Genomic DNA, 57,671 nt, shown 5'->3' on the forward strand with positions numbered 1-57,671 from the left:
CGCATGGCACCATCTTTGCTGTAGCTGTGCACCGGTGCCTGGGGTCGGTTCACCGGGATCTGCTTGTAGTTGACTCCGAGTCTGGCTCGATGAGCATCGGCATAGGAAAAAAGCCTGGCCAGCAGCATCTTGTCGGGGCTTGGCCCGATGCCCGGCACAAAACTGCTGGGCTCGAATGCAGCCTGCTCGATTTCGGTGTGAAAATCGGTGGGGTTGCGGTTGAGCACCAACCTGCCGACCTGGTGCAACGGATAATCGCCGTGCGGCCACACCTTTGTCAGGTCGAAGGGGTTGAATCGGTAGGTCTCGGCATCGGCAAAGGGCATGATCTGCATCTTCAGGGTCCAGCTGGGAAAGTCTCCTCGCTTGATGGCATCGAAGAGATCGCGCCTATGGTAATCGGCATCCTCACCGGCAATCCTGTCGGCGTCCTCCTGGGTAAGAAAATCTATGCCCTGATCAGTCTTGAAATGATACCTTACCCAGAAACGTTCCCCTGCTCCATTCACCCACATATAGGCGTGGCTCGAGTAGCCGTTCATGTTCCGCCAGGTTTTTGGTATGCCGCGATCTCCCATGAGCCAGGTAACCTGATGGGCGGATTCGGGCGAGAGGGTCCAGAAGTCCCACTGCATGTCATGATCGCGTAAGCCGTTATCGGCACGGCGTTTTTGGGATCTGATGAAATGCTGGAATTTCATAGGATCGCGAACGAAAAACACAGGCGTATTGTTGCCGACCATATCGTAATTGCCCTCGCTGGTGTAAAACTTGAGGGCAAACCCGCGGGGGTCGCGCCAGGTGTCTGGGCTACCCCGTTCACCTGCCACCGTAGAGAAGCGGATCATCGTGTCCGTCTTGGTCCCCGGCTGAAAGACTGCCGCCTTGGTATAACTGCTGACATCATGGGTTACCTCGAAATAGCCGAAGGCTCCGGAACCCTTGGCGTGCGGCTGGCGTTCAGGAATCCGTTCGCGGTTGAAATTTGCCATCTGTTCAAGAAGATAGACATCCTGGAGCAGAATGGGCCCGTCAATACCGACGGTGAGGGAAAACTCATCACTGGCAACGGGCCGTCCGGAATCCATTGTCGTAGGCTTACGTTCATGGTTGCTCATGTAATCCTCCTTTTTTTTTCAAAAACGGCTCAGCAGTTGACGCGACACCCCGGTCAACTCTGGTTGAGAAAAACTCTTTACCAAAGGGTGTAGCGGATCCTGGGGAGACAGTCGGCAATCGTTTGCGGACACGGGTAAAAAGTGGCTCAACATCCGGGTGATCTATGGCACGTGCCAGTTCGCGAAATATCTCAATCCGCTGATGCGTACACTTAAGCCCCCGCTCCTGACAGACCTTGGTGAAATGCCATGCGGCTGGCGATGGTGGAGCTTTTGTTCCATACACGCCCTTATTTAGGAATAAGAGATATTAGTATGTCATATGACAAAACGGATGTTACTGTCAAGGACAGTGCAAGGAAATTCCCGAAATGGGGAAAAGATCATGCAGCAGGAGCAACCACGATATCAGCAATCACTGGATGAACACAAGGAACAGCTGGCGCTGCATGTTCCTGCCTTTTCCCCAGAAAATCATGCCACGCAAGGTATAGCTCAAGTGGTGTTTGAGGCAAGACGAACTGCCGGGCAGAGCACGGGCATTGTTGAGCGAATCAACAATGTGCTTATGAATATTTTCATGACCTACCTCCAGCTGCTGGTTGCCTTTTCGGACAATTCAATATCTTTGAAGGCGATCCTGTCGCCGATGTGGGAGATGCCGATCCTGTCGAAGGACCCCGGGCTGCCGGGAGAGTTTACCTGTAACAATTCCATGCCATCGACGTTGACAGTCATCTCTCCTGTGGTCGAACGGGTCCACTCGAAGGTATGGGATGCTCTTTTTTCAAGTCGTATCGGCTGGGCTTGTGAAATTACTTCCCTGGCATTTTCGCCGTATGTTTCAAAAAGCTTGGCCCGCTCACCCTTTCCCGGATGAAAAACGAATCTGTAGCCAGGCGCAGATGCATCTTGTCTTTCAACAGAGAAAACCAAACCCTCGGTCGAATCGAGAGAACCAGTCTTGACGCGCAAGGCGAAGGAATCGGCAAACGAGATATCTTTTTCCAAGCGCGCAAGTTTCTCGGCTTTAAGGGATTCCTCTCCTCGCAGCAGAACCTCAAGCAGGGTGAGGGCCAGGTCATCGGAACCGTTTTGCGGTGATCCCCAGGTGCTGCTGGAGGAAGCGACAAGACCGGTGCCGGGCTCGAGTGTAAAACTGCCTCGCACTGTTCGCCAGTCCTCGCCTCCTCGATAGCCGCGGGCCTCAAAGTGCTCCCGCAACACCTGATCAGGCCATTCATCGGCGCCGGAACCAGCTAATTCTTCCAGCCTCCTGATCAGCCATGGCTGGGCCGCGCCTTCGCTTTCAGCCTGGCGGATGATCCTGCGCAATTCCTGCTTAATAGTACTGTCGCCGGAAATGTAGTCACCGGAGCTGTCAGGAAACGAGGATGAGGGTGGCAGATAGCGCGTTAGCCCCATATTGGCCAGCAATGAAGGGGTTATCCTGCCGTTTTCGGCAAGTCGGTTTTCTTCCTGATATCTGCGTATGGCCTCCCTCGTGCGCTCGCCGGGAACCCCGTCGATGGCACCGCGGTAATATCCTTTTCCTGCCAATACCATCTGTACCTGGCGGATGACCACGGGTGTGGCGATTTCCGAACCACCGGATGTGTCATATCGGTGCCGCCAGTCTTCGATACGGCGATGTGCCTCGGCGATTTCCCGCCCAGACATCTGCCGGCTGATCTTGCCTTTGAGTTCCGCCGCATCCGCTACCCCGTTCATTTCAGCCAGTTGCAACCAAAAATACGCTTCGGGGTAATCCCTTTCTATGCGCCGGCCATTGGCATACATCCTGCCCAGTATGTACTGGGCATGCGGGTCGTTTTTTTCCGCAAGTCTGATGTAATGCTCCACTGCCACCTCATTGCTGCCAAGTTGCCGGGAATCGCTTTGGAAATCCGTATCTTCGAGAGCAACAGCCCATGTCGACCATCCCACGAGCATGAAACAAAGGAAAAGAAGAATTTTTGACCTTGATATAATCATTGTGTCTACTCCTGTAGCTGGGTTCTGGTTTTACTGTCCACTGCATTCACAATAGTAAGCCAATTGCGTGCTGTCCACCTGCCTCACGCCTCAGAGATCCTGCATGTGCCGGTAATTTTTGGTCTATCTTCCTGAAAAAACAAAAATTCAGGTCTTTTCCGGCGAACAGCTTACCCTTGTAGCTGCCACCGTCCATAGGAATCACGGCAGGCGGTTGTATAGGTTTTCTCTGCCCTGCCGTTGATGTAGGCAATAATTTCAGCCTCGCGGCAGGCGCCATAGGCCGAGTTCGAAGTAGAATACGCCGGCCGGGGGAGAACCTGATAGCTATTGCCGCTGTCGGGATTTCGCCATGAAGCTGTCTGGCCTGAGGGTGCATATTCGAAAGCATCATGCAGTCGCTGCCGGTCGTACTTGTCCATTTCGTTACCTACCACATATCCAAGCAATCCGCCCACGGCAGCGCCGATCAGAGTTGCTTCCGTATCCCGACCGATCAGCTGGCCGAGAAGAGCGCCTCCGGCCGCACCACCCGCAACTCCCTGTTGCCCCCGGTTCATGTCGACGCCGGCACAGGACGTCATCAGCACCATGATTGCCATCAGCATGCCATATACGATTTTTCTATTCATGATTCCTTCCTCTGGTGTTTTTTTATCTTCCTTCCCGTCTCCAGTCATGCCTTGTCTTGCTGCCGGCATTGCACCGTTGAGGGGAAATCCTCTAGTGACAATTCCACTCTACGTCCGACGGTCTCCCCTGTCAGTAGACGTCTGTCGACATTGCTGGAAATTCAGGGTGATATTGACCCGATGTCGACCTGGATGACGGCATGCCAACAACACAGCGATCGTTCCAGCTCACTACAAATGAGCAGGTGTCATTTGAGAATTCTGCAGCAAGGAAGGAATGCGCGCGGATCCATGATGGAGAGAGACGTTCTGCAGCAGCAGCTTTTACAAAGCCTATGCGATTAAGAGGAATGAGCCTGATGCCGGCAGCGTTCACTTGCCCAGGGTAAAATAAAAGATGGCTCCCTTGCCGGTATCTCCTTCGGCCCATATTTCTCCGCCATGACGGTTGATCACTCTCTGGGCTATGGGAAGTCCTATGCCCGTTCCGGAAAATTCGCTTTCGCTGTGCAACCGCTGAAACGGCTTGAACATCCTGTCGGCCAGCTTTGCGGAAAATCCCGCACCGTTATCGCGAATGAAGAATATCTTCTCATTGTTTTTTTGAAAGCTGTCGAACTCCACGCGTGCTACAGCATTTTTTGCGGTATATTTCCAGGCGTTTCCGAGAAGATTTGTCAAAGCTATCTTGATAAGCTGCTCATCGCCTTTTGCCTTAAGATCGTTGGCAATATGCATTTCTACATGTCTTTCCGGATACTGTAGCTCAAGCTCTTTGGCCACTGTTTTGGCCAGGGATCTTAAATCGATTTCCTGAGTGTCCAACTCCTGCCTGGAGATGCGTGACAAACGCAACATGTCGTCAATCAAAACATTCATCTTTTCAGCACCTGTCGTTATTCTCTGCAGATACCCATTCGCCTTGCCGTCCAATTGCCCAGTATGATTACGCAAAAGAGAGCTGAAGCCTATTATGGCGCGCAGCGGAGCTCGCAGATCATGGGAGACTGAATAGGAGAATGACTCTAGTTCACGGTTGACGGAAAGGAGTTCTTCGGTTCGCTGCTGCAGGGCCTTCTCCGCCTTTTTACGCTCGCTGATGTTCTCAATTATAGCAATTTCATAATCGGGTTGCCCTGTTGAATTGCGTACCAGTGACAATGTAAGCTTTGCCCATACATGGTGTCCTTCCTTGTGAATGAAACGCTTTTCCAACGAATAGCTTTCGAGCTTTCCGGCTGCCATTTTTTGAAAAGAAATAAGATCCAGCTCGAGGTCGTCTGGGTGGGTAATTTGCGGCCAGGGAGTCCGTTGCAGTTCTTCAGGGGTATAGCCGACCATCCGGCTGAAAGTGTCGTTTACTTCCATCCAGCGTGCGTCGTGAAAACCAACCATTCCTATACCAACTGCCGCCTGCTCGAAGATGGACCGAAATTTCTCTTCGCTATCCCGGAGGGCTCTTTCCGCCCGAATGCGTTCGCTGACGTCTCGAAAGCTCAACACAATCCCGCCAAAACTTCCATCCTTATTAACCATTGTTGCCCCGCTGCTGTCTATCGGCGTTTCCGAACCGCTCCGCTGCACGAGCACAGCATCGACCTTGCCGACGATACTGCCGGTTTCGAGCACCTTAAGGAGTGGATCCTCAATACTCTCGCGATTGTGTTCGTCAATGATGTGGAAAATTTCCCGAACAGGTTTACCCCTGGCTTCCTTATCCTGCCAGCCGGTGAGAGACTCCGCAACCGGATTGAGAAAGGTGATACGCCTTTCGGCATTAGTAGTGATCACCCCATCTTTGATACTGTTCATTGTCACCTGCAAATGATTACGCTGCCGGTAAAGATCCCTGAAGAGCACTTTGTATGACTTGATCAGGCTTGTTTGGATGATGGCTTTGTAGATCAGATAAAATGAGACGATCTTGAAAAGATGTCCAAGCATGTTCATGAACCCAAACACGCTCGCATAAGCGGTGAAGGCGAGTTCGGCTAAGACAGTAAAAAGAATTGCTGCTAAGGTCCAAATCAAAAAATCCTTTTCGAAATAGCTGCGGCGCTGCAGAAAAAAGCCACCAGCTGCAAGAAGCATGAAACAGATGATGTATTCGCTGACGATCTTAAAAGCGGTCAGGCCAGTGGCCGGAAGAAAGCAATCGGGAAAATTGCGCCAGGCGAATACGGAAGACAGCACCCCGGCAGTAACCACCGTAAAGGCAGACAGGCAGAAATAGGGATTGATCCGTACGCGCAGCACGAAAGGTGCAGCCAACAGGGAAAAGCTTTCCATATACCTGGCGGCTATCCACAACTGAGTTGGCGCATTGGCACCATATCCCTGTATGATATTCATGCCCGAATAGGAAAGAGTATGAGCAAGATCGAGCATGCCCACAAAAAGATAGGCGATGCCGATGAGCATAAGCAAGGGTCGTTCGGCAAAATGGCGTGTATTCCATGCCACCATGAAAACGCCACTGGCGATTACAATGGAAAAAATTTCCGCGAGGCTGTGAAACAGCAGAAAACTGTAGAGGCCAGAAGCAGAGATGGCAGCAAGCAGAGCACATCCCACAAGCAGGGTCTTTGTGGAAAAAGCTTCGGTAATGCCCGTAGAGGATTCATCTTCCCGATCCTCTGCCTGCTCTAGGTCTACAAAAGGAATATGCATATCCTACTCCGAAATTCGTTGCCCTTTTATTGTTTTTCCAGGCTATGAATATTCGCCTTGGATGATGTTTAGCTAATATAATTTAATCTTGTATCTTAAACTGTCGAGATCGAAATTGCCGCTCTGCCTCATTGTGCAAGGCCGTCGGAAGGGCAATGTTCAAGAAATTATCTGATTTCCCTGAAACTCAGTATTTTCTGTCCCAGGCCGGAAGAGCAATCCCGACCATGAGCTGAGGATAAGGGGTTTAATCAGTAAAAATAATGGCGATCAGTAAAATATAAATGTGTAGATTCCAGAGAGCTTGGCTCCGTTAATCATGCATGCGGTGAGTTGATAGATAACTAGCGAAAGCCCCATTCTTACTTTGACGAAAAATGAACGATCCGGATAAGCGGGATTTTACAGCACCTTCAAAATGAAGAAGTTGCACAGGAGTTGTACAAAGAATACGGACAGGATTAAAACAAAAAAAGCGTTCAAAGCATGCATGCCTTAAACGCTTAAATTGTTAAGTTAAATATGGTGCCGGGACCAGGAATCGAACCAGGGACACACGGATTTTCAGTCAGTTAAAGGCCTAAAAGATAGAAGTAATCATAGGTAAACAAGGGTATCAAATAGTAGATAATGTTTTATTTTTTCAATAACTTAAACCACACCAGCTTCTGTTGCTAGTTACTTGGAGATACCTTGATTTACTTATACTTCATCTAGATTTGGCAAAATTTTGGCAAAACTAGCATGTCTTTTAAAACTTAGAAAGAATACCTGGCTCGCTTGTGAGTTTCCATTTACAATAAATTAAGAGTGGCAGGACAAGCTATAAGATCCGAACAAATAATCGCATAATGGTCAAAAATCAATCTGCGGCCTGGGGTCATGTGCTGCAGGCCCGGTTCAGACCTGTCGCTATAGAAGAAATTTGGCTGCGGCTAATGTATAGATCTTGACTGATTCAACCAGCTTTGCAACCTCCACAAACTCGTTCGGCTGGTGAGCGAGTTTGGCATCTCCTGGTCCACAAATGATCATCGGGATTTTCAGCACGGGCACGAAAGCAGCACCATCGGTATAATACCGCGCCCCCTTCGGGGCTGTTCTCTTACCGGTCACCTCCGCCACCACGTCTAGAAATTTCTGAACCAGTGGTTCATCAGGTAGGGTTTCCACCGGAATGCGATCATTGGTGACTCTGACCGTTGCATCCAACTCAGGATCTTTCCTGCTCAGCTCGGTTATAAGATTTTCCACTCGCCTGACAATTTCCTGATGACCCTGACCCGGAACGGTCCTAATATCAACCGTCACCACGCAGTAATCTGGGACCACATTGGTCTTCACCCCTCCGTTGATGGTGTTGATGCTCTGACTGAAACCGCCCAACAGGGGGTGCTCTTTGAAGTCGAAATTCTGCTTCTGTAACTCGTTGATCAGATAGATCATCCTCATCACCGCGTTATGACCTTCCTCCGGCATGGAGCCATGAGCTGTCTTTCCCTTGGTGGTGATTTCCAGCCATAGCGCCCCTTTCTCTGCCGTAAAAACATCATTGCTGCTAGGCTCAGGTATCATCATGGCCTGCATGGGTCCAAGATCCTTTCGGCCGGCGATGGCGATCGCACCGGTTGAATCGACTTCTTCACCGGCCGTCGCTGCGAGAACCAGGTCCCCCTGCAGAGGTATCTGAGCCTCGGATATGATTTTTGCCGCCATCAACATGGCAGCCAGCCCACCTTTCATATCGGCGGCTCCTCGCCCCCAGATCTTTTTTTCAGCCACTACTCCACCGAAGGGATCGTGTTTCCATTTTTCATTTCCAACAGGGACCGTATCCAAATGACTGTTAAACAGCAGAGCGGGTTTCTCCCCGGAACCCTTGAGCCGGGCCAACACGCTGGCCCGGGTCGGAGAGTGGCTGACCAGTTCCACCTTCAGTCCGGCTTTTTCTAAAAAGGAAGCCACATATTCCGCCACCTGAAGCTCATCTCCGGGAGGATTCACGCTCTTGAGCTTCACCAATTCCTGACAGACTTGGACAACTTCAGCTTGTTTAACAGAGTAAAGCAAACTTTCAATATTCATGCCTTTCACATCCTCCTGGGAATTCGATCCGCTTCAAACCTGATATCTGATAAATGCGAGTTTATAGGCGTTTCACGTCAGCCTGAGCTATTCAGGCTGGCGTGAAGGATTTTTTTTATTCTTTGCCGGCTATTTCCCTAATTCTATCCAGTTCGTCTCGGATCACTTGGCCCATATTCTGGCCGGGATAGTGTATTTCGAGCCACGGTTCAGCAAGTTCTTCCCACACAGCCGACATGTTGGCCTTTTTCCGGAAGACTTCCTTTTCCTCAGCTGTGGGATAGTAGATTTCCAGGCCGGCCTCCTCAAGTTGCTTCTTATATAAGGCGTCCGCTTTTTGGCGTTCCCTGTAATCGCGGGCTTCCGCTTCTCTGCCCGCCTTGAATATGGCCTCCTGCAATTCCGGCGGTAGCTCGTCCCACACCTGTCTGTTCATAGCAATGTTGCCGGAGTCCCAGGCAAAGCCAAGGTCCGTATAATATTTCAAGACTTCGAAATGGCGCTCCTCCACCAATGCCCCCCAAAGACTCCAGCATCCATCGACGACTCCGCGATCCAGGGCATTGTATATATCAGCCCACGGAAGGGTCTGCAAGGTGATGCCCGTTCCCTTACCCATGTTCTCCAGGGCCCGCACAAATCCAAGGGATCCAGAAACGCGCATCTTCAATTCCTTGAAGTCATCCGGTGTTTTTAGGGGACGGACATTGTTACCAATTCCATAGGGCCCCATCGGCGTGCTCCAGAGGAGCTTAAAACCGACTTCTTCATATGCCTTGTCCATCACCTTGTAGAGGATGCCATCGGGGTTGGCGTAGGCGATTTGCGCCTCATCATAGGTCGATATGGTCCAGGGCATCCAGTTCATCATTCCTCCCGGAATGAGGTGAACATACGGGAAGACGAATGCCATATGGACGCTTCCCTCCCTGACGGCATGGAAAATTTCATCATGCGTTCCCAAAAGACCGCTGTGCTGGAATCTGACCTCGATCCTGCCATCGGAATATTCATTGATCAAATCGCAAAACATCTGGATCGATTCGTTTCTCACCTTCTGGGTGAAGGCAGTGCCGAAACGCCACTTGTATTCCGGTTTCTGGGCTGAAGCTGATTCCGGAAACAAAAGCGAGCTACTGACCAGGAAACAAACCGCGCAGATCGATCCTATCGTCTTCAACATCTTTGTCCTTACCATTGCCTACCTCCTTGTTTTTTTATTGGCCTTGCCATTCCTTCTGGTAACTCAAAAATACTAATTATTCTCAATAAAATCATAACATAATCCGTTTATCTTGAGCCACCCGCCACCGTAACCTCATCTGCCGGTCAACTGAAATCCGAGTCTTTCTCCTTTGCAGAGGGATATGGAAGCGCAGTTTCGTCGCAGGCGTTATATGAGAAATCCGTGTTAGCCTCGCCGCAGAACCTTTCCTGCTCTTACCGAAGTAATCTTTCCTTTTTCCACCGCAATCTGGCCGGCCACGATCACATACTCGATACCCTGGGGATAATGATCCGGCTCGGTAAAAGTCCCCATATCGATGATGGTTTCCGAGTTAAATATGGAGATATCGGCTTTCATTCCTTCCCGGATCAGCCCCCTGTTCTGGAGGCCGAGCCGCTGAGCCGGGTAGGAAGTCAGACGTCGGATGGCTTGGGAAAGAGAGAGAACCTTTTCTTCGCGGACATATTTGCCTAGAAATCTGGCACAGGAGCCGAATACCCGGGGATGAGGTTTCCCCCCGACGATTCCGTCCGTGCAGAGAGTCATATACTCGCTTTGCATGATCTCCTTGACGTCCTCTTCACACCCGTAGAACAGTGTCATGGTTACAGAGTTTTCTTCGTCAATCAACAGATCACAGACAGCATCAAGCGGGGTCTTGCCCAGCTCCTTGGCGATCGCGGCTATGCTTTTGCCCTCGGCAAAACGATTGGTTTCGGATTTGACGGCATTGACCATGATGCCGTCCCAACCGCAGGATTCCACCCAGTTCTCCCAGGATTCGGGTTTGATTTTTTCGTGCACCTGGCGGATCTCCTCCCGGATTGCAGGATCCTTCAGCTTCTCCAGAAGAGCGGCCGTGCCCCCTGTATGAAAGCGCGGCGGAATCACCGCATCGAGCATGGTGCTCCCGGCGACGTAAGGATACTGATCGAAGCTGACGTCCAACCCCTTCACCCTGGCTTCCTCAAGCCGCCCCAAGGCCTGGGTGGCCTTACCCCAATTGGCCTTGCCAGCAATCTTTAGATGCGAGATATGCAAAGGGCATCCGGCTTCCAGGCAGATTTCGATAACCTCCTGCATCGACTCAAGCACCAGGTTACTTTCATTGCGCATATGAACAACGAAGAACCCGCCATTGTCCGCCGTTACCCGGCAAAGCTCCACCAGCTCGACCCGGTCGGCATAGATACCCGGTGGGTAAATTAGCCCCGTGGAGAACCCGCAGCCGCCCTCCTCCATGGCCTCGGCCAGCAGTTGTTTCATGCGCTCGAGCTCAACCGGGGTCGCCGACCGGCTCTCCCAGCCCACCACCATGGCCCTGATCGCCCCGTGAGGTACCAACATCATGGTATTGGTGGCCGGAGGCAGTTTCTCCAGAGCCGCTAGATATTCGGCCATGGAGTTCCACGGCCATTTTTCAAGGTAGTTGCCAAGAAGACCCGACACCCGCATCATCATCGGTTCTTTATTCACCTCATCCAGCGGCGCAACAGAGAGGCCGTCCTGGCCGATGAGGGCGGTCGTTATCCCCTGCATAAGCTTGGCGTCTTCTTCCGGATGTTTAAAAACCCGCAGATCGGAATGAGTGTGAGTATCGATGAAACCAGGCGCGACCACCAATCCCTGAGCGTCGATGAGGCAGCGGGCCTCCTCGTTGATATGAGGACGGACCTGCACAATTTTATCTCCCATGACGGCTACGTCTGAATGCAGCCACGGGTTGCCGGTACCATCTATCACCCGGCCGTTTTTGATGAGAATATCGAGCATGCCATTTCTCCCTTCAGTGCTTGAAAACATTCACAGGCGGCAAATCATTTCCTGCCATCTCTCTTTATCGTATCCCTACCACCTGCGGGCCCAGCACCAGAGTCGGCAGCCACAGCGAAATCCAAGGTACATACGTTACCAACAATAGTACTGGTATACCAACTAAAAAGAAAAACAGTAACATGGGAGGTACTAAATCTTCCCAGGCCACCCCTGAAATACGCGTTCCAACAAATATGGAGAGTGCATAAGGTGGAGAAACGACCCCCAAACCGATATTCATCACCATCATCGCCCCTAAATGGACAAGATTCATGCCCATCTGATCCATTAACGGCATGATCAGCGGGACGGCGATGATCAAGACCGGGATGCCGTCGAGAAACATACCTAAAATCAGTATGAGAAGATTCAACATTAAGAGAATGATATAATAATTATCGGAAATGCTCAAAATAAACTGGGTCATTACTTCACCCATCTCTTCCATAATCAAGAGCCGAGTGAAAACCGTGCCAAATCCCAGAAGAAAGGCAAACATGCCCATGGTAACAATCGTCCCTATGGTGGAGGACCAAAAGTTTTTAAGAGTCATTTCTCTGTACATAAAGAAACCAACTGCTGTCGTATACACAACGGCAACGGCACCGGCTTCGTTTGGAGTAAAAATGCCTCCGTAAATCCCTACCAAAACCACTATTGGACAACCCAAGGCGGGTAAGGCCGCCCAAGTCGAGGCGGAGATTTCTTTCACTGATTCCGAAAAGTTAGATGGAAGTTCCTGAGTGTTTTCACTGGGCTTGTAGTAGCGGTGGCAGATAAGTGTATTCAGTAATATATATCCCGCCACTAAAAGAAGAGCGGGTATAACGGTTGCCAGAAAAACTGCCGCCACTGATTGCTGGGCGACCAGACAGTAGATAAGAGCCGGGACACTGGGGGGAATGAGGTATCCCAAGAAACTTGAAGAACAAAGAACCGCTGTCACATATTTTCGCTGGTAGCCCAATTTTTCCAGACCCGGTACCAGGATGGGAACCAAAGCGGCAAGAACCGGAATGGAAGAGCCGGTTAGAGCTCCCATAAAAGCGGCGGCTACGATAGCGACATCCACCAGACCACCCTTGATCCTACCCACTAATGCATAGGAAAGACGCACCAGCCGTGTGGCAATACCCGATACGGATATTAAATTCCCGGCATAGATAAAAAAGGCTATGGCCATGAGCAGATAATTGTTTACGGCGTGATAAAAGGTTCCGGCCATATAATTAAGGGAACCATCGATCATGAAAATGATTGCTGTCGTAGTTCCCAAAAAAACCAGCCATAAAGGCAGGCCAATAAAGATGAGGACAAAGAAAAGGATTATTCCCAGGAGGATCCCGTATTCCATTTATTTCTCCCCCTGCTGATGTGTTCGCAGAAGTTTAACAACCTCCTTGATGTCTCTCTGAAGAATAACCAGCAAATGGAACACGACTAAAGCAAAGGCAAAAAACAGACCGATTTGTAGCCAGCTGGTATTAAACCAACGAACCAGCGTGCCATACTGAGGATATTGCATTGCTCGTAACATGAAATAATATACGCCAGGCAAAAATATGAGAACGATGAGAAGGGAGAGGAGCTCCAAAAAAATATTGTAAATGGCTCCCCCCAGTGGTTTGTTGTGAAAAAGCTTTGTCGAAAAGATATTCACCGCAACGTGGCCCTTTTTCATGGTGGTGACCGCAAAAGCAAAAAACATGAAGAAGACGAAGCAGTACTGGGCTAAATCGTTCAACCACATGATTTCCAGATGCAGCCAATAGCGGTTCACCACCGTCGCGCAAATCAAAAAGGTACAAACAATCAATCCAACAAAGCAGATAGTTTCTTCCACTTTCTGGATACCATTCAGCATGGATGCCAAAGTCTTCTTTATCCGCATTCTTTTTTATCCACTATGTTTTTTGAGGTTTTTTGAAATACTAGTAAGCACGCATGTTTTATGAAGAAATGGAGCTGATTTTCTGCGCAACCATCAACTTAAGGTTACTTAATTTGTTATTCATGTCAATAATATTCTTCTAAAGAACAAAACCTAGGACTTTACGGGTACAAGTTCAAAGCCCATTGATTTCGCATGCTTTTTAAGATTTATCTCAACCCGTTGCTTATGGAGGAGCTCTTGTTCAGCAAATACAGTTTCATCGAAGGATTTTCCTGTTTTAATTAAATGAAATATGATGGACTCGTAAAAAGCCCGATCTACGTCGTTGTAGATCTGAAACGGCGATTTGCCGTACCACATGTACTGCCAAATCGCCGTTTCAGATACTACGCCTAGTATATCAAGCTTTTTCCAGAGTCCATCCCGGAACTTCGATGACTTTTTACGAGATTATCAAATATGATTCTAGCCAATTTATGAGCTGTTGCTGTGATAGCTTTGGGTGTACCATGACGCGCTCTCATTCGGAAAAAGCCATCCTTATCCGGGAGAAGGTTATTTCTTGCCGTGTCCATGCCAACGTCCTCGAGGATGTATGTATCGGATTTTTTGGTCATAGTCGAGATGATCGACCCTGAGAAGAAGAGATACTGGCAAGAACATATCAATGTCTTGAGGTAAAATAATGGAAAGACAACGGCATCGTGAAAATGCCGTTTCACGGGACCATGGTGTTCGTCGCTTACGATTTCAACATTCCAACCCAGAACAGTCATACTTCTCCACGTTTCTACCCATTAGCGGTCTTGCCAGCGATTGAGGCCCCAGGTACAACACCTGGACTATTGCGAGCTATATGGATAGCTTGACCTCAATGCGAAGTCGGCTCCTCGCTCTCTTTTGGGAATGGCAAAATCGATTGGACTGGTAATCTCAATTTCTTGCTGCTCAGAAAAAAATCTGCAGCGCAGTCAGCTCCGATTTCTCGACTTTCCATGTTAACCAATTGCTACCCAGCATCTTTTCATTTGTATAGAGTGCTGGTTTTGACAATCCAATTGCAGTTGATTGGCCAAGATAAATCACACTGATATACATCCAATTCCAGTAGGATTACGCTCGTCTTTGATTCGCTCTTTTGTCTCTAAAGCTATAAGAGTGGATGGTTCAGGAGGAGCAGCACCGAACAAGGTTTACTTCGCTGACATCCGAATAGCTCCATCGAGGCGAATCACTTCGCCGTTCAAATAGGCGTTTTCTACGATGTGGCAAACCATCGCTGCATATTCCACAGGCTTACCCAATCTTGACGGGAACGGGACCGTCTTGCCCAGAGAATTCTGGACCTCCTGCGGCAGTCCAAGCAGCATTGGCGTTTCGAAAATGCCTGGGGCAATGGTCATAACCCGGATGCCGGAGCGCGCCAACTCACGTGCCAATGGCAATGTCATCGCGACCACTCCACCTTTTGAGCCGGCATAGGCGGCTTGGCCAATCTGGCCGTCGAAAGCGGCGACAGAAGCAGTATTGACAATGATTCCCCTCTCGCCGTCAGTGTTTGGTTGTCCTTTGCTCATCACGTCAGCCGCCAACCGAAGCATGTTAAAGGTTCCAATCAAATTGACGTTGATGACCTGGATAAAAGAACTCAGTTGGTGCGGGTGGTCACGACCTACAACTTTTTCTCCTATGGCGATTCCCGCACAGTTCACCAGCCCGTGCAGGCCGCCGAACGTACTCACCGCCGCGTTTATGCACGCTTTCGCGCTCTCTTCACTGGTTATATCCGTTTGAACAAAGCGGGCATTTATACCCAGATCGGCCTGAACAGCATCGCCGGCAGACTGGTTGACGTCTGCCAGCACGACTTTGCCCCCGCCATCGACTATCATTTTAGCCGTGGCTGCACCCAGACCTGAAACACCGCCGGTTATGATAAATATGCTGTCTTGTATCTTCATTTTGAAATTCTCCTAAAATGCGGGGATAAGCCCGATTTTGCCCTTCTCCGTCTTCCTTTGAGCGACTTTCGAGTGGAAAAAATATTTCCTAAAAAATGTATCTTTCTGCCTGGCTGGTGGCTTCAGCAATCCGTCTTTTGGCCGCAAGCAGGCCGTTAGTCTTATAGGCAGTTACAGCTTCCATTGCGGCGGGTAACGCTTTGTTGCCGATGAATGCTGCACATTTTTCGGCGGCATTGACAAAATGTTGTCTCGCGGTAAATGTACATAATATGACCACCGCCCGATACTGCTCCTGCTTGGTCCCCGTTGCCGCCATGGCGGACTTTTCCGCGCGCAGCACGGCGCTTTCCAGACCGAATATCTGGATTGCCACATCAGCCAGTGCCAGGAGAATTTCCTGTTCGCCACTGATCCTGGTGCCGAACATCTTGACGATTTGACCGGTGAGGACGAGATACGTCCTTTTCATTTCTTGCAAAAGGCATTTTTCCTCAGCGTAGTTTCCCGTCTCGGCAGTCGCAAAGGTCGGGTCTAGTGACTTCCCGACGATTCCTTTGCGGATCAGAAGGCCGGGGATCAGTATGCGGTTGATCTCGTTGGTTCCCTCATAGATCCTCTGCACCCGCTCATCTCGATACAGCTGCTCGATGGGATACTCGGAGATGTAGCCGTACCCACCGTGTACCTGCAGCATCTCATCAATGCATTTCGCAGCCATCTCGCTGCAAAATACCTTCGTAAGGGCGCATTCTGCCGCGTACTCCTCAATCCCCTTCAGGTATTCGATGTAATAATTGCCAATGCCGTTGTTGATGGTCGCCAAACGATCATCAATCAACCCCGCCAGCCGATAGACGACGGCTTCGGAAGCAAAAGTCATGGCCGTCACATCGGCGAGCTTCTCCTGAATGGCCCCGAAACTTCTGATCGGAACATTGAACTGCTGGCGTTCATTTGCGTAACGGGCGCCTTCGGACAGGGCATATTTTTTCTGCCCCACACAGAACGCCCCGAGTTTGAAACGTCCAATGTTTAAAACATTGAAGGCGATCTTATGTCCCTTGCCGATCTCACCAAGCACATTCTCAACCGGCACCCGGACGTTATCGAGTATGATCTGACGGGTGGAAGATCCGTGCATACCCATTTTTCTTTCTTCCGGGCCAAATTCCAGGCCGGCAAATGTTCTTTCCACCAGAAAAGCGGTAAAGTGAACCTTGTCGACCTTGGCGAAGATCGTAAATAGGTCGGCAAATCCGGCATTAGAGCTGAATTGCTTGGTGCCATTGAGGACATAGTGGCTGCCGTCCTCGGAGAGCATCGCCGTCGTCTTCGCCCCCAGTGCATCGGAACCGGAGCCCGGTTCGGTCAGGCAATAGGCGCCGATCATTTCCGCGTGGATCAGTTTCTCAAGATAACGACCCTTCTGCTGAGCGGTGCCGTAAAACACCAGCGGCAGCATGCCGATCCCGGTTTGAACCATATAGGATAGACCAAAATTCCGGGCAAAGGCCATTTTTTCCATAACCAGCATGCTGGTCACCTTGTCGAGTTCGAGACCGCCGTACTGCTCCGGCGCATCGATCATCATGAGCCCGAGCTCGGCGCATTCTTTGAGTTTCTGTACCACCAGATCGAAATTCTTCGACTCGATCTCCTTATTGATTGGCAGGATTTCATTCAAGACAAAGTGCGCGGTGGTTTCGGCAATTTGTTTATGTTCGTCTGTAAAATCCTCTGGGGTAAACACATCCTGACAATCGATGTTCTTCACTAGGTATTCGCCACCGCTGTATACTTTTTGAGCCATAATTATCCTTTTTGATTATTCCGGACTCACCACAGGAGTTAACTGAAAATTCCCTTAAAGGATTCCCTCATTTGGCGTTTTAGGATTTTGCCGGTCGGTGTCTTGGGGAGTGCTTCAACAAAGATAATCTTTTTCGGGACTTTGAAAGATGAAAGATTCTTTTTGCAGTGCTCCATGATCTCCTCTTCCGTGGCTGTGGCTCCTTCCTTGAGCTTGATGACCGCCGCCACCGCCTCCACCCATCGAGGATGGTTCAGGCCGACCACGGCCACCTCCTGCACGGCCGGGTGGAGGAACACAGCCTCCTCAACCTCCCTGGAGGCAACGTTCTCTCCACCGGTTTTGATCATGTCTTTTTTCCGGTCCACCACAGTGATGTAGCGGTCCTCGTCGAGAACGCCTAAATCCCCGGAATGGAACCAGCCATCCTTCATCGCGGCTTCGGTCTTGTCTGGTTCTTTGAAATACATGGTCATGACATGGGGCCCGCGGCCGCATATTTCACCAGGTACGTCGATTGCGTTAATTTCATTGCCAACCTCATCTTCGATGCGAGACTCCATATGCAGACCAGCCATGCCGGCAGAGCCGATCTTCGCCTGGGCGTCCTCGGCTTTCAGGATGCAATGGTACGGCGCCAGTTCGGTCTGTCCGTAATAGTTGTAGACACCGGCCCTGGGGAATTTCTCCAGGATCTCCCTAAGGATCTCCCTCGGCATGATAGACGCGCCATAGTAACATTTCATCAGGCTGGACAGATCATATTTCTGGAAATCCGGGTGTCGGAGCATACCGATCCATACTGTTGGCGGTGCAAAGAACATGGTCGCCTTCCAAGCCTCTATAGCGGCCAGTATCTTGCCAATATCCGGGCTCATGAGAATGTTGGTGCCGCCGAGCCAGAATACCGGATTCATAAATACGTCCCGCTGCGCGCAATGGTAGATGGGCAGGGCGTTGATATTGATATCTGTATGGTCATACTTGCCATCAATAATGCAGCCCATGTATTCAGCGATCAAGGCCTGGTTGCTGATGATCACCCCCTTTGGCAAGGATTCGGTGCCACTGGTGTAGGTCATCTGGACCGGATCCTCGATCCGCAGAATAACATCGGGCTCTGTTTCCGGCGCTTGAGAATACCAGGCGTTGAAATCGACAAAGCCTTCGGGTGCAGGCTGCCCGGCCCCTTGATCGGACCAGATCAGATGCTTTACCTGTGGCATTTTGTTCAACACCCCCTTTACGTTGTCATAAAGGCTGTCCTCAATAATGAAAACGGTGCTCTCCGAGTGGTTGATGCAAAAAGCAATGTCATCGTCTCTTAACAGGTAATTGACGGCCAGATAGATTGCCCCGATCTTGGCACAACCCAGCCATGTCAGGACATGATGGTGGGTATTATGAGCCAGGATGGCTACTCGATCATATTTTTTCACTCCCAGTCCGGTGAGGGCGTTGGCCACCTGGTTGCACTGATCTTCCAGCTGGCTGTAAGTCAGACTGATGTCGTTGAACACTAGGGCTTTCTTGTCGGGATAATGATACCGGGTCCGCCGGATCATATCGGCGATGACCCACCTGTTGATCCGGTTGTTCCGATTCATGAGGAAATCGATATTTTCCTGGCTGATAGTGCTGTATCGAAGTTTTTCCTGTTCCGAGAGTATATCATGGATCATGGTGTAGCCCTCCACAAAGAGAAATTGTTTGTCCGGGGATTCCCGGACAAGATGCCGATCCCACACGAGAATCGATGCCTAAATCATTTCGATGGCGCAGGCCATGGATACTCCGCCACCGCCACAGAGAGTGGCCAACCCAAGAGATTTGCCGCGTTTTTTCAGCGCATACGTCAACGTTACCATCAACCTGGCACCAGTCGAGCCCACTGGGTGTCCCAGCCCAATGCCCGAGCCGTTGACGTTGGTGATTTCCCGATTAAGGTTCAGCTCCTTTTCACAACCCAGGTATTGGGCGGCAAAGGCCTCGTTGACCTCGATGAGATCAAAATCCTTTATGGTGAGGTTCGAGGACTTGAGCAGATTGCGGACGGCAGGGACCGGTGACAGGCCCATAACTGAGGGATGACACGCCCCCCTGGCGACGGCCCTGATCCTGGCCAAAGGTTGCAGGCCCAGTTCCTTGGCCTTGTCGGCGGACATGATGACCATGCCTGTGGATCCGTCGTTGATGCCGCTGGAGTTGCCGGCGGTGACCTTACCAATTTGGGGGATAAATGCTGGTGGCAGGTCGCGAAGCATATCCATGGTCATGCCTGGTCTGAAATGCTCATCCTTAGTAAAAATGAGAGGGCTTTTCTTTTTCTGGGGAACCTCAACCGGCACAATTTCTTCGGCAAAGGAACCGTCCAGGGTGGCGCGTTCCGACTCGTTGTGGCTTCGCAGGGCAACCTCATCCATCTCTTCCCTGGAAATATCCATATGTTGGGCAATGAATTCCGCCGTCTGTCCCATTATATAGGGTTTGCCGACGAACATGCTGAGTGGCGGCCGGGTGGCATCGACCGGGCCATCTTCAGGGTGCGGAATGATGTGCGAGCCGCAATGGAGGGTATGGATCAGATTATCGACAAAAGTCTGGTCCTGCAGTCGGCAACCCCATCGTGCTCCAGGAACCGAATAGGGAACGCTTGACATGTGCTCGGTTCCACCGGCCAGGATGATGTCGGCCATGCCGGCCTGAATCATGGCCATACCCGAAATAGCGGCCTCCATACCCGAGATGCAGACCCGATTAATGGTTACGGCGGTAACGGTTTCCGGAATACCGGCGAGCAGCGAGCCGACCCGGGTCACATTCAGGGTGTCGGCTGATTCCATGCAACAGCCGTAGCGGATATCGTCAATCATAACCGGATCGATCCTGGCCCGCCGGATGGCTTCTTTCATCGTAATGCTCGCCAGGATGGCGCCGTTCAGGCCGCGGAGGGTACCGCCGAATGCGCCGATAGCCGTCCGGCATCCGGATACAATAACGACTTCTTTCATGGTTCTATCCTCTCTTGTGTATTCGATGTCCACAACTGTTGACACCAGCGGCCAGACACCGGGTTTTAAAATTGCCGTTTTCGTGAAATTATCGTTTGATCCCGTTCAAAAGTAGCTCCGTTATGATCCTGGCAGTCTCATTTGTCGAAACTGGTTCATTAAAAATGGCACGATTCAGGCACGAATGCTCTATGGTGCCGAAAATGGCATTGCGGATGTAGGCCGGGGGTAGAGTGTCTCGAATTTCACCGTTAGCTATGCCTTCTTTGATTATATCAAGAAGTATCCGGTTGAACTGCCTTACCAGCTCATAAGCCTCACTGTGGAAATATTCTTCCGAATTCCGGACCTCCAACAGGATTATCCTGGCAAAGACCCGGTGATTTGCATAGCGTTCGATGGAGGACCAGATGATTTTCCTCAGTTTGTTCAGGGCTCCGTCGATCCCTTGCAGGTCGCGGTCTATCTGAACCAAAAAATGATCGTAGTGCTGCTTGAGGACGTGGTGCAGGATATCGCGCTTGCCATTGAAGTACTTGTAGATCAGTCCTTCGGTGACGCCAGCGGAGAATGCGATGTCTGAGATAGTGAGGGATTCGAAGGTCTGTTCCTCCAGAAGGGTTCGTAGCGCATCGATGATCTTTAATTTGCCCGGCGGACTGTTGGCGAGTGACTTTTGCATTTATTGTAAATTTTATTTACCATTAATGTTCTAAAATATGATAGCTATAACATGCATATACTGGACAAAATGACGAATAATATATATATATATAAACAATAGAGTAAATATTACTTACCCAAAAAGAGGAAACTCGTCAAGATTATTTTCCGTGTCAACAAACATCGGCTAGGCGTTCATGGCCCTTACCTACCCGTCCGGACAGTTTCTGTCTATAGTGAGACGTGAAATTATTGGAGTAATCGAATGGCAGTTACGGAACGGAAAAAACTGCCGGCAATTTTCATCGGCTACGGCAACCCCTTGTTAAGGACTTGTCAATGCTAAAATATTCCATGCCCAAAACGGATTCTGGAAGATCAGACCGGTATTTTGGGAGAGTGAGACGGCCCGGCAGGATGGCTAAGCATTCGATTTGAGAGACAGAAGATGATGCCCGATGTGGGTTGATCTTTTTACCGACCCCGCCTACGGCCGGCATGGCTGGTCTAATGGGGGATCCGAATACACTACATCAATCAAAGATTGATGGTGGCAACCTTAACCATTTAAGTAAAATCGCAAGTTAATACTATCCAGAATAGGGTAGACTCGACAAAACATAGAGAAGTGCGCAAAAATGGAGCAACTGGAAACTAAAGATTACCAAATATCAGCTAACTTCATTCAATTATAACCAAGCTTGACATTGCCAATACGAAGGTGAGTAGTCTACCCACCTGCTTCAATAGAAGATTTCTACTGAATATCTGAGGTCACTATCACCCTCTGTACCAGTTCGGATCTGATTTTCCACACATATTCATTTCCTGTTTTATATACAGTAAGACGAGACAAGAAAAATAAGCACTTGATATAAAAGCGAAAAATCAATGAACGAGCGAAAGTACCCCTGCATCCAATACTGAATGAGGTCATATCACTTTCTGGCAATCCAGTCCGGTAGTTTTATATCTCCATAGTCAATTGCCTCGATTGCCTTACTGAGCGGTCCGAGATCGTTTTTCTTCGAATACCTGAGATAAGATTCTGATTTGCCATGCTGATGACCGGCGATAGCGGCAGTATGTGCTTCAGGGATTCCACAGGACCACATTTTTGAAAATAAAAGCATGCCTTATACCATGGTAGGTTTGACCGGCACCGAGAATACCTAGAGATTTACGGTATTTGGCAAAGTCTTTACTGACTTGGTGTCCGTATTTGCCTTTGTATGGCTTGATATCATGAAATAACTTTATTTCAGGCCTGGATTGAACAGCAAAGAATAATCACTGCTCTACCAAGACACTGGAAGCCCTATTTCCAGTTCGCATTTTGCTCTGGTTTGCGCCAGGGGGAACAATTTGCCTTGAAACCAGGCGACATTGATCCATCAAAAGGCTGTCTAACAATCAGTAGAGCAATGACGCTTGGCCTAGATGGGCAGCGGATTGAAGGAAAGACGAAAAATAGATTTAGCCGCAGGGAGATCCAACTGTTACCCGCTATGAAATCTGTCTTAGAGACGCAGTTGGCAATATGCAAGCAATTAAAGGCCGAGTACCTATTCTGCACAGAAAATGGATGCCGAATTAATCATGCGGATTTAAGCACTAGAGTATGGCAACCTCCACTGATAGCGGCCGGTATCTCCTATAGGCCAATGGTGCAAACTCGTCATAGCTTTGCCACAACGGCATTAAGCCTTGGCGAAAATCCGTTATGGATCGCTCATGTTATGGGCCACCGGGACACCGATATGATTGTAAGGGTATACGCGAAGTTAATCAAAATTGCGGTTAACAATAGAGATGGAGGCGAATTGAGCAACCTCCATTCAACCATGATTGGTAACTGTGGTTAGCTGTGGGGAGATGCTGATTTGGCAAAAATTTGGCAAAACCTGCTAAAACGAAAAAAGCACTTATGACTATTAAAGCCATAAGTGCTTGAAATCTATTGGTGCCGGGACCAGGAATCGAACCAGGGACACACGGATTTTCAGTCCGTTGCTCTACCGACTGAGCTATCCCGGCACCTCATTTGAAGTCGCTTTTTTACACAAGATATGGCATCATGTCAATATCTTTATCAGGGTATCTTCCTCTTTTTTATTCATCTTTATCAAGAGAAATACCGCCCAGATCAAGATCAAAATCGAGATCGGCATCCATATCCATCTCGCCATGTTCCTTTTTGGTCGGTGGTGCCGGGACTTCCTCGGCTTCTGAAAGCCCCAAATCATCGAAAGACAGGTTTTCGAGGCCGTCACTTTCTGTTTGATCCGCATCTTCGCTTGAAGTCAGACTGAATTCATCGTCATCGAGCTCGCCTATGTCGAGATCGAGACTGAAGTCATCAAAGTCATCGCCACCACTGTGATTGCCCGGATTTTTTCTCTGTTTCCCTACATCCTTTGTGGAAGGAGCAGACAAATCAGAAATGTCGTTCAGTTCATCCGGAAGATCCATGGAGAGAGTATTATGCCCTCCTATATCAGGTTCCTCTTCTGCGAAGGCATCCTCAAACTGGCCGAGGTCTATACCCTCATCATCGCTGTCGTCATCGCCGAGGGCAATTTCGAAGTTTTCCTCTTCAGCTAAATCGTCAAAATCCAGTCCGCCGTTAAAGGCAATTTCATTATCTTCATCTTCTTCAACGAGAACATTGAGGTCGGGATCTACCACATCGTATTCGTCCTCTGCATCAAAAGAAATCCCGGATCGCTCTGTTTGGGCGCGGCCTCCGCCTTTCTGAAACTTTAGAAAAGAGGGAGGCTTGACGTTATACGTAGTGCCCTCCAGATCAGATGCGAACTTCGTGATATCTTTACTGCATTTCAGGCAGGCTTCTACATGGTCAAACGAGATAAACCCGCATTTAGGACAACGCATAGAGTTATTCCTTCAAAAAGATCGATATTTGTAAATTGTCCGCGGAAATGATTCCGCATGCTACCAACCCGGCAAAGCCGGGTTCTTTACAAGTACCCCGAGGGGTAACTAATACTGCAAGTATGGCACATTTCTCCTTCATTAATCAAGCTAATTCTACCACCAAGAAGACTGCCTATGCAATGCTCCTGCCATCATCGGCTACAATAACCAATCCATACCGATGTCGCAGGCCGGAGCCGAATGGGTCAAGGCGCCGACGGAAATGATATCAACACCTGTTTTCGCTATATTTTCAATGTGTTCAAGGTTGACTCCCCCAGAGGCCTCAACCAGGGCTCTGCCGTTAACAATGCTTACCGCAGCGGCCATGGCGGTTACATCCATGTTGTCCAACATAATAATATCGACACCGCACTGCAAACATTCCTCGACCTGCTCCAATGTATCGGTTTCAACCTCGATACGGATCGTATGAGGAACCTGTTGCCGAACCTTCGCCACGGCAGTCGAGATCGAGCCGCAGGCAGCAATATGGTTGTCCTTGATAAGAACCCCGTCAGTTAAATTATAACGGTGATTAAAGCCGCCCCCGACCCTGACTGCATACTTTTCGAACATTCTCAGGCCGGGAGTGGTTTTTCTGGTATCGGTAACACGAACCGGATATCCTTTTACCCTGTCGACAAATTCCCTGGTAAGTGTCGCTATTCCGCACATTCTCTGCAGCAGGTTGAGGGCAAGACGCTCAGCCTTGAGCATATCGACGACCGGACCTTCCACAGTGAGAATGACATCACCCGGCTGCACCAGGGTGCCGTCCTCGACACCATTGCTCATCAGAATGTCCGAATTCTGGATCCGAAAAACTTCAGCTGCGACAGTGGAAACACCTGCTGTTATAAAAAACTGTCGTGCCACCAGGTTTGCCCTGCCTTTATCCTCAGGGGAGAATATCGACTCACTGGTAAGATCGCCCCTGCCGACATCCTCCCGAAGAAAGGAGCAAATGGATTCCCGTATGCTATTTTTATCCATAAATGTTTAGTACCTTACAGATTTTTCTTTGTTTTTTTTGCAAAAAAAAATAATCTGCCTAAAGGTTCTTATACCCCTCAAGCGGGTACTGTAAAGAGTCCAGTTCAGCTGGGCTGGTTGGTTGTATCCGTATCCCTTTCGATGGCGTGGATCATTATCTGGATGCAATGTTCCTCAACCTTTTCTCGGCTTCGGCTATTTTTTCCAGCTTGGCATCCAGATCCTGTTTTTTTGCCTTTTCCTTATTCACTACCTGCTCAGGTGCATTGGCCAGAAATTTGTCATTGTGCAGCTTACCGTTGACCTGTTTGAGTTTTGCCTCAACCTTGCCCCTTTCACGGGAGAGTTTGGCCTGTTCATTGTCAACATCGACCAATCCTTCGAGAGGAACGAATATCTCTATTTCATTATAGATATAGGTTGCGGCATCGGTCGGTTTGTCGCCGTGCTGCTGAACACGAAACCCGCTGAGCCTGGTCATATCGGTGATTGTTTTCTCGAACGAGGCGAGAAAATCCGCCTTTTTCCTATCCGGGCAAATAACATAGGCATCAATAGTAGCCGAAGGGTGGACATCTGACTCCGAACGGATATTGCGTATACCCGTTATAATCGCCATAAGCAAAGCCATATCCTCTTCCGCCGCAGGGTTTTTCCAGTTCTGCTGAACTTCGGGAAACTCGCTGGTCATCAGGGGGCCTCGCTCTCCCGGCAAAACACTCCAGATTTCCTCGGTGACAAATGGCGTTATCGGGTGCATCAGCTTAAGAATCGTCTCCAGAACAACCAGGAGAACACTCCTGGCCTGCCGGCCGGCCGTCTTGTCACTGCTGAACAAATCGGCCTTGATCCATTCCAGATACCAGTCACAGAACTCATGCCAGATAAACTGATAATTAGCCATGGCCACGTCATTGAAATGATACTCATCGAGTCCCCGGCGCACTTCCTCAACGGTTGCCGCGGTTCGGCTCAATATCCACTGATGCGCCAGTGGAAGCTCGTCGGTTCTTTCGACTATGTCCTTTGCGGCATCATCGCTTTCCTCCAGATGCATCAGAGCGAAGCGGGCGGCATTCCACATTTTATTGATAAAATGGCGGTATCCCTCGATTCGATCCTCATCGAGCTTGATCTCACGTCCCTGGGCAGCAAAGGCGATCAGGGTGAAACGCATGGCATCGGTCCCATATTTCTCCATGACTTCCAGTGGATCAATAACATTTCCAGTTGATTTAGACATTTTCTTGCCGTTTTTATCACGGACAAGGGCATGAAGATAGACATCCCTGAAGGGAACTTCATCCATAAAATGAAGCCCCATCATCATCATGCGCGCCACCCAGAAGAAGAGAATGTCAAAACTGGTGATCAGTACGGAGGTTGGATAAAAAGTGGCAAGCTCTCTGGTATTTTCCGGCCAGCCCAGAGTGGAAAAGGGCCAGAGCGCTGAAGAAAACCAGGTGTCCAGCACATCGGTTTCGCGCACCAGCTTACTGGAGCCGCACTTGGGGCAGGATTCCGGGTCAAAGGTTTCCACCACAATCTCACCGCAATCCTCGCAGGTCCAGGCTGGTATCCGATGTCCCCACCAGATCTGCCGGGAAATACACCAGTCGCGGATATTGTCCATCCAGCTGTAAAAGGTATTATACCAGGTTTTGGGATAAATCCGGATACGTTCTTCCCGGACGGCGGCCACGGCCTTGTCGGCCAGAGGCCTGACCGAGACGAACCATTGCAGGGAGGTTGTCGGCTCCACCACGGTTTTGCATCTATAACAATGGCCCACCGCATGGTCATATTCTTCGATTTTTTCGAGAAAACCAAGCTCCTCAAGGTCGGCCACTATGCTTTTGCGGCACTCGAACCGGTCCAGCCCGGCATATTTTCCCGCCGCTTCATTCATGATTCCCTTATCATCAATGACCTTGAGCAGATCCAGCGAGTGTCTTCTGCCTATCTCGTAGTCGTCACGGTCATGAGACGGGGTGACCTTCAGAGCCCCGGTACCGAATTCGCGCTGGACATGGTTGTCGAAAACCACGGGAACGATGCGGTTTGTCAGGGGCAGACGGATGCCGACATTGCCGAGATGGCTGTAGCGCTCATCATCGGGATGAACAGCGACACCGGTATCGCCAAGCATAGTTTCCGGTCTGGTGGTGGCAATCACCACATGGCCTGATCCATCAGCATAGGGATATCTGATATGATAGAGTTTTCCCCTGGTGTCCTCATGTTCGACCTCGTCATCGGAGAGCGCGGTACGGCAGCGCGGACACCAGTTGACGATATAGTCCCCTTTGTATATCAGACCTTCCTTGTAAAGGCGGACAAAGACCTCACGAACAGCGGCGGAAAGCCCCTCATCCATAGTGAAACGCTCACGCGACCAGTCGCAGGAGCTGCCGAGTCTTTTCAGTTGATTGATAATGGTGCCGCCTTTTTCCTCGCGCCACTCCCAGACCTTTTCGATGAACTTGTCGCGGCCCAGATCATGTCGGTCTTTTCCCTCTGAGGCCAGCTGTCGCTCAACCACGTTCTGAGTGGCGATGCCGGCATGATCGGTTCCCGGTACCCAGAGGGTATTGTCACCACGCATCCTGTGATAACGGGTCAAGACATCCTGCATGGTATTGTTGAGGGCATGGCCGACATGCAGCACCCCTGTAACGTTGGGCGGGGGAATGACAATGGAAAACGAGGGCCTGCCCTCCTCCATAGTCGCCTGAAAACAGTCATGTGCAGACCAGTACTGCAGCCATTTGCTCTCTACTTCGGCAAATTCATACGCTTTACTTAACAGCTTCTTATCCATAATCAGAAAATGATGAATGTTGTAAAATTTTCCTGCCTTGAAGTAACACCATATCAAATAGACTCACTGCGGCAGTGTCGTTTTCCTATTAAATCGTTTTAATTTCCAGATCTTTCCTCGCTGCGGGTTTTTAGCAGGTGCTTGATGAACGAATAAGAAACACTTATCTGCTCTGCTGCACCTTCAGAAATTGCGGGAAAGAAACTGTAGACAGTAACTTTGAAGCTTTCGAAATTCAATCTTTTTATGTTGTCTCGTCATCTAATCCAGCTGAACTGGATTTTCCACAACCCGGAAACCAACAGAGCCATGAGTCGGATATTGGCTTTTATCGCACCGTCCACGGTTTGGGCATAAAGAGGTGTTCATAGAGTTCCAGCGCGTATCTGTCCGTCATTCCGGCAATGAAATCACACACTCTCCTGTTTGCTGTTTTATCATCAGGCCATTCATCCCTTTTCACAACCTTCTTCCAACTGTTTCCCCGTCGTTTGACCAGGCCGTTATCAAAACAATAGCGGTAGAGTTCACGAATTATACGTTGAGCTTTTTCAAATTCATTATGAACTCGATGATACCTGTAGACATTTTCATAGAGGAAAGTGCGCAGATTAGTGATAGCCTCGAGCATTTCCTCACTGACATGCAGCTTGCCGTCATCGATGGTCAGGGTTTCAACAATGAGGTCCCGGACCATTGCCGATATCCTCTGCGAATGCTTTTCACCGATTACCCGGCTTATATTGGTCGGCAAACTCGAGGATTTGAGAATCCCGGCCCGCAATGCATCATCCATATCATGGTTGACGTAGGCGATGATATCGGCAAGCCTGACAACCTGCCCCTCCAGGGTCAAAGCCAGCTCAGAAGCTCCGTTTGGCAATATGTCGTTTCGCCCTTTTGAGTGACGCACTATACCGTTGCGCACTTCAAAGGTGAGATTGAGCCCTGCTCCATCGTTTTCCAGAAAATCAACCACTCTCAAGCTATGAACATAGTGCCTGAATCCCCCTGGATGCAGCTCGTTTAAAGTCGCCTCACCCGCATGACCGAATGGGGTATGACCGAGATCATGGGCCAGGGCAATGGCCTCGGTCAGGGCTTCATTGAGGCACAACGCAAAAGCAATGGTTCTGGCGATTTGCGAAACCTCAAGCACATGCGTAAGCCTGGTGCGATAATGATCACCCGTGGGCGCCAGAAAGACCTGGGTCTTATGCTTTAACCTACGGAAAGTCTTGGAGTGCGTTATCCTGTCTCTGTCTCTTTGGAAAGGCAAGCGCAGATCACCGGCGGGATTCTTTTCGGGATGCAGCCGTCCTCTCGTATTTTTATTCAGGGTTGCATGTCGGGATAAAATATGCGCTTCTCGCTCTTCGAGCTGTTTTTTAATAGATTTACCGACTATAGGTGTAAAACCCATCTTTTCCTCTCAAGTTCAAGCATATCAACGGACTGGGAGCGTGCCTGAAATAAGTATTCCCCGGAATATCCGGAATCGTCTTTTTGTTCTTTGCAAAAACAACTTTCTGAGATATGCATCAACTCAGCCAACCGAATATATTTGTCATTACATATCTCCCCTCCAAATGCAAGAAAATAAAGGCATAACAATAAGATAATAGATTGTTACGTATTCTGTTCGGCTTTTCATACAACATCTTGTATAGTGCTTCTTGATCTTTAGAAAAACCATCATAATGAGAGCTTAGGGGAAAATTTGAGGGAATACTCTCCGTTTTGCTGTACATTAGATATCCAGTAATAATATCAGACAGATTTGAAAACGGATTGGTAGAAAATACAATGACGAATATCTCTGACATTTCTGATCCGGGAGATCAAGACAGCAGCCCATCATTCACGTGTAAAATAATTCCCGACAGTGACGAACTGCCCGGTTCAAGCAAGCAATGGACCAGGGCAAAACGATGCACGTTGCGTGTTCTTGATGATCGCTTGATTTATAACGATACGTATACCTCCTATGCCGAGATGGAGAAGGCGGAGATACATATCTATCAATCAGCGCTTTTCTTTGAATACGGAATCCTTTCAATCAAGGCAGGCGGGAAAACCAACCACTTCGGTATTAAATATTCCGATTACTGGAAAGGCGAGCTGCCCTTTCCCCTGGAAAGAATCCATGAGGAAACACCTTACATTTTCCTGCGCAGGACATTAATTGTTGCAATAATAGCCTACATTCTTTGGGAAATTATACAAAGATGAAGATGCCTCCCCAGCCCCCCGGACAGAGGTTCTGTTATGTTTGACTTTGATAAATACTGGTCCCTGGTTCTGCAATTTTTATCCAATAATATTTTCGTGGCCATCGGCATTGCCATTGTTCTTCTGATTTTCTTCTGTAAAAAACCTGCAGAAGCGGTAAAATTCCTGGGATTCTGCGTCCTTCTCGTAACGGTGCTCTACGTTATGTCGTTGCTTTCGGAGTCCGGCAGCCAGGGTGTTTTTCAGAAGAAGGGAATGACAACAAAATCAGAAACGGAGCTCATGAAATAGGTCTTCGTCGAAGAACTTCAGCGGGGCGGATGAGTGTAAAATGAGAGTAAGTAATACGCTGTTTGCAGAAAATATTGCCGCCAGAGTAGGCGGATGAGTGTATTTTGCACCCCTAGCGGAGTCCGCCGCTTATTCAATGATTAATGGCACCGCGATAAGCGCAGACTTCGAGAAACCGGCCTCCCGCGCTGGCCAACAGTTGACCAGGGAGGTTCAGGTTCTTTTTATTTCTTCATCAATGGATGTCCCATTTCCTGGCGCTGCGCGACATACCTCTCAGCTACTTTTCGGGCGATATTTCTGATCCTGCCGATATAACGTGTCCGCTCCGCAACGCTGATAGCCTTGCGAGCGTCAAGCAGATTGAAGGTGTGGGAGCATTTAAGGCAATAATCGTATGCAGGTAAAACCAGACCCTTTTCCACTATTCGCAGCCCCTCTTCCTCATATGCTTCAAAGAATTGAATAAGTTTTTCTACATTCGCTTCTTCGAAATTAAATGTGGAAAATTCAACCTCCGCCTGATGAAAAATCTGGCCATAGCTGATTTCATCATTCCAGGCTATATCGTAGACACTCTCGACACCTTGGAGATACATGGCAATTCTTTCGAGGCCATAGGTAATTTCAACAGTCACCGGATGAAGTTCTATCGAACCGGCCTGCTGGAAATAGGTAAACTGGGTTATTTCCATACCATCGAGCCACACTTCCCAACCCAGTCCCGATGCTCCCAGGGTCGGTGACTCCCAGTCATCTTCAACAAAGCGAATATCATGTTCCAGCAGGTTCAAACCAAACTGTTTCAAACTACCCAGATACAGCTCCTGGATATCCAAGGGAGACGGCTTGATAACAACCTGGTATTGATAATAATGCTGAAGCCTGTTTGGGTTCTCGCCGTATCTGCCGTCGGTGGGGCGGCGCGAAGGCTGCGGATATGCCGAGCGCCACGGCTCCGGACCAAGTGCCTTGAGTACGGTGGCGGGATGAAAGGTGCCGGCTCCAACCTCCATGTCATACGGCTGCTGAATGACACATCCATGTTTGGCCCAATAGGTGCCGAGTTCAAATATAATATCTTGAAAATTCATCCGTTAACCCCATGTTATCAGTAAAGCCTTTTTTCAAAGCCGGTTCGAAAATACGAAAAGACAATCATAAACATTAGCAGAACTAGATGGAACTAATCAAGCACAATCTTGACAATTACCGCCGGGGTTAGCATTATATGTTCCGAACAATGAGTAATAAATGGTTGTGCTTTTGATTATTTCACTCCACGAAACATCAATGCAGACAGAACCCGACTTGGAATGTAAATGATTGCCCTGAATGACCTCAATAAGATACGTAATCTCCTCGCAGAAGCCAAGGTAATAGCAATTGTCGGTCTTTCGCCCAAGGAAGAGCGACCCAGCAACATGGTGGCACGCTACCTTATTGATGCCGGCTATACCATCCTTCCGGTAAACCCCGGGCATGACCGGATCCTGGGGCTACCCTGCTTTCCTTCTCTTCTCTCTATCGAAGACAATGTTGACATCGTCGATATATTTCGCAAATCTGAAGATGTTGGACCTATTGTGCAGCAGGCTATCCAAATCGACTGTAAGGTTATCTGGATGCAGCTGGGAATCAGCAACCATGCTGCTGCCGAGATAGCCTGGCAACACGGCAAAGAGGTCGTCATGGATCGCTGCATCAAGGTTGATCACGCCAATCTGCTTGCCCCAAAACACTAATTTTTTCGTTCTTCAGATAATGGAACCGCAAACATTAAGTATCCGCGGAGCGCGGATGCATAACCTGAAAAATATAGATGTCGACCTGCCCAGAAACCGCCTGATCGTCTTCACCGGCCTGTCCGGTTCAGGAAAATCAACCCTTGCCTTTGATACACTCTATGCAGAGGGGCAGAGAAGATATGTTGAGTCACTCTCCACTTATGCCAGACAGTTTCTCGGCCAGATGGATAAGCCGGATGTAGATTCACTGGAAGGTCTTTCTCCTGCTGTTTCCATCGAGCAGAAGACCACCAGTAAAAATCCGCGCTCCACTGTGGGGACGGTAACCGAAATCTATGATCATTTCCGTCTGCTTTTTGCCCGCTGCGGGCATCCGACCTGTCCGGAATGCGGCGAGGAGATTCGATCTCAGTCAATAGAGGATATGGTTAACACGATCATGTCCTATTCGGAAGGCACGAAAATCCTCCTTCTTGCACCGATGGTATCTGATCGTAAGGGCCGGCACGAACAGCTTCTGGCCCGAATCCGCAAAGAGGGTTTTGTGCGGATCCGCATAAACGGCGATGTCATGCACGCCGATGATGTCGATCAGCTGGGCAAAAACAAGCGCCACACCATAGAAATCGTAATCGACCGCCTGGTGGTCAAACCATCCATTCGCCGCCGGCTGAGTGATTCTATCGCCACGGCGGTTTCACTTACCGAAGGTTTTCTCCTTGTTGCCTTTACCGATACGGAAAAAGAACAGCTTTTCAGTGAACACGCCGCCTGTCATAAATGCGGAATCTCCATGCCTAAGCTGACGACTCAGCTTTTTTCCTTCAACAATCCCCAGGGCGCCTGTGCAGAATGCGGCGGGTTGGGGGTCAAGCAGTTTCTATCGCCTGCCCTGGTCGTCCCCGACACCGATAAAAGCATCCTCGACGGAGCCATTGCACCATGGGGCTGGCGCAATGAATCGACCTATACCGGTCAGATGCTGGCGGCGGTGGCACAACACTATAATTTTTCCCTAAAAACCCCATTTAAAAAACTTACCGCCAAACAGCAGGATATCTTGCTCTACGGTTCCGGTAATGAAGAGATTCACTTTCACTACCAGAAAGGCAGCAGGATAATGACCTCGGAGCGCACTTTCGAAGGTGTCATTCCGCAGCTGGACAGAAGGTTTCATGAAACCCAGTCTCCCATGATACGGGATGAACTCACCAAGTTCATGAATGAACAGACCTGCCCCTCCTGCAAAGGCTCCCGTCTCAAAGATGAAGCCCTGGCCGTGAAAATCGGTAAATGGAATATTTATGAATTAACTCAGCTCTCCATCAAAATGCTGTTTAGTGAAATTCCGACTCTCCCCTTTAGTGAGGTTGAAAGAAAAATCGGTGAGCCCATTCTCAAGGAAATTGTAGACAGATTATCGTTTTTGGAGGACGTCGGCTTAGGATACCTCTCTCTGGATCGGCGTTCGGGTACCCTTTCCGGTGGAGAGGCTCAAAGAATCAGACTGGCCTCGCAGATTGGCTCTCGGCTTGCCGGCGTTCTCTATATCCTGGATGAACCGAGTATCGGTCTGCATCAGAGGGATAATCAGAAACTCATCAATACGCTGCTGGAATTGCGCGATCTGGGAAACACCGTCATCGTGGTCGAACACGATACGGATACAATCCTGGCCGCCGACCATGTTCTGGATATGGGGCCCGGCGCCGGTGTGCATGGCGGCGACATCGTCTATAATGGCAAAATCCAGGGACTGCTTGAGAGTGAAACCTCGATAACCGGTGCCTATCTCTCCGGCCGGCAAGCCATCACCATCCCCTCAAAGAGGAAGACCGTCAGGAAGGGGAAAAAATTCAACCTTGATATCAAGAATGCCACCGCGAATAACCTGCAAAACGTGAATCTATCCATCCCGCTGGGTGTATTCACTTGCGTTACCGGCGTTTCGGGTTCAGGAAAAAGTTCACTGGTACTTGAAACTCTGTATAACCTTGCCAGGGAGGGTTTTCGACAGAAGCGTTCTTCTATCGAAATTGATGGAACCTCACTCACTGGGCTGGCGGCGATAGACAAAATTATAGATATCGACCAGAGTCCTATCGGCAGAACTCCCCGCTCGAATCCCGCTACCTATACAGGAGTATTTACGCCAATTCGGGACCTGTTTACCCGTCTACCTGAATCCAGAGCCCGCGGATATAAACCCGGCAGGTTCAGCTTCAATCTCAAGGGTGGCCGCTGCGAAGCCTGTGAAGGTGAGGGTTTACTCAAGATCGCCATGCATTTTCTGCCCGATATTTATGTGGTCTGTGATACCTGCAACGGCAAGAGATATAACCAGGAAACCCTGGAGATCCGTTACCGTGAAAAGAATATTCATGAAATACTCTCCATGACGGTTGAAGAAGCACTCCATTTTTTTGAAAATATTCCCCCTGTAAAAAATAAGCTGCAGACACTGTATGATGTGGGGTTATCCTATATCACCTTAGGGCAATCCTCAGTAACTCTCTCCGGTGGTGAAGCCCAGCGGGTCAAGCTTGCCCGCGAATTATCCACGCGCAGTACGGGGCAGTCTCTTTATATCCTCGATGAGCCGACCACAGGACTTCATCCGGCAGATATTCAGCATCTCCTGCGGGTGCTCGACCGGCTGGTTTCCCGGGGCAACAGCGTCGTGGTCATCGAACATAACCTTGATGTTATAAAAACGGCAGACTGGATAATCGACATCGGCCCGGAAGGGGGAGACGGCGGTGGGAAAGTGGTGGCCAAGGGCACACCGGAACAGGTTTGCGATGTTGCATCATCGTTTACCGGACAATATCTGCATAAAATATTGTCCGCTGACCATAAGAATTAGAATACTGAACCGCAAAAATGAATGTGCTCATCGCTTATCATGTGAAATCTCGTATTAGGCGAAGTATCTGAAGCGGTTTTGGCAGTACATGCGGTACGGCGAATCGCCGTTTCAGGTCCATCATGGCAATATTTACGCCTTGTTGTCTTACCCGGACTGCTGCATAAAGTGAAGCTAATTCCTTGCAGTGTCGCGGCAATGCGTTTATTATCGCTCTAATTCAGTATACGGACTCATCCGACACACTAATCCAACACGATATGAGGTAGAGATGGCAGAAAATAATAAAGAAAAAAAACAAGGATCACCGGAGTTCAGGATGCAGAAAATGTATATCAAGGATCTTTCCTTTGAAAATCCAAATGCTCCGGAAATATACATGACCCAATCGGAAAAAGCACCGGAGGTCGACGTTAACCTGCAGCTCAACCACAAACAGGTAAACGAGGACCACTATGAAGTTTGCCTTGAGATAACCGCCAAAATCGTCAATAAAGAACTGGAAAAGACCCTTTTTATACTCGAACTTGAACACGCCGCTGTTTTTATGCTCAAAAACATACCGGAAGAGCATCTGAAAATGGTCCTTGCCGTGGATTGTCCGACATTGCTATTCCCTTTCACCCGGCAAATTGCCAGCCAGGTATCCGTAGACGGTGGTTTCGTTCCTTTTCTCATGGAACCCATTAATTTCATGGGCCTCTACCAGAACTCCCTGAAGAAGCAAGAGAAAGAGGGCAAGTCGAATTAACCAATTATTATTCCGGCAGGCAGCAACAGAAATCAGGGCAAAAAAAAAAGCTGAAGATCAAAAGATCTTCAGCTTTTTTGTATTTGAGGGAGAGAGTTTGCTTCTGTCCGCTGCAATCCTTAGAGACCGTAGGTCACAAAATTATCCACAAGTGCGCTGACGCCTTTTTCGATGGCCGTGTTAAAAAGATCATCATACTGACCATCAGCAAAAATGGATTGAGGCGCCACCCGAACCATTGCTCTGTTGGTCCAGACTACCTGGCCGGAAGAGGCCTCCTGTACCCACATCCTCAATTGCACAACGGCCTGATCGACCCGGCCACTTTTCGATGCCTGGTTTCCAAGTATTCCTCCGGCGCCGCCCCAGACAATTTCGTTGCCCGAGATACCACCATCAATTGTCATACCATCAACCGGCCAGTCGGTAAGACTACCAATACCTAATCCCAACATCCCCCCTGCCATCATCTGGTTAACTGTATCATAAGTATCCGATCCGGCAAAACCATAGAGAATCTGTGATGTTCCACCGGCAACAACGGGGAAGAAACCGCGTTTCCATGGCTCCCAGGTAGCTTCCTGGCGTGTTCTATATTCAAGAATACGACCTCGCACGACATAATCGGCCTGGAATCGTCGTCCCATTTTGGCAACTTCCTGAGCTGTCAATGCGTGAGTCCCGGGAGAATCCTCAACCTGACTTCTCTGGGTAACCTGCTGTTGCCGCATATAATGACGTATTGTATCCTTCATTGTATCCGACCAGTCTCCAGCCAGCTCATTGGTAAGAGACACATTGGAATTCTTTTGGTAATCAGCGATCTGCACAACATTTTGACTTACCAGATACTGAAATACATCCTCAGATACAGGCATTGCAAAACCCTGAGCCGAGAGATTATCAGTTACCGCCTCGTTAATCTGTAGATTTCGACGAAAGGCGGCAGCAAGATTATCCGCATAGGTATAATCGGCAAACGGCAGGATAACGATTGATTTACCGGAACCTGGAGCATTCGCCCCCGGAGATTGGGGTACGTTCAATGTTTCTTTTACATTTTGTCCACAGCCGGTCATCATTATTGCGCAAACAATGAGTAATAAGTATTTCAGCCTCTGCATTTTTTTCTCCCTGCAAATAGTAACGATTGAAAAATTCAATTTTTATCAGCTTAAATGACGACTGGTTTAAGTAAAATAATCAGCTCACGTTTGGTATGCTGTTTTTCTTCATAGCCGAACAGGTATCTAAGACCGGGAATCTTGCCAAGGATCGGTAGAAATTCGCCTACTTCGTCTTTATCGTCGCTGATCAGTCCGCCGATAACAAGCATCTCACCGTTACGAACCTTCACCGTCGTACTCATTTCCCGAATATTTACAATTGGCAGGCCGACTTCGCCCCCTAGGTTACCGAATGGTCTATATTCTATCGGTTCCATCAGTTCGGAAGTTACAGGTACCAGATTCATAATAACTTCATCATCTTCAATGATTGTTGCGGTAATCGCCATACCTAAACCGGAGAGAATACTTTCTGTATTAACAGTGTACGTTATCAGATTGGTCTCGGTATCAACATCGGCTTCAACGCTGTCTATATAAGTAACGTTTCTACCAACAGTGATAAGAGCAGGCTGGCCGTTCATCACGCTGATTTTCGGATTAGAGAGTACCTTGGTTTGACCCTCTTCCTGAAGGGCATTGAGGAGGACACGAAAACTTTTTGAACCGAGTGAAATCTTGGAGACGAATCGCGTCGGGTCGTAAGTTCGGTCCGTGTATCCATCAACTCCAGAACCAGGATAAGGATTGTCGTTTCTTCCATTCCCATCAGCAAAGACATAAGGGTAGACCTGTCCTCCCAGAGCCTGTGAGCCGAATTCGATCAAACCGTTGATATCAAAATTACTCAACACCTCACTCCAATTGATACCAATAGATGAATTATCTCTTAGAACCACCTCGATAATTTTTGCCTCTATAGTGATTTGCTTGTAGAGATGGCGTTTCAGCGTAGTTATATAATTGTCAATCTTGTTCAGGAGCGGTCGGGGAGCAGTGACGGTAATCACCCCGACATTCTTATCAATAGTGTAGAGATTCTGGTTCCCGGACCTGACCCTGGTCGGAGCCACATCCACTTGGGCAGCTAACACATCCGCATCATCTTGCCCATTTTGAGGCGCTCCGGCCGTTTCGATAGCTTCAATATCTTCCGTCACTGCTTCGGTCGTCCAGACATCCAATATCGCATTGAGGTTTTCTTCAATATTTTCCCAGATATTAAACTCATTGCCTTTGCTATCCAGTCGGATGGTGCCTTCAATATTTTTAGATAGATCGTCACCTCCCAGTACATTTCCACCAGTACCAGTCTCGTAGAGTTGCTTGGTGTAGGGCATACCGATCTGATACTGCCGGGTTTCTTTATATTTGACTATGATAGTATTGTCTTCAATCTCGTGATAATAGTCCACCTGACGCAGCAGGTTATCGATTGCTTTAAAATAATCGTCACCGGCACCTATATCAACGTCCACGAGTACATCGCGATCAACATCGCTTTGCCAGGAAACATTCATATTTTTCATGGCAGCCAGTCTTTTGAGAATATCCCACAGTGGCTGGGGTCCTCCGGTTGATCGGATAGTAGCACCCACCCTCACGCTAACTTCATCGCTTTCGTCAACAGCCGGTACCTGCATCTCCTCGCCGATCATATAGGCAGGCCCCTGATACTGTGCAGGTAATGTCGGTGTATCACTCTTCTCCGCAATTTCTTCGGCCAACGCTGTGTCCATGGCATTTTCTTCGGCCTTGTCCTTTTTACCACCACAGGAAGAAAGGAGCACAATGAGCAGCACAAGGCCGCTGAACTGAAGGGACAACTTGATATACTTCATGAAATACCTCTTGAACGTGAGTTATTAACAGTATTCACTTATACCGCAGTCTGGTGAAGCAGTATCTTTACCGTCTTGCTTCAGAGAGCCGACTTTGAATATACTCTTTGAGACCTACCTGTAATGGATACCCCGAGGCGAGCACCATTTGATATTGATCTGCAGCTTTTTCGTCCATGCCCAATTTATCTAGAATACGAGCCCTGGCCACCATAGTATTGACGGTTTCTCCATAGATCTCATGGTATTTGTCAAATAACTTCAATGCTGCCTCAAGGCGGCCGTTACTCTCAGAAAAGGCGGCAAAACTGGCCAGAGCTTCTTTCATAGGTGGATCACCGCTGACACTCCGGCTAAAATACTCAAGAGCCTCAGCTGTCTGATTCATGTTAGCCTGGCCTATAGCCGCATACAGTGCAGCTTTATAATTATCGGGTTCTACCTTCAGGCTTTCCTTGGCATAGAAAACGGCTTTGGCATTCATACCAAGGCGTACCAGGTACAATCCAGCCAGTCTGTTGGTCAGGTTGACGTTTGTCGGCCACAACTCTGCGGCCTCTTCATAAAGCTGCACGGCATTCTCATAATTGTTCTCTCTTTCTTCTGCTCTCGCCTTACGCATCAGCTCTTTCGCTTCAATTATTTCTTTTGGCTGATTAGCTGATTGTTCAATTATCAGGGATTCCTGCTGTACTACTTCGAGATTGGCCTCGAACGAAAGATTATCGGAGGCTCTCTTGGGCCACTCAAATTCTTTGTCTTTTGGATACACAACGATGGTATTGAACTTTTCCTCTTTCTCAAGGTCGGAGAGATTCAAAATTATATCCAGGGCAAAATCCCAGGGGACATCATTGAGTGCCAGCGTCAGAGATCCGGAAACACCTTCATCGACAATGAGATTCATCCCACTGACCTGACGGAACAGCCTGAACACATTATGCAGATCCATTTTATAAAAATCTATACTGATGCGCTCCTGCTCGTATCCGGAAAAGTCGAAGCTGTTTACCAAATCTTGAGCGGCTTTCTCTTTTGGTGACATATCCTTTTCAGGATCAGCAGCTTTGACGGAGGACTCGATAAGCTCTCTGATTTTCGCTCCGGCTTCAGTATCAGCTGATTTATCGGCACCGGCTACTTCCTTGGCACTGATTTTGCCCTCAGGCGAAGAATCTTCTTCTGTCGCAGCAGCATCGACTGGAAGAATATGAATTACGAGATCAGTATCCTGCCGCTCTACCTTCTGTTGATAGCCATCTTGAAGAGTGAAAATAAAGCGGGTAATCTCCGGCTTGAGTCCTCGCACCACCGCAGTCTGCAGGGTAACGAAATTATTTTCAGGAAGCAGGGAATCCAGCCGCAGATTTTCTGCGACGGTAACATCGGCAATATCAATTACCAGACGGTATGGATCGTAGAGTTCACGTGAGGTATAGGCTGGAGCTGAACTTCCGACCAGCGTGATGGTAAGGGAATCATTTTCTTTATCCGCCGTAACATCACTTAAAATGAATTCCGCCCCTGTCTGCTCCGGCTGATCTGCTGCATTTCCACTGTTTATCTGAAAAGTGATCAAAAAACAGAATGCGGAGAAAACGGCCAAATGAGTTTTTATAAGCCTTTTGTACATTGTTTACTCTTCTCCCTCTTTCCTTAAAGCCATGACTATCTCATTTCTTAATTCTTTTCCTGATCGAGTCACAGCAACTTCTTCAATAAGAACCTTATTGCGCCGGATGTCCTTGACGACTCCCCTTTTCCCTATTTTGGTTCCTTCCTCTATCATATAGCCCTGTCCCTTAAAGTCTTCGACCATGGCATAGTATGCTCCGTGCCTTTCCATAAGAGCTACAAGAGTCAGTTGACCGGGTTCAAAAAGCTGCATTCCCGTTAGCTGTTTCTCGACTTCCAGAATTTCATTGGGGTCAGCCTTCGGTCCGGTAGACGTCTCTCCACTGTAAAAAGGAACAAATGGATCCGGTCGCTTCTCTATCTGATACTCGTAGTCGCTTTGGGTAATTTCGAAGTTCAGATCCAGCATATCCACTGGTTCACCGTCTTCCTTTTGGCTGTTTTGGACAGCGAAACTGCTCGAGGAAATCCACGTGAGAATGAATATGAAAGAAACAAAAAAGCCTAATCTGTTGTTTATTTTTCGGAATACACCAGTCATTTGCTCAGCCTTACTTCTTTTTGGGTTTGGGTAGTTCAACGTTAGTGAATCTATAGGTCATCAGGGTGCAACTTGAGGCAAGAAGCATCTCTCCCTGCTCTTTCTTTGCTCCACCCATTTTGATATTATCGACGGTTACAATTCTATCGAGCTTGCTTACCTGATCGAGAAAAAAGCCAAGGTTATGGTAAGGCCCATTGACATTTATGTTGACCGGAATTTCAGCATAAAAATCCTGAGGATTATCCTGGCCTGGCTTGAATGCAAGAAAATCAAGGCCGGCATTTCTTCCCAAAGCAGAGATATCTTTCAGTAATTGAGGTATCTCCTGCTCCTTGGGGAGCAACTTTGAAGTTTCCTCAAAAACCACCAGCGTTTCATCCACCTCTCTCTGCAGCCTTTCTCTATTCTGAGCTTTTTTCTTGACAAGCTGCAGCTTTTGCTCGATTGAAACCTTATTCCTTTCAAGGTTGCCGAGTTTCTCGTTGTTGGGACTGAAGAAAAAGAAATAAAAAATTACCACCGGCAGGATAAGTATCGCCACACCTGTAATGATCTTAAACTTCGGCTCAAGCGGAATGTACCTTTCATCAAGGAAATCTGTTATGGCAGTATTGAGTTTGTTCATATCCGTATTAAATCGTCGAATTACTGTTGTGCAACATCATTTGCGGGTTCTTGAGGAAATCCCACACTGCATGACAATGCAAAGCTTTTAAAGTCCCTATTGGAAACTTTACTCAAAGTAGAGCTGCTCAAATTCACATTGATTATGAACTGAGACTCTTTCAGAGCTTCCATAAACTGGGCTACTGTCTGATTATCCAGTGCAATTCCACTTAATTGCAGTGAGCCGCCCTGCTGACTAAAGGATTTTAGCCACATTCTGTCATTATCAATAATCTTTGCAACTTCATCCATCACATGAACAGTCAGAGAAGACTCTCTACGCAACTTTTTGATAATGTCGATCTTGTTTTGTAAATCTTTCTTTTGTTTCTCGAGTCTGTCGACTTCGGCAATGATTGGAGCGAGTCTATTCTGCTCCTGCTGCAACTCAGCAATAGCCGCTTGAACAGTTTCAATTCTGTTGACTTGCAACAGACCGATAAAACCCAAAGCCAAAAGAACGGCACCAAAAACCATTCCAAAACCGATTATCTGGTTGCGCGCTTTTGCTCTCTTCTTGAGCTGCCTGATGGGAAGGAGGTTAATACGTAACATAATTATCTACCACGCTATACTTAACGGCCATTGTTATATGACAGAAGGTCGAATGGCTATACCGGAAACAATTGCCATTTCCGGACCGACACTGTCAACATATTCAGCATCAATCTTCTTTTTATTAAAGCTCATATTGCTGAAAGGATTAAAAATTTCTACAGGAATAGACGTTTCACTTTCGAGAAAATCAGACAGCCCCACGACTTTGGAACCACCACCACTGAGGATCAGCCTGGTCAGGGGCTTATCCGGGTTGTTGGAGTGGTAAAGATCAATGGCCTTCTTTATCTCAAGGACCCATTGTGTGCAGGTTGAGGAAAAAATCTCCTCCATTTCTTCCTGCCTGTCCTCCGCCGGAATCTGACCAAGTTTCAAAGCTTCGGCCTCTTCATAATCCAGATCAAAGGCATTCTGGATCTGTTCGGTCAATTGCCTGCTGCCGACGACGATGTCTCTAGCCACAACAGAAACACCCTCCGAGAGGATGTTGATATTCATTTTTGCGGCACCAATATCTACCAGGGCGACATTGTTGGATTTCTCATAGCTTGATTCGTAGGTATTTTCCAGAGCAAAACCATCCACATCCACAATTGCAGGCTGTAGATTGATGTTTCTGAGCATATTGAGATAGTCGTCGACTATTTCTTTTTTGGCGGCAACAAGCATTACATCGGTTCTATCGGAATCCTCGGTATTTGTTTTCAAATCCTGATAGTCCAGATATACATCACTGATATCGAAAGGTATATATTGCTCGGCCTCGGCCATTATATACTCTTCGAGTTGCGCATCATCCATAACCGCCAGATTAATTTTTTTGACGATAACGGAGTAACCGGAAATTGAAAAGCCGACTTTCTTATTCTTTATCTTGAGATTTTTGAATAACTCGGCAATTACGGCACCAACTACTTCAGGCTCATTGAGGGTGCCGTCATCAACAACATCCTCAGGAAGCATCGCACTCCCTAAAGCAATGATTCGGTACCCGTTATCCGTCTTTTTCAACTCACACACCTTGACGGAATGAGAACCAATATCAACTCCAACGACTAATTGTTCTCTGGAGACAAACGGCAATTTCATGATCTCTGTCTACTCACCAAAATCTGTTATCGGTTTAACTACAGGGTCAGTACACCCACTGTACTGTAGTGTAAATTCCAAAGTGATGCCTATTAAGGACATAAAAAAATACTTTTGTCAAGAAAACAGTACAAATTTTTTTTCATTTTTTCTTCTTTTAACAAGGGCTTATTCAAATCCAGAGGGGTATGGTTTTGCTATTTAATACCATATGTAGCAAAATCACCACTACCTCACTCTGCATCTTGTATTAATTATGCTTTGACCATTTTCCTCTTAGGATCTATCTGATTTTATGCCATTTATAGTATATCTCGCTTGTAATTCGGCTTCTAATGCAGTAGCTTTGTCGGGATTTTGATCTTATAATACACTGAATCGACACACTGGAGGAAAAACTTGAGCAGCCAGACAAAAGAAAAATCTACCCTGCGGGAATATGCCGAAGCTTTTATCATTGCCATTCTCCTGGCCTTGTTTATCCGTACCTTTGTCGTCCAGGCCTTTAAAATTCCCTCCGGATCGATGCTGCCAACTCTGCAGATAGGTGATCATCTCCTGGTAAGCAAGTTCATATACGGCGTAAAAATGCCGTTTAGCGGTGCCACTCTCATTCCCTTGAAAGATCCGCAGCACGGCGATGTAGTTGTTTTTAAATATCCCAAGGACCGATCCATCGATTATATCAAACGAGTCATCGGAGTGCCCGGTGATACTCTTGAGATCAGAAACAAACAGGTCTATATCAATAACGAGCAGATAGAAGATCCGCATGCCCATTTCACCTCGCCGGCCATAATGAGAGGTAATCCACGAGATAATCTCTCTCCCATCACCATCCCTGAGGGAAAGGTGTTTGTGATGGGGGACAACAGAGATAACAGCCATGACAGCCGGTTCTGGGGTTTTGTCGATCAAAAGGATATCCTCGGCAAAGCGTTTATAATTTACTGGTCATGGGACATCAGCGAACCGCTGCTCTCTCTCGATAGACTGACTTCGATTCGCTGGGGCCGTATCGGCGATATTATCCACTAAGAAAAATGGTTTTTTTTACAGGTGACCTGATTGGATACTCCTTACACCTTCAAGCACAAACATATCCTGGAGATTGAACAGTTTTCAGCGGCTGATATCCATCACATCCTGCAAACCGCCCGATCCTTTAAGGAGATTTCGAACCGATCGATTAAAAAGGTCCCGACCCTGCGCGGTAAAACTGTGATCAACCTGTTCTTTGAGCCCTCGACCAGAACCAGACTTTCTTTTGAGGTGGCGGCAAAGCGAATGAGTGCGGACACCTTCAACATCTCCGCCTCCACCAGTTCGGCCACCAAAGGTGAAACGCTGATCGATACCGCCCGTAACCTGGAGGCGATGAACCCGGACATCATTGTCATGCGTCATGAATTTTCCGGGGCGCCTCATCTACTTGCCAAATACATAAAGGCTTCCATAATTAATGCCGGTGACGGCACCCATGAGCACCCCAGCCAGGGATTGCTCGACATGCTGACGGTGATGGAGCACAAAGGAAGAATCGAAGGCCTGAAGATAGCCATACTGGGCGATATAACGCACAGCAGGGTCGCCCGTTCAGACATCCTCGGCTTCACCAAGCTGGGGGCACGGGTATCTGTTGCCGGACCGGCCACCTTTATCCCACCGGGTATCGAAAAATTAGGCGCCGAGGTCAGCCCAACCATCGCACAAGCGGTCAGGGATGCAGATGTTGTCATGGCTCTGCGAATTCAGCGCGAACGGCAAAATGATCCATTAATCCCTACTCTGCGGGAATATGCCTCCTTTTTCGGAATCAACAAAAAGCTCCTGGAAAGCGCCAAAGAGGACGCCATAATCATGCATCCCGGTCCCATCAACAGGGGAGTCGAGATGAATCCCGATGTAGCCGACGGCCCTCATTCAGTTATCCTGGATCAGGTCACCAATGGCGTAGCGGTACGCATGGCTCTCCTCTATCTGGTCATGGGCGGAGACAAAACCAATAATGGAGAAAATTAGAATGCAGACCGTAATTCTCCGCAACGGCCGTCTGATCGATCCGGCCAACGGCATCGATCAGGAAAACGCAGAGGTCTGGGTCACCGATGGAGTGGTGACGGCCCCGCAAAGGACCACACCCGAGGACGCCCTGATATTTGATGTTACGGGCAAGTGGATTACCCCCGGCTTGATTGATATGCATGTCCATCTACGTGAACCGGGCGCCGAGTATAAAGAGACAATCGAATCGGGCACACAGTCAGCGGCAGCCGGCGGATTTACCGCCGTTGCCTGTATGCCGAACACTGATCCCGTCAATGATTGCGCCGCAGTCACCCGTTTCATCCTGGAAAAGGCTGCAGGATGCAGCGCCCGGGTTTACCCGGTCGGTTCCATCAGTTCGGGTAGCGCAGGGAAAAGCCTGGCCGTATACGGTGAGATGAAGGATGCCGGAGCCGTGGCCGTGAGCGATGATGGCCTGCCCGTGCTGGACAGCCAGTTGATGCGCCGCGCCATGGAATATTCCACCAGTTATAACATGGTGGTTATCTCCCATGCCGAAGAAAGCTCGCTCAGCCGGAATGGCTGCATGAACGAAGGGGATACTTCTACCCGCCTCGGCCTCAAAGGGATTCCAGCCGCCGCCGAAAGCATCATGGTGTTCCGCGAGATCGCCCTGTCCGAGCTGACTGGTGTACCAATCCATATCGCTCATGTCAGCACAGCCGATTCCGTGGCTCTCATTCGTGCGGCCAAAAAGAGAGGCGTCAAGGTAACAGCCGAGACCGCCCCTCATTATTTCACCCTCACGGAAGAAGCCGTAATCGGCTATAATGCCAACGCCAAAATGAACCCGCCCCTGCGCTCCGCCCAGGATCGGGAGGAGATTCGCAGAGCCCTTGCCGACGGCACTCTCGATGCCATTGCCACTGACCATGCGCCACATTCGATCCTGGAAAAAGAGACGGAATTCAGCAGGGCCGCCAACGGCATCATCGGCCTGGAAACGTCGTTACCGCTGACACTCGCTCTGGTCAGAGAAAAAATACTCACTCCGGCCAAAATGATCGAACTGATGTCTGTCAATCCCGCAGCAATTCTAAACGTCCCCGGAGGCTCTCTCGCCCTCGGCAAACCCGCAGACCTTGTTGTGATCGATCCGGAAAAACGCTATCGTTTCAGCCAGGATGCCATAGTCTCAAAATCAAAAAATTCACCATTCCTCGACTGGGACCTCCAGGGAAGGGCCATGCTCACAATGGTAGGCGGCCGGATCACTCACGACGAACTGACATAGGTTCGAGAGCAGTCGGCAAGTGAAAGCCAGATATCAGAACAGTTGAGCGCAGACCACTGAGTTTTCTTCAGGAGAGATCCGATGGCAGCGATTTCAAAACGCTGATGCCTCGTGGTTCAACTTGCGCCTGATATACCAGTATCTTCACGCCACTTTCACACACTTGCCGCAGTACCTCGGCATAAAGCGGGTCAATATGGGCTGCCGGCCGAAATATTTCAGCATCGCCGCGCTGGACAAGAAAAAAAATGACTCCCTCATGTCCCTGCTCGCACAACCTGGCAAGTTCCAGGAGATGCCTGGTGCCTCTGGCGGTGACGGCATCGGGAAACATGGCGACCCTCTTCTCTACCAGGGTGCAGTTTTTGATTTCAATGAAAATCTTCCTGCCTCCACTTACCACCAATACATCCAGTCTGCTGCCGGGAGACACCGTGACCTCTCTCTGAATGGTTTCGATTTCGCTTATTTCGGCAATATCTCCCCTCTGCAGAGCCTCGACCACGATCCTATTGGTCAATCCAGTATTGACCCCGACCCAGGTCTTTTCCACTCGTATCATCTCCAGAGTAAGCGGATATTTTCTCTTGATGTTTCCCGAGCGGGAGAGATACACCCTGCTTCCCGGCACGGCACAGCCCCGCATCGATCCTGTATTTGGACAATAAACGGTTGAGGTTTGGCCATCCTCAAGAACCACATCGGCCAGAAAGCGCTTATATCTTTTAATCAATGTTGCAGCGATAAGTTTATTTTTATAAATCATTCCCACCTTACTGAAATTTAAGCCATATTAGTCCTGCTGTTTGTCCGGATTTCGGTTGCACTCATCTACTTCTGGTGATAGAATTTAAGCTGTTCCAGCATTATCATATCTCTATCCCAGTCGAGGGAAGTCTGCACAAATCCCCGAGGCAGTCGTCCAAGAACGGTATAACTCATAAAGGAGAATCATTGCCATGAAATTAGGAATAAATGGTTTAGGCCGAATAGGAAAGCTCTCATTGTGGCATCATGTTTCCAGAAAACATTTCCCGGAACTGGTGATCAACATTGGCAGAGAAGTCGGCAGGAATCTCGAAGATCTGGCGGCAGCGATCGAGAGGGATTCTTCCTATGGTCGCCTTGCCACCTATCTCCATGGCCATAAGGGCGGCAGAGTCATCGAGGAACTTGATAACGATACCGGAGCCATGCGAATAAATGGCGTTCCCGTAAAAATTCTGCGTGAGGCACGAAATCCCAGTCAGATTCCCTGGCAAGCCAATAATGTTCAACTGGTTGTCGACACCACCGGAGTTTTCAAAGACCCCACCGCGGATGCCGATGATGCCAAAGGCTCACTTCGCGGCCACATGCAGGCCGGTGCTGAAAAGGTCCTGCTTTCCGCACCGTTCAAAATCAAGGCCAAGGGTCTGGAGATGCCGGAGGACGCCGTTACCACCATTATGGGAATTAATGACGAGGACTACTCGGCGGGAAAGCATTCTCTCATTTCCGCGGCATCCTGCACCACCACCTGTCTTTCCTATATGATCAAGCCCCTGATGGAGTCCATCGGAGCAGAGAATTTCCTCAGTGCCTCCATGGTGACCGTTCATGCGGCAACGGGCAGTCAGCAGGTTCTTGACCGGTTGCCGGGTTCAGGCGCAACTGATCAGCGCAAGAACCGCTCCATTTTGAACAATATCATCCTGACAACTACTGGAGCCGCAAAAGCCCTCTCCCTGGTTATTCCAGAGATGAAGAACATCGGCTTCATTGCTGAGTCGGTTCGTGTCCCGACCTCCACCGGCTCTCTTATTGTATTGGTTCTCAATCTTCAGGATGAGATTGAGAGCCTCTTCAACCGGGCCCAGATAAACTCCATCTACGAAGAGTACGCGAAAAACAACAATTATCTGCAGTTCAGTAAAAATCAGAATGTCTCCTCTGATATCATCGGTGTCCCTGAGGCAGCTGCTGTTATTGAAGGCACCGAAACTCACACCCGAACCGCCACCATCAAGGTAAACCTGAAGTTGACTCAGGCCGGCAGCAGGCTTAGAGAAGATGATAATCCGATTCTCCAGGTACCGGTGACCCAGGCCGTCGTTTACGGCTGGTACGACAATGAACTGGGCAGCTATACCAATATGCTGGGCGACCTCACTGTTAAGATTGCCGGATCAATGGTCTAAGCTTGCTCTTTCGCATTCGCCCAGCCGGCGGGGAAGACGTTGCCGTTATTGCCGAAATCGAGCAAGCGGCGCCATCGGCCTGGCCCGCTTCACAGATTGAATTAGAACTTCAGCAGCTTAACGGAATCAGCTTGATAGCCTGCAGTGAAGCAGACGCCTGTGCAGCAGGCTGGTGTTGTGCCAGATACTGTCCGCCGGAGGCAGAACTCCTGAAGATCGCTGTAATACCTCGGTACAGACGATCGGGGGCCGCCTCACGTTTGCTTGCGGAACTGTTCAGGCAAATAGTCAAACGGGGGTGCAGTGAGATTTTCCTGGAGGTCCGCCGGAACAACCTCCCCGCGCAGGAATTGTATCGCAAAATCGGATTCTTTGAATTGGCTCTGAGAAAAAGCTATTATAGAGATCCGCCTGATGACGGCATAGTTTTCAAGAAATACATATAATTTCTTTATTCAACAGGTGAGAATCATCGACAAGATACCGCTAAGCCAAAGGGAGAGCACAGCTATGATGAGTCTAAAAGATATTGATCTTACAGGAAAGAAAGTTCTTGTACGTGTCGATTTCAACGTACCCATGGATGATGACCTTGGTATCACCGACGATATCCGTATTCGCACAGCCCTGCCGACTATTCAGCATATTCTTGAACACCAGGGACGCCTGATTCTCTGCTCGCATATGGGGCGCCCCAAAGGCAAACGCGTCGACAAATTCAGCCTCGCCCCGATTGCCGACCACTTGAGCAGACTTCTTGACCGGGAAGTAAAGCTTGCCCCTGACTGTATTGGCGATGAGGTTGAGGCTCTGGTCAACTCTCTGGGCAATGGAGATGTCGTTCTGCTTGAAAATCTCAGGTTTCACCAGGGAGAAACTGAAAACGATCCTGAGTTTTCAAAAAAACTCGCGCGTCTGGCCGATATCTACATTAACGATGCCTTTGCGGTATCACACAGAGCACATGCCTCGGTTGTCGGTGTCGCCGAACTGATCGAAACCAGAGGAGCAGGTTTCCTGCTTGAGACTGAAATGGAATATTTCCACAAATCCATGGATGATCCCATACGTCCTCTTGTCGCCCTGGTGGGCGGAGCCAAGGTTTCCTCAAAACTTGGCGCTCTCGAGAACATGCTCGACAAGGTCAACAGCATGATAATCGGCGGGGCCATGGCAAACACGTTCCTGAAGAGCATGGGTGTAAAGGTTGGAGCTTCGAAGACCGAGGATGATCTGATTCCAGCGGCCAAACAGTTTATCGAAAAGGCCGAAGAAAAAGGGGTCAAGCTTTACTTTCCCGTGGATTTTATCGTTGCCGATTCTTTTGCAGCGGATGCGGTCACCAAAACGGTTACCTTCCGGGATATCCCCGAAAATTGGATGGCTCTCGACATAGGTCCGGCAACAACCCTTTTGTTCCAAGAGGCTTTGGCTGACGCGGGAACTATAGTTTGGAACGGTCCCATGGGTGCCTTTGAGATGGACGCCTTCGCCCGGGGAACCATGGCAATGTGCCGGGCCGTCGCTTCATCTCAAGCCCTCTCCATCACCGGAGGCGGAGATTCCAATGCCGCCATCAAGAAGTCAGGCGAAGCTCACAACATATCCTACATGTCCACCGGCGGAGGTGCTTTTCTGATGCTGATGGAAGGCAAAACCCTTCCCGGTGTTGATATACTCAAGCGCTAGGAAGTGATGACGATCTTATTACAGCGTTCTCTGGCCCCAAAGATTTATTCTTCCGGGGATCATAGCTTCGTGATGACCTCTACAAGTAACCAAACCCTATCCGGAGACATATTATGAAGAGAAAATCGCTTATGGCAGGCAACTGGAAGATGCACACCACCGCGATAGAAGCCCGGAGTCTTGCTGCCGATATAGCCCGAAAATGCCCTGAGACTACCGACCGGGAAGTTTTGCTCGCGCCACCGTTTACCGTTCTCCGTGAGGTTGCCGAAGTACTCTCCCGGACTGACGTGATCCTCGCCTCCCAGAATGTCTGCTGGGAAGAAAAAGGAGCCTTTACCGGAGAAATCTCACCCGTGATGTTGAAAGACTGCGGGGTGAGCAGCGCGATCATCGGACACTCTGAGAGAAGGCAGATATTCCATGAAGACAATGCACTTATCAACAAAAGAGTACTGGGAGCCTTGTCATTTGATTTAATGGCAATATTGTGTATCGGAGAAACCGAGGAAGAGCAAGAGAACGGCAAGACTTTTGCGGTCTTGGAAGCACAGGTGCGCCAAGGATTGCAAGGGGTTGAACCGCAGCAGATGGAAAAGATGGTTATCGCCTATGAACCTGTCTGGGCCATCGGGACTGGTAAGACCGCAACCAAGGAACAGGCTCAGGAAGTGCATCTCTCAATTCGCCGTCTAATTGAAAAAATCTATGAAAAAAATATTGCTGATCGGCTGAGAATATTGTATGGTGGCTCGGTCAAGCCGGCTAACGTTGATGAACTGATGAGCCAGCCGGATATAGATGGCGCTCTTGTAGGCGGCGCTGCTCTTGACGCCGAGTCTTTCGGCAGAATCATAAACTTTATATAAAATCGAGGATTAACCCAACAGGATGGATACCCTTCTTACAATAGTGCACGTGCTCGTATGCCTCCTTTTAGTCGGCATTGTTTTGCTGCAGCACGGCAAAGGTGCCGACATTGGAGCATCCTTCGGGGGTTCCAGCCAGTCACTCTTTGGAAGCGAAGGTCCTATACCCCTGTTGAATAAAATTACGACTGGAGTGGCAATCATATTTATGGTCACTTCAGTGTCATTGGCTTATATATCAGCACACCGTTCCACCGGTTCGGTAATGCAGGAACTTCAACAGGAACAGACTGTCGAAGAGCAACAACAATCTCAGGAGATTAAGGAAATTCCCATGCCCGACGCTGAAGGTAATGCGCCCAGTGAGGCTGGGGAACAGACGGATACTCCGACCCAATAATTATCGTGCCGAAGTGGTGGAACTGGTAGACACGCTATCTTGAGGGGGTAGTGGCCCACGGTCGTGCGAGTTCGAGTCTCGCCTTCGGCACCATAATGTAGTACAAAGACTTCCACTCAAGTCTTTTCAACCCGCAACCGGTAACGGTTTGCGGGTTTTTTTTTACTTTTCCAAAAGACATCTCTTCACTTGGGTGGGGGTCGTAAAACAGGAGAATATTTCGCCAGGAAGCCGAAAAAACGGCTGCTTATCACCCATACAAAGGGCTTGTATCCACTCGGGCCTCTTCAAAGGAAGCCATGTCCCTCATCATCCGACAAGATAGTTCGATAAGATTCATGGTGATAGCTGCTCCTGTTCCCTCTCCCAGACGAAAATCCAGATCAAGTACAGGGTCAAGACCCATGAGATCAAGGGCCGCTTTTTGACCAACTTCAACAGACTTATGTCCTGCCACGAGATAATCTTTTACCTCAGGACAGATGAGATAAGCAAGGAGCCCTCCTGCAGTGGAAATAATCCCATCAAGTACAACGCAACAGCCTTCTGAGGCAGCCGCAAGAACAGCCCCACATATCCCGCCTAATTCGTAGCCACCAACTGCTTGTAACAGTTCCAGCGCATCTGTACTTCTGGGCTTATGCAAAGCAAGAGCTTTCTCCAGCACCTCTTTTTTCCTCAGCAGTCCTCTATCGTCAACACCGGTACCTCTACCGACAATTTCTTCAACACCCTTCCCTGTTGCCGCACATATTACTGCTGTGGCACTGCTGGTATTGCCAATACCCATTTCGCCGAGCCCCACAAGTTCACAAGGTTGTTTCTTTTGTTTTTCTAAAAAACAATCCATTCCATTTTCAATTGCACGAACAGCCTGTGAAGGGCTCATGGCTGTGGTTATGGCAAAGTTATTGGTTCCGCGGGCAACCTTTTTATCCATCAGTAAGGGATGTGCGCTAAAGCTGGCGTTCACTCCCATGTCGACCACAGCAAGTTCTATAGTATACTGCTTGCAAAAAACATTAATGGCGGCGCCACCCTTGAGAAAATTGTCAACCATTTGCACTGTTACTTTTGCAGGATAGGCGGAAACCCCTTCTTCCACGACTCCGTGATCCCCTGCGAAGACAAAGAGTCTTTTTATTTCAATTGAAGGGTTCAGGTTCTTTTGAATACAACTGAGCTGTACGGCAAGTTTTTCCAACTGCCCAAGGGCGCCTAAGGGTTTTGTTTTTAGATCCACCTTTTTCTGTGCCTGATTTTTGAGATGGCATGAAGTCGGCACAATTCTGTCCAGGATATCTGTTATTTTCGATGATTCATTTATACCCCGATGTACTCCATTAGCGGCACTGCCTTCGGCACCTCTCCGGATCACCTGCGCTGTAGCAGATCCACCTATTTTGACTATACATTTCAGATGCTTTCCATCCAGGATAGAGGGCAGTAAAGCCTCTACCTCATCCAGGGAAACAACCCGCTCAATAAGCAAAGAAAATGTATCCTGCAGTTGACCACAAATCCTGAGAGCCTCGACCATATCCGCTCTCTTCGGCCCATAACTTCCCAATAGGATGAGTTCCTTATAATGTATCAAATTCAAAAGATTGGTATCGATCTCCTGGTTTTTGCTTAAACCGCTGAAAAAGCCGAGACGTCCGCCCTTTCTCAGCTTGGTAATGCAAAGACTAAAGGCCACATGACTGGCACAGCAGTTCATGGCCAGGTCAAAATCAGCAGTCACTGTATCCTTACAGATTTCTATACTGTTTTTGAGCGCAAGATTGTCAAGCCTGGCAATTTTCTCCTGGCTCTGTTCGATGACAGTCACCGTACATCCCTTGTTTTTTAGCATGAAAGCGGCAATCATCCCCACCACTCCACCGCCATAGATTATGGCTCGCTCGCCTGACATGGGCCGCAACATGGAAAGAGCGTTTATAACGCAGCCAGCCGGTTCAGCAAAGGTTATCAACTCAGGAGTAAGACCTGATGGGGCAGGAATCAGGCTGTCTAGCGGTACCAGGACATGGCTGGCAAAGCCGCCATCTGAGTGGAAACCGATGATTTTCATTTCCTCACATAGGTTTTCCCGCCCGGACTCACAATAGGAACAGTTGCCGCAGGTCTGCCCTGGCCATACCGTATAGATTTTTCCTGTACTCTCATCAACACCGGCGATTTCATGACCTAATACCCTTGGCAGCAAAAGATCCCGGTGTCCCTGTTGCCACATCTTGGCATCTGTCCTGCACACACCACAACAGAGCACTTTTAAAAGCACATAACCTTCCCGCGCCTCTGGTAGCCCAACTTCCCCCAGAGCCATAGATCCGCATTTCTCCAGTGTCAGATTCATACACCTAAAGTTCCATAAAGGTTTCTTCAATTATTGTCAGTTTCATTAAGCGAACAAAGCTTACGCTAATAAGCATTTTTCTGCACTTTGCCTGCACTTCTTCAAGCTCCGCAAGGGGGAATACTGATGCTTTGTTCATTCCGCATCGCCGGAAATCGCCTTCGGCAAAACGAATGTAATCGTCGCCCACTTTGACGATGAGCAGTTCCGTTGTTTGCTGTGCAGCCTTCTCAACCATTAGCGTCACCCGCAAGTCAGGGCAGCTAGTTTTGCAAGTCCTGCATCTGCGTCTCGATTCTGCACCGACACCCACTGCTCCAGCGTCTCAAAGGCCCTGCCAGACAGCAGGATTTCCCTAGCCCTGGCAACTCCGTCCTGTATGCTGGAAACTTGATTTTGAACATAAAAAATCAAACTGCTATTTAAAATCACAGCATCATTTTGTGCGGTAGATCCTCTTCCGGCAAGGAGTTCACACATATTTTTTGCAGCGATATCCCGATTCTTTTCTGAAATCAGTAGTTCGGGTGCGTGCAAAGAAACACCCACTTCTTCCGGGACAAAAGATATTGGTTCAATCTTCCCCCCGCTTAAACGGGCCCCAACCGTCTCGCCGCAGACGGAAGCCTCATCCATGCCCTTGTCACTCCCGTCTATTGCTCCATATATAATAATCGCGTCACTGTAACCAATGGCCTGCATAACCTCTGCTACCGGCTGCAAAAGTGCTGGAGAATATACTCCTCGAACTGCAAATTTCGGAAGACCTGGGTGGGCAAGAGAGGCGGCAATATTGAGGGGAGAACCAAAACAGATTTGAGAAAGGATACGTCCAAGGGCCAGGGGATGGACCTGGGAACTCATGCCATTAAAAAGACCGATCCCCGCCTCGGTCACACTTTTTTTAACCAGATCAACACCACATTCCACATCGACTCCCAGCAGTTCGACCATATCAACCGTACCGCAGGATGAAGTGATAGCTCGAGCTCCATGTCTGGCGATCTTGACACCTCCCGCAGCCGCCACAAGCGAGGCAGCGGTACTGATGTTAAATGTCTTGAAGGTGTCCATGCCGGTACCGCAGTTATCGACAACGGCCAAACCTTCAAAATTCACTTTTACGGTGTCAAACTCGTATACTGCCTTCCAGCCGCCGGCAACCTCTTCTGCGGTTTCACCTTTTGCGGTAAGAGCGGCGAGAAATGCCCCTTGATGCATCTCGGAAACCTCGTTGGCAAGCACCATTCGAAACGCGTTGTAGGCACTCTCTTCTGAAAGGTTTTCTCCACGAATAAGCTGACCAATATACTGACCAAGTTTTTGATTCTTTTCCGTATCCACTGCATAACACCTCTGTGAAATAAAGTCTGGATACGAAAAACAGGCAGGAAGAGACAACTCTCCGTATCCGACATCATATGCATACAACCCAACATCCCGCTGTAAAAACCACAGGGGCATAAGGGAATGCATACCCAGATACAGAGAATCTCCAGTAGGTAAACTCTGATGATGGCTGAAACAACGCCACCATATCAGGCAGGCTTTCTGACTTACGAATTATTCTGCGAAATAACCGCCTTCCCGGATTTCCTCCAGTGACGAATCTTGATATGCTCAAGAGTTAAGACAGCAGGCTACTCTGTACTTAGTTATTGCAGGCTTCGTATACAGCAATGACTGGCTTGCGACGGATTCACACCGTCTTTCCTTTTAACATAGTGTGCACCTGATGAATTTCTTATACCATCTCAACTCAGAAATTCAATTGATTTCATGATCGCATCATTGCCCTCATATGAATACATGCGCAATGACAATGGACAAGGAATTTCTGCGAAAACGAAAGGAACCGGCTATCCCTCGATGAAATTCGCGAAGTGAGGAGCGAAATATGCCTGTGACTAACTTCATTCGAGCTGCTGGATTTGGAGTAGAGAAGCCTTAGCTTCCGTAAATGCTCATCTTTACCAGACCCTACCTGGCAGAAAATTATTGACATCCACTTCTATTTTCGTTAACCTCCTCTCCAACATAAAGGTAACGAAATGAATCCAAAAGATAAAATTTATAATCTGCTCAGAGATGCTGATGATGTCCTTTCCGGCGAAAGGATCAGTGAAGAACTGGGAACCAGCAGGGTCTCCGTCTGGAAACATATCCAGGGAATGGTTAAGTCCGGGATCCCTATTGTCTCCTCGCCAAAAGGATATCTCTTGAGTTCGGACCCCGACAGTCTGAATCCCCTTGAATTTGGTGACCGCAAGGATCAAATTCATCATTTCGGGGAAATACTTTCGACCATGAATGAAGCTATCAAGCTGGCCCAGCAAGGCTGCCCTGAATTTACCGTCGTTGTAGCCGAACGGCAGACGCAGGGACGCGGGCGCATGGAAAGAGTCTGGGCTTCAGCCGATGGAGGGTTGTATTTTACTCTTGTTCTGCGCCCAATCGTCCCTGTAATGCTGGCCGGTCTTGTTAATCTGGCAGCCGCAGTTGAGATGGCCGCACTTCTAGGCTCCTATGGTATTACGGCGTCTTTAAAGTGGCCTAACGATATCCTGGTCGGCACCCATAAAATTTGCGGGTTTCTCTCCCAGATGGAAAGTGAAGGCGATCTTCTCCGCCACTTAAATATCGGCATCGGTCTGAATGTAAACAATGATCCAAAAAAAGAAGAACCTTCAGCAGTTTCTTTGCGAGAACTGCTGGGCAGGCAGGTGCCGCGCAGAGAAATCCTGATAAATTTCCTGAACCGTTTCGAAAAGCGGCTTGAGAATTTTGATGCTGCTACGGTGATCGAGGACTGGAAGGCCGGTAACTCCACCATTGGCCAACACGTCAGAATTTCTACATTAAGAACTACAGTCGAGGGAGTTGCCATGGACATAAATGGCGACGGTGCTTTAATTCTGCAAATGGACGACGGCAGTCACCAAACGGTAGTACACGGCGATTGTTTCTACCAATAAAGGATATTCAATAAAGATGGACTCATCAACAGCACAATTGAAACCGATGGTATATGCATCACTCATGGCTACCCTTATAGCTGTGGGCTCCTACATCGCCATTCCGATCGGTCCAGTTCCCATTGTCATGCAAAACCTTTTTGTCATGCTGGCGGGCCTTCTGCTCGGCGGACGCTGGGGATTTACCAGTGTCGCGGTATATCTGCTGGCAGGAGCTATCGGTTTGCCGGTTTTTGCAGGCGGTACCGGAGGGATTGGTAAGTTTTTCGGACCGACGGGAGGCTATCTGGTGGGCTATGCCGCTGCGGTTTATGTCATCGGTATAATAAGCGAAAGAGGCAGGGATAGGGTCATTATCGATGTCCTTGCCATGCTGGTCGGCACAATCATCATCTATACCTTTGGCGTCTCATGGCTCAAAATAGTTACAGGCATGAGCGCATCCAAGGCCATAGCCGTTGGTATGTTACCTTTTATTCTGGGTGATGCCCTGAAGATCGCCGCAGCCATACCCATCGCCAGAGCTCTGAGACCGATTATAGCTGGTTCAGCAGGCCACCTGCATCCGGCAAAATAAAGCTATGGCCATCATTGAGACGTCCGTACTCTGTCATCGCTTCTCCGATGGCACCCTGGCTATCAACAATGTGTCCCTTACCTTGCGTAAGGGTGAATTTACTGTTATTGCCGGAGCAAACGGCTCTGGAAAAACGACTCTGCTGCGCCATTTCAACGGCCTTCTTTCTCCCGAGTCCGGTGAAGTCCATGTCAACGGCATCTCGGTCAAAAAGAATCCACAGGCTGCCAGACAAATGGTCGGCATGGTCTTCCAGGATGCCGACAGCCAGATAGTCGGGGATACCGTCTATGACGATGTAGCATTTGGCCCGGAAAACCTGCGGTTGTCCCGCAATGAGATTGACCGGCGCGTGGCCCGGTCCCTTGCCGACGTCAATCTTGCCGGGTTTGAG

At 48.8% G+C, this 57,671-nt stretch carries 48 protein-coding genes, 2 tRNA genes and 1 riboswitch (2 of these 51 running past the window's edge); of the genes, 18 read left to right on the forward strand and 32 right to left on the reverse strand.

Annotation, left to right across the window (positions count from 1 at the left end):
* The 15 genes from JWG88_RS18260 to JWG88_RS18330 all read right to left on the reverse strand — a co-directional run.
* A protein-coding gene (locus tag JWG88_RS18260) for a catalase (RefSeq protein WP_205235230.1) crosses the window boundary here: on the reverse strand, positions 1-1,118 show its 5' portion. 337 nt of this gene lie to the left of the window's left edge; the window shows 1,118 of its 1,455 coding nt (coding positions 1-1,118); the start codon lies at positions 1,116-1,118; its stop codon lies beyond the left edge, outside the window.
* A 585-nt stretch (positions 1,119-1,703) separates the two neighbouring features.
* On the reverse strand, positions 1,704-3,113 hold the full coding sequence (locus JWG88_RS18265) for a tetratricopeptide repeat protein (protein ID WP_205235231.1): 1,410 nt from the start codon (positions 3,111-3,113) through the stop codon (positions 1,704-1,706).
* A gap of 170 nt (positions 3,114-3,283) precedes the next feature.
* Positions 3,284-3,745 (reverse strand): RT0821/Lpp0805 family surface protein, encoded by a 462-nt coding sequence (locus JWG88_RS18270; protein WP_205235232.1) that lies wholly within the window; start codon positions 3,743-3,745, stop codon positions 3,284-3,286.
* Positions 3,746-4,117: 372 nt separating this feature from the next.
* On the reverse strand, positions 4,118-6,415 hold the full coding sequence (locus JWG88_RS18275) for an MASE3 domain-containing protein (RefSeq protein WP_205235233.1): 2,298 nt from the start codon (positions 6,413-6,415) through the stop codon (positions 4,118-4,120).
* Positions 6,416-7,327: 912 nt separating this feature from the next.
* Complete coding sequence (locus JWG88_RS18280; protein WP_205235234.1) at positions 7,328-8,500, reverse strand: M20 family metallopeptidase; 1,173 nt, start codon at positions 8,498-8,500, stop codon at positions 7,328-7,330.
* A 115-nt stretch (positions 8,501-8,615) separates the two neighbouring features.
* Positions 8,616-9,698, reverse strand: a complete 1,083-nt coding sequence (locus tag JWG88_RS18285; protein ID WP_205235235.1) for a TRAP transporter substrate-binding protein — start codon at positions 9,696-9,698, stop codon at positions 8,616-8,618.
* Positions 9,699-9,911: 213 nt separating this feature from the next.
* Positions 9,912-11,501 (reverse strand): N-acyl-D-amino-acid deacylase family protein, encoded by a 1,590-nt coding sequence (locus JWG88_RS18290; protein WP_205235236.1) that lies wholly within the window; start codon positions 11,499-11,501, stop codon positions 9,912-9,914.
* A gap of 64 nt (positions 11,502-11,565) precedes the next feature.
* A complete protein-coding gene (locus tag JWG88_RS18295; protein ID WP_205235237.1) occupies positions 11,566-12,897 on the reverse strand; it encodes a TRAP transporter large permease in 1,332 nt (443 codons plus the stop codon).
* Positions 12,898-13,434 carry a TRAP transporter small permease gene (locus JWG88_RS18300; RefSeq protein ID WP_205235238.1) on the reverse strand — a complete coding sequence of 179 codons (537 nt, stop codon included), beginning with the start codon at positions 13,432-13,434 and terminating at the stop codon, positions 12,898-12,900. It lies immediately after the preceding gene.
* 1,196 nt (positions 13,435-14,630) lie between these two features.
* The gene (locus JWG88_RS18305; RefSeq protein ID WP_205235239.1) at positions 14,631-15,398 is read right to left on the reverse strand and encodes a 3-hydroxyacyl-CoA dehydrogenase; all 768 of its coding nucleotides are present in this window, start codon (positions 15,396-15,398) and stop codon (positions 14,631-14,633) included.
* Positions 15,399-15,486: 88 nt separating this feature from the next.
* Positions 15,487-17,211, reverse strand: a complete 1,725-nt coding sequence (locus JWG88_RS18310; protein ID WP_205235240.1) for an acyl-CoA dehydrogenase FadE — start codon at positions 17,209-17,211, stop codon at positions 15,487-15,489.
* Positions 17,212-17,249: 38 nt separating this feature from the next.
* Positions 17,250-18,893 carry an acyl-CoA synthetase gene (locus JWG88_RS18315; RefSeq protein ID WP_205235241.1) on the reverse strand — a complete coding sequence of 548 codons (1,644 nt, stop codon included), beginning with the start codon at positions 18,891-18,893 and terminating at the stop codon, positions 17,250-17,252.
* Between the two features lie 78 nt (positions 18,894-18,971).
* On the reverse strand, positions 18,972-20,222 hold the full coding sequence (locus JWG88_RS18320; RefSeq protein WP_205235242.1) for a thiolase family protein: 1,251 nt from the start codon (positions 20,220-20,222) through the stop codon (positions 18,972-18,974).
* A gap of 88 nt (positions 20,223-20,310) precedes the next feature.
* Positions 20,311-20,904, reverse strand: a complete 594-nt coding sequence (locus JWG88_RS18325; protein ID WP_205235243.1) for a TetR/AcrR family transcriptional regulator — start codon at positions 20,902-20,904, stop codon at positions 20,311-20,313.
* 919 nt (positions 20,905-21,823) lie between these two features.
* Positions 21,824-22,018 (reverse strand): hypothetical protein, encoded by a 195-nt coding sequence (locus JWG88_RS18330; protein WP_205235244.1) that lies wholly within the window; start codon positions 22,016-22,018, stop codon positions 21,824-21,826.
* 156 nt (positions 22,019-22,174) lie between these two features.
* Here JWG88_RS18330 and JWG88_RS22235 point away from each other — a divergent pair, with 156 nt between their 5' ends.
* The gene (locus tag JWG88_RS22235) at positions 22,175-22,750 is read left to right on the forward strand and encodes a site-specific integrase (RefSeq protein ID WP_353740702.1); all 576 of its coding nucleotides are present in this window, start codon (positions 22,175-22,177) and stop codon (positions 22,748-22,750) included.
* A gap of 96 nt (positions 22,751-22,846) precedes the next feature.
* Here the strand turns inward: JWG88_RS22235 and JWG88_RS18340 are convergent.
* The 5 genes from JWG88_RS18340 to JWG88_RS18360 form a co-directional block, all read right to left on the reverse strand.
* Positions 22,847-22,922 (reverse strand) — tRNA-Phe (locus tag JWG88_RS18340).
* Between the two features lie 75 nt (positions 22,923-22,997).
* Positions 22,998-23,780: a hypothetical protein gene (locus JWG88_RS18345; RefSeq protein ID WP_205235245.1), complete on the reverse strand. Its 783-nt coding sequence runs from the start codon at positions 23,778-23,780 to the stop codon at positions 22,998-23,000.
* 201 nt (positions 23,781-23,981) lie between these two features.
* Positions 23,982-24,818 carry a carboxylating nicotinate-nucleotide diphosphorylase gene (gene nadC, locus JWG88_RS18350; protein ID WP_205235246.1) on the reverse strand — a complete coding sequence of 279 codons (837 nt, stop codon included), beginning with the start codon at positions 24,816-24,818 and terminating at the stop codon, positions 23,982-23,984.
* A gap of 154 nt (positions 24,819-24,972) precedes the next feature.
* Positions 24,973-27,639 (reverse strand): valine--tRNA ligase, encoded by a 2,667-nt coding sequence (locus JWG88_RS18355; protein WP_205235247.1) that lies wholly within the window; start codon positions 27,637-27,639, stop codon positions 24,973-24,975.
* Between the two features lie 328 nt (positions 27,640-27,967).
* Positions 27,968-29,062 (reverse strand): deoxyguanosinetriphosphate triphosphohydrolase, encoded by a 1,095-nt coding sequence (locus JWG88_RS18360; RefSeq protein WP_205235248.1) that lies wholly within the window; start codon positions 29,060-29,062, stop codon positions 27,968-27,970.
* Between the two features lie 383 nt (positions 29,063-29,445).
* Here JWG88_RS18360 and JWG88_RS18365 point away from each other — a divergent pair, with 383 nt between their 5' ends.
* Both JWG88_RS18365 and JWG88_RS18370 read left to right on the forward strand, forming a co-directional pair.
* On the forward strand, positions 29,446-29,871 hold the full coding sequence (locus tag JWG88_RS18365; RefSeq protein WP_205235249.1) for a hypothetical protein: 426 nt from the start codon (positions 29,446-29,448) through the stop codon (positions 29,869-29,871).
* A gap of 36 nt (positions 29,872-29,907) precedes the next feature.
* Complete coding sequence (locus JWG88_RS18370) at positions 29,908-30,162, forward strand: hypothetical protein (protein ID WP_205235250.1); 255 nt, start codon at positions 29,908-29,910, stop codon at positions 30,160-30,162.
* Between the two features lie 224 nt (positions 30,163-30,386).
* On the opposite strand, the gene glyQ is transcribed toward JWG88_RS18370, so the two are convergent.
* The gene (gene glyQ, locus JWG88_RS18375; RefSeq protein WP_205235251.1) at positions 30,387-31,256 is read right to left on the reverse strand and encodes a glycine--tRNA ligase subunit alpha; all 870 of its coding nucleotides are present in this window, start codon (positions 31,254-31,256) and stop codon (positions 30,387-30,389) included.
* Between the two features lie 228 nt (positions 31,257-31,484).
* On the opposite strand from glyQ, the gene JWG88_RS18380 reads away from it, so the two are divergent.
* The 3 genes from JWG88_RS18380 (at position 31,485) to secB (ending at position 35,527) form a co-directional block, all read left to right on the forward strand.
* Positions 31,485-31,907, forward strand: a complete 423-nt coding sequence (locus tag JWG88_RS18380) for a CoA-binding protein (protein ID WP_205235252.1) — start codon at positions 31,485-31,487, stop codon at positions 31,905-31,907.
* Positions 31,908-31,926: 19 nt separating this feature from the next.
* The gene (gene uvrA, locus JWG88_RS18385; protein ID WP_205235253.1) at positions 31,927-34,776 is read left to right on the forward strand and encodes an excinuclease ABC subunit UvrA; all 2,850 of its coding nucleotides are present in this window, start codon (positions 31,927-31,929) and stop codon (positions 34,774-34,776) included.
* Positions 34,777-35,047: 271 nt separating this feature from the next.
* On the forward strand, positions 35,048-35,527 hold the full coding sequence (secB, locus tag JWG88_RS18390; RefSeq protein ID WP_205235254.1) for a protein-export chaperone SecB: 480 nt from the start codon (positions 35,048-35,050) through the stop codon (positions 35,525-35,527).
* Positions 35,528-35,646: 119 nt separating this feature from the next.
* Here secB and JWG88_RS18395 read toward each other — a convergent pair whose 3' ends face one another.
* From JWG88_RS18395 to pilM, 7 genes are all read right to left on the reverse strand, one after another.
* A complete protein-coding gene (locus JWG88_RS18395) occupies positions 35,647-36,651 on the reverse strand; it encodes a hypothetical protein (RefSeq protein ID WP_205235255.1) in 1,005 nt (334 codons plus the stop codon).
* A 50-nt stretch (positions 36,652-36,701) separates the two neighbouring features.
* Positions 36,702-38,435 carry a pilus (MSHA type) biogenesis protein MshL gene (gene mshL / locus JWG88_RS18400; RefSeq protein WP_205235256.1) on the reverse strand — a complete coding sequence of 578 codons (1,734 nt, stop codon included), beginning with the start codon at positions 38,433-38,435 and terminating at the stop codon, positions 36,702-36,704.
* Between the two features lie 67 nt (positions 38,436-38,502).
* Positions 38,503-40,068, reverse strand: a complete 1,566-nt coding sequence (locus JWG88_RS18405) for a secretin and TonB N-terminal domain-containing protein (RefSeq protein WP_205235257.1) — start codon at positions 40,066-40,068, stop codon at positions 38,503-38,505.
* Positions 40,069-40,071: 3 nt separating this feature from the next.
* Positions 40,072-40,479: a pilus assembly protein PilP gene (locus JWG88_RS18410; protein WP_240194605.1), complete on the reverse strand. Its 408-nt coding sequence runs from the start codon at positions 40,477-40,479 to the stop codon at positions 40,072-40,074.
* Positions 40,480-40,621: 142 nt separating this feature from the next.
* Positions 40,622-41,239, reverse strand: coding sequence for a type IV pilus inner membrane component PilO (locus JWG88_RS18415; RefSeq protein WP_205235259.1), 618 nt, complete (start codon positions 41,237-41,239; stop codon positions 40,622-40,624).
* 20 nt (positions 41,240-41,259) lie between these two features.
* Positions 41,260-41,835 carry a PilN domain-containing protein gene (locus tag JWG88_RS18420; RefSeq protein WP_205235260.1) on the reverse strand — a complete coding sequence of 192 codons (576 nt, stop codon included), beginning with the start codon at positions 41,833-41,835 and terminating at the stop codon, positions 41,260-41,262.
* A gap of 33 nt (positions 41,836-41,868) precedes the next feature.
* On the reverse strand, positions 41,869-42,927 hold the full coding sequence (gene pilM / locus JWG88_RS18425; RefSeq protein WP_205235261.1) for a type IV pilus assembly protein PilM: 1,059 nt from the start codon (positions 42,925-42,927) through the stop codon (positions 41,869-41,871).
* A 399-nt stretch (positions 42,928-43,326) separates the two neighbouring features.
* Here pilM and lepB point away from each other — a divergent pair, with 399 nt between their 5' ends.
* From lepB to JWG88_RS18440, 3 genes are read left to right on the forward strand one after another with little or no spacing between them, the layout of a single operon-like run.
* Entirely contained in the window at positions 43,327-43,965 is a 639-nt protein-coding gene (gene lepB, locus JWG88_RS18430; protein WP_205235262.1) for a signal peptidase I, read from the forward strand.
* Positions 43,966-43,995: 30 nt separating this feature from the next.
* A complete protein-coding gene (locus tag JWG88_RS18435) occupies positions 43,996-44,949 on the forward strand; it encodes an aspartate carbamoyltransferase catalytic subunit (RefSeq protein ID WP_205235263.1) in 954 nt (317 codons plus the stop codon).
* Positions 44,936-46,228, forward strand: a complete 1,293-nt coding sequence (locus tag JWG88_RS18440; protein ID WP_240194585.1) for a dihydroorotase — start codon at positions 44,936-44,938, stop codon at positions 46,226-46,228. Before JWG88_RS18435 ends, JWG88_RS18440 begins: the two co-directional genes overlap by 14 nt.
* 67 nt (positions 46,229-46,295) lie before the next feature.
* Here JWG88_RS18440 and sfsA read toward each other — a convergent pair whose 3' ends face one another.
* Positions 46,296-46,994: a DNA/RNA nuclease SfsA gene (gene sfsA, locus JWG88_RS18445; RefSeq protein WP_205235264.1), complete on the reverse strand. Its 699-nt coding sequence runs from the start codon at positions 46,992-46,994 to the stop codon at positions 46,296-46,298.
* Between the two features lie 193 nt (positions 46,995-47,187).
* Between sfsA and JWG88_RS18450 the strand changes: the two genes are divergently transcribed.
* From JWG88_RS18450 to JWG88_RS18475, 6 genes are all read left to right on the forward strand, one after another.
* Entirely contained in the window at positions 47,188-48,408 is a 1,221-nt protein-coding gene (locus JWG88_RS18450) for a type I glyceraldehyde-3-phosphate dehydrogenase (RefSeq protein ID WP_205235265.1), read from the forward strand.
* Between the two features lie 2 nt (positions 48,409-48,410).
* Positions 48,411-48,854, forward strand: coding sequence for a ribosomal protein S18-alanine N-acetyltransferase (gene rimI, locus JWG88_RS18455; RefSeq protein WP_205235266.1), 444 nt, complete (start codon positions 48,411-48,413; stop codon positions 48,852-48,854).
* A gap of 64 nt (positions 48,855-48,918) precedes the next feature.
* The gene (locus tag JWG88_RS18460) at positions 48,919-50,097 is read left to right on the forward strand and encodes a phosphoglycerate kinase (RefSeq protein WP_205235267.1); all 1,179 of its coding nucleotides are present in this window, start codon (positions 48,919-48,921) and stop codon (positions 50,095-50,097) included.
* Positions 50,098-50,210: 113 nt separating this feature from the next.
* Positions 50,211-50,966 carry a triose-phosphate isomerase gene (gene tpiA, locus JWG88_RS18465; RefSeq protein WP_205235268.1) on the forward strand — a complete coding sequence of 252 codons (756 nt, stop codon included), beginning with the start codon at positions 50,211-50,213 and terminating at the stop codon, positions 50,964-50,966.
* Positions 50,967-50,988: 22 nt separating this feature from the next.
* Positions 50,989-51,366: a preprotein translocase subunit SecG gene (secG, locus tag JWG88_RS18470; RefSeq protein WP_205235269.1), complete on the forward strand. Its 378-nt coding sequence runs from the start codon at positions 50,989-50,991 to the stop codon at positions 51,364-51,366.
* 7 nt (positions 51,367-51,373) lie between these two features.
* Positions 51,374-51,459: transfer RNA gene (locus tag JWG88_RS18475), tRNA-Leu, on the forward strand.
* Between the two features lie 157 nt (positions 51,460-51,616).
* Here the strand turns inward: JWG88_RS18475 and cobT are convergent.
* Genes cobT through trpD form a run of 3 tightly spaced genes read right to left on the reverse strand, consistent with a single transcriptional unit; the run spans position 51,617 to position 55,069 of the window.
* On the reverse strand, positions 51,617-53,725 hold the full coding sequence (gene cobT, locus JWG88_RS18480; protein ID WP_205235270.1) for a nicotinate-nucleotide--dimethylbenzimidazole phosphoribosyltransferase: 2,109 nt from the start codon (positions 53,723-53,725) through the stop codon (positions 51,617-51,619).
* Positions 53,726-53,729: 4 nt separating this feature from the next.
* Positions 53,730-53,963 carry a hypothetical protein gene (locus JWG88_RS18485; protein ID WP_205235271.1) on the reverse strand — a complete coding sequence of 78 codons (234 nt, stop codon included), beginning with the start codon at positions 53,961-53,963 and terminating at the stop codon, positions 53,730-53,732.
* A 5-nt stretch (positions 53,964-53,968) separates the two neighbouring features.
* The gene (gene trpD, locus JWG88_RS18490) at positions 53,969-55,069 is read right to left on the reverse strand and encodes an anthranilate phosphoribosyltransferase (protein WP_337833141.1); all 1,101 of its coding nucleotides are present in this window, start codon (positions 55,067-55,069) and stop codon (positions 53,969-53,971) included.
* 180 nt (positions 55,070-55,249) lie between these two features.
* Positions 55,250-55,476, reverse strand: a riboswitch (cobalamin riboswitch).
* A 300-nt stretch (positions 55,477-55,776) separates the two neighbouring features.
* On the opposite strand from trpD, the gene JWG88_RS18495 reads away from it, so the two are divergent.
* The 3 genes in view from JWG88_RS18495 to JWG88_RS18505 are tightly spaced (at most 16 nt apart) and all read left to right on the forward strand, a layout consistent with a single transcriptional unit that may run on beyond the window.
* Positions 55,777-56,700, forward strand: a complete 924-nt coding sequence (locus tag JWG88_RS18495) for a biotin--[acetyl-CoA-carboxylase] ligase (RefSeq protein ID WP_205235273.1) — start codon at positions 55,777-55,779, stop codon at positions 56,698-56,700.
* A 16-nt stretch (positions 56,701-56,716) separates the two neighbouring features.
* Positions 56,717-57,277 (forward strand): biotin transporter BioY, encoded by a 561-nt coding sequence (locus JWG88_RS18500; RefSeq protein ID WP_205235274.1) that lies wholly within the window; start codon positions 56,717-56,719, stop codon positions 57,275-57,277.
* A 4-nt stretch (positions 57,278-57,281) separates the two neighbouring features.
* Positions 57,282-57,671: the 5' portion of an energy-coupling factor ABC transporter ATP-binding protein gene (locus JWG88_RS18505; protein ID WP_205235275.1), read on the forward strand. Its footprint extends 360 nt past the window's final position; 390 of the gene's 750 nt are visible here — the first part of the coding sequence; the start codon lies at positions 57,282-57,284; its stop codon lies beyond the right edge, outside the window.

Origin of the sequence: Desulfopila inferna, from assembly GCF_016919005.1 — a bacterium.
Lineage (GTDB): Bacteria > Desulfobacterota > Desulfobulbia > Desulfobulbales > Desulfocapsaceae > Desulfopila_A > Desulfopila_A inferna.

Excerpts from the sequence above, each read along its gene's own strand:
- JWG88_RS18315 (WP_205235241.1), bottom strand. The coding sequence starts at position 18,893 with ATGATCCATGATATACTCTCGGAACAGGAAAAACTTCGATACAGCACT.
- cobT (WP_205235270.1), bottom strand. The coding sequence starts at position 53,725 with ATGAATCTGACACTGGAGAAATGCGGATCTATGGCTCTGGGGGAAGTT.
- JWG88_RS18420 (WP_205235260.1), bottom strand. The coding sequence starts at position 41,835 with ATGTTACGTATTAACCTCCTTCCCATCAGGCAGCTCAAGAAGAGAGCA.
- JWG88_RS18380 (WP_205235252.1), top strand. The coding sequence starts at position 31,485 with ATGATTGCCCTGAATGACCTCAATAAGATACGTAATCTCCTCGCAGAA.
- tpiA (WP_205235268.1), top strand. The coding sequence starts at position 50,211 with ATGAAGAGAAAATCGCTTATGGCAGGCAACTGGAAGATGCACACCACC.
- JWG88_RS18300 (WP_205235238.1), bottom strand. The coding sequence starts at position 13,434 with ATGCGGATAAAGAAGACTTTGGCATCCATGCTGAATGGTATCCAGAAA.
- JWG88_RS18345 (WP_205235245.1), bottom strand. The coding sequence starts at position 23,780 with ATGCGTTGTCCTAAATGCGGGTTTATCTCGTTTGACCATGTAGAAGCC.
- JWG88_RS18355 (WP_205235247.1), bottom strand. The coding sequence starts at position 27,639 with ATGGATAAGAAGCTGTTAAGTAAAGCGTATGAATTTGCCGAAGTAGAG.
- JWG88_RS18485 (WP_205235271.1), bottom strand. The coding sequence starts at position 53,963 with ATGGTTGAGAAGGCTGCACAGCAAACAACGGAACTGCTCATCGTCAAA.
- JWG88_RS18330 (WP_205235244.1), bottom strand. The coding sequence starts at position 22,018 with ATGCTTTTATTTTCAAAAATGTGGTCCTGTGGAATCCCTGAAGCACAT.
- JWG88_RS18320 (WP_205235242.1), bottom strand. The coding sequence starts at position 20,222 with ATGAAAGAAGTCGTTATTGTATCCGGATGCCGGACGGCTATCGGCGCA.
- glyQ (WP_205235251.1), bottom strand. The coding sequence starts at position 31,256 with ATGAATTTTCAAGATATTATATTTGAACTCGGCACCTATTGGGCCAAA.
- JWG88_RS18415 (WP_205235259.1), bottom strand. The coding sequence starts at position 41,239 with ATGAACAAACTCAATACTGCCATAACAGATTTCCTTGATGAAAGGTAC.
- uvrA (WP_205235253.1), top strand. The coding sequence starts at position 31,927 with ATGGAACCGCAAACATTAAGTATCCGCGGAGCGCGGATGCATAACCTG.
- secB (WP_205235254.1), top strand. The coding sequence starts at position 35,048 with ATGGCAGAAAATAATAAAGAAAAAAAACAAGGATCACCGGAGTTCAGG.
- JWG88_RS18295 (WP_205235237.1), bottom strand. The coding sequence starts at position 12,897 with ATGGAATACGGGATCCTCCTGGGAATAATCCTTTTCTTTGTCCTCATC.
- sfsA (WP_205235264.1), bottom strand. The coding sequence starts at position 46,994 with ATGATTTATAAAAATAAACTTATCGCTGCAACATTGATTAAAAGATAT.
- mshL (WP_205235256.1), bottom strand. The coding sequence starts at position 38,435 with ATGAAGTATATCAAGTTGTCCCTTCAGTTCAGCGGCCTTGTGCTGCTC.
- JWG88_RS18395 (WP_205235255.1), bottom strand. The coding sequence starts at position 36,651 with ATGCAGAGGCTGAAATACTTATTACTCATTGTTTGCGCAATAATGATG.
- JWG88_RS18370 (WP_205235250.1), top strand. The coding sequence starts at position 29,908 with ATGTTTGACTTTGATAAATACTGGTCCCTGGTTCTGCAATTTTTATCC.
- JWG88_RS18305 (WP_205235239.1), bottom strand. The coding sequence starts at position 15,398 with ATGAAGATACAAGACAGCATATTTATCATAACCGGCGGTGTTTCAGGT.
- JWG88_RS18440 (WP_240194585.1), top strand. The coding sequence starts at position 44,936 with ATGGAGAAAATTAGAATGCAGACCGTAATTCTCCGCAACGGCCGTCTG.
- secG (WP_205235269.1), top strand. The coding sequence starts at position 50,989 with ATGGATACCCTTCTTACAATAGTGCACGTGCTCGTATGCCTCCTTTTA.
- JWG88_RS18360 (WP_205235248.1), bottom strand. The coding sequence starts at position 29,062 with ATGGGTTTTACACCTATAGTCGGTAAATCTATTAAAAAACAGCTCGAA.
- JWG88_RS18410 (WP_240194605.1), bottom strand. The coding sequence starts at position 40,479 with ATGCTGGATCTGAACTTCGAAATTACCCAAAGCGACTACGAGTATCAG.
- pilM (WP_205235261.1), bottom strand. The coding sequence starts at position 42,927 with ATGAAATTGCCGTTTGTCTCCAGAGAACAATTAGTCGTTGGAGTTGAT.
- JWG88_RS18365 (WP_205235249.1), top strand. The coding sequence starts at position 29,446 with ATGACGAATATCTCTGACATTTCTGATCCGGGAGATCAAGACAGCAGC.
- JWG88_RS18405 (WP_205235257.1), bottom strand. The coding sequence starts at position 40,068 with ATGTACAAAAGGCTTATAAAAACTCATTTGGCCGTTTTCTCCGCATTC.
- JWG88_RS18275 (WP_205235233.1), bottom strand. The coding sequence starts at position 6,415 with ATGCATATTCCTTTTGTAGACCTAGAGCAGGCAGAGGATCGGGAAGAT.
- JWG88_RS18495 (WP_205235273.1), top strand. The coding sequence starts at position 55,777 with ATGAATCCAAAAGATAAAATTTATAATCTGCTCAGAGATGCTGATGAT.
- nadC (WP_205235246.1), bottom strand. The coding sequence starts at position 24,818 with ATGGATAAAAATAGCATACGGGAATCCATTTGCTCCTTTCTTCGGGAG.
- JWG88_RS18290 (WP_205235236.1), bottom strand. The coding sequence starts at position 11,501 with ATGCTCGATATTCTCATCAAAAACGGCCGGGTGATAGATGGTACCGGC.
- JWG88_RS18285 (WP_205235235.1), bottom strand. The coding sequence starts at position 9,698 with ATGGTAAGGACAAAGATGTTGAAGACGATAGGATCGATCTGCGCGGTT.
- JWG88_RS18325 (WP_205235243.1), bottom strand. The coding sequence starts at position 20,904 with ATGCAAAAGTCACTCGCCAACAGTCCGCCGGGCAAATTAAAGATCATC.
- JWG88_RS18500 (WP_205235274.1), top strand. The coding sequence starts at position 56,717 with ATGGACTCATCAACAGCACAATTGAAACCGATGGTATATGCATCACTC.
- JWG88_RS18280 (WP_205235234.1), bottom strand. The coding sequence starts at position 8,500 with ATGAATATTGAAAGTTTGCTTTACTCTGTTAAACAAGCTGAAGTTGTC.
- JWG88_RS18450 (WP_205235265.1), top strand. The coding sequence starts at position 47,188 with ATGAAATTAGGAATAAATGGTTTAGGCCGAATAGGAAAGCTCTCATTG.
- JWG88_RS18460 (WP_205235267.1), top strand. The coding sequence starts at position 48,919 with ATGATGAGTCTAAAAGATATTGATCTTACAGGAAAGAAAGTTCTTGTA.
- JWG88_RS18310 (WP_205235240.1), bottom strand. The coding sequence starts at position 17,211 with ATGGCTCAAAAAGTATACAGCGGTGGCGAATACCTAGTGAAGAACATC.
- JWG88_RS18270 (WP_205235232.1), bottom strand. The coding sequence starts at position 3,745 with ATGAATAGAAAAATCGTATATGGCATGCTGATGGCAATCATGGTGCTG.
- JWG88_RS18265 (WP_205235231.1), bottom strand. The coding sequence starts at position 3,113 with ATGATTATATCAAGGTCAAAAATTCTTCTTTTCCTTTGTTTCATGCTC.